The following is a 55,709-nucleotide window of genomic DNA, read 5'->3' as shown; positions in this document are numbered from 1 at the left end:
ACCGCGCCGGCACCGGTGGCCAGGATCAGCGGCACCATGCCGAAGACCATCGCCGCGGTGGTCATCAATACCGGCCGCAGGCGAATGGCCGCGGCGGCTTCCACGGCCTCGCGCGGCGTCAGTCCCTGGTCCTTGCGCAGCTGGTTGGCGAACTCGACGATCAGGATCCCGTGCTTGCTGATCAGGCCGATCAGGGTCACCAGCCCGACCTGGGTATAGATGTTCATGCTCGACCAGCCGAGAAACAGTGGGATCAAGGCCCCGCAGATCGACAGCGGCACCGTTACCAGGATCACCACCGGATCGCGGAAGCTCTCGAACTGCGCCGCCAGCACCAGGAAAATGATCGCCAGCGCCAGGCCAAAGGTCACCCACAGCGCGCTGCCTTCCTGGACGAACTGTCGCGAGGCCCCGGCATAGTCGAAGGCGTAGCCCGGCGGGGCTTCTTCCTCGGCGATCTGGCGCACGGTATCGATCGCTTCACCCATGCTCACGACCGGGAACCCGGAAATGGTGGCGGCGTTGAGTTGCTGGAACTGGTTGAGCTGCCGTGGCCGGGCCCGATCATGGACGCTGATCAGGGTCGACAGCGGCAGCGCCTCGCCCTTGGCGTTTTTCACGTAGTAGTTGTTCAGCCATTCGGGGTTGTCGCGATAAGGCCGTTCGACCTGGGCGATGACCTTGTAGCTGCGGCCCTCGATGGTGAAGCGGTTGATTTCCGCCTCACCGAGCAAGGTGGCCAGGGTCCCGCCCAGGTCCAGCATCGACACGCCCATCTGCGCCGCCTTGGCGCGGTCGATGTCGACCACCACTTCCGGCTTGTCGAAGGCCAGGTCGATATCGACGAAGGCGAACTTTCCCGACTCCATGGCGCGCTTCTTCACTCGGTCGGACAGTTCCAGCAACGACTCGTAATCGTTGGGGCTGTTGATGATGAAGGCGAACGGCAGCCCTTCGCCGGTGCCCGGCAGGGACGGCAGGTTGAAACCGAAGACCTGCAGCCCGGCAATGCCCGCGAGCCGGGCCTGGACCTCGGGCAGGATCTGCATCTGCGTGCGGTCGCGCTCGTTCCAGGGCTTGAGCAGGAAACCGCCGATACCCGATTGCACGCCGTTGAAGCCGTTGATCTGGAACGAGGAGTAGTACTCGGGGAACGTCTTGAAGATCTCCAGGAACTCGTCGGTATAGGCGTTGAGGTAATCCAGGTTGGCTGGCTGGGGCGCGGTGGCCATCATGAAAATGATGCCCTGGTCCTCGTCCGGGGCCAGTTCCGATTTGGTGAACATGAGCAGGACCGGGATCAGGCACAGCACGATCAGGGCGAACACCAGCACCACCGGCCGGGTGTTGAGGGTGCCATGCAGCAGGCTCTGGTAGCGGCGCTTGAGGCTTTCGAAAATCAGGTCGAGACGGTGGGCCAGGCCGCTGGGGTTTTCGTCGTGGCGCAGCAGCAGGGCGCACATCATCGGCGACAGGGTCAGGGCGACGATGCCGGAAATCACCACCGCGCCGGCCAGGGTCAGGGCGAACTCCTTGAACAGCGCCCCGGTGAGCCCCTGCAGGAAGCCGATGGGGGCGTAGACCGCGGCCAGGGTGATGGTCATCGACACCACCGGCATGGCGATTTCCCGGGCGCCTTCGAGGGCCGCGTCCAGTGGCGTCTTGCCTTCCTCGATATGGCGGTGGATGTTTTCCACCACCACGATGGCGTCGTCCACCACCAGGCCGATGGCCAGCACCATCGCCAGCAGGGTCAGCAGGTTGATCGAGTAGCCCATCAACTGCATGAAGAACATCACGCCGATCATCGACAGCGGAATGGTCACCACCGGGATCACCACCGAACGCAGCGCGCCGAGGAACAGGAACACCACCACGATCACGATCAGCACGGCTTCGAACAGGGTCTTCACCACCTCGTTGATCGAGGCCTGGATGAACAGCGTGGCGTCGTAGGCGATCTCCAACTTGAGGTTGGGCGGCAGCTGGGCCTCCAGCTCCGGCATGATCTTGCGCACTTCCTTGATCACGTCCAGCGGGTTGGCGTTGGGGGTCGCCTTGATGCCGATGTAGACCGAAGGGATGCCGCCAAAGGAGCTGATCGCGTTGTAGTTCTCCGCGCCCATTTCCACCCGTGCCACGTCGCTGAGCAGTACCCGGCTGTCGCCCTCGGTCCGCAGGGGAATGGCGGCGAAGGCTTCGGCGGATTTCAGCTCGGTGCTGGCGTTGATGCTGGTGACCACGTACTCACCCTTGACCTCGCCGGCCGCGGACAAAAAGTTGTAGCGGCGCACTGCGCTGGTCACATCGCTGGCGCTCAGGCCGTAGCCGGCGAGCTTGACCGGGTCCAGCCACAAACGCATGGCGAACACCTGGTTGCCGAGGATCTCGGCCTCGGCCATGCCCGGCAGGGTTGCCAGCTTCGGCTGGATCACCCGCGACAGGTAGTCGGTGATCTGCGGGTTGTTCAGCTCCTGGCTGAAGAAGCTGATGTACATCAGCGCCGAGGCGTCGGCGGCTTCCTTGCTCAGCACCGGGTCCTCGGCGTCCTGGGGCAGCTTGTTTTTCACCTCGTTGGCCTTGGCCAGCAGCTCGGTGAACAGGCGGTCGCTGTTGGCGCCGATACGGGCGTAGACCGAGATCACCGAGAAGTTCTGGCGACTCACCGAGGTCATGTAGTCGATGCCCTCGGCACTGGCCAGGCTCTGCTGCATCGGCTGGGTGATATAGCCCTGGATGGTCTCGGCGTTGGCCCCGGGGTAGGCGGTGGTGACCGTGATCAGGGCGTTCTCCATCTGTGGGTACTGGCGCAGCGGCAGTTTGCTCCAGGCCTGGAAACCCAGCAGCACGATCAGCAGGCTGACCACGGTGGCCAGCACCGGACGACGGATGAACGGATCTGTAAAAGCCATGAGGATTCCTTGATCAGTTCGTGCGTGGCTGGCCGCTCTGTTCGGTGGGCAGCATCTTGTCCGGGGTGATGGCGATGTGCGCGCCATGGTCCAGCTTGATCTGCCCGCCGCTTACCACCTGTTCGCCGTTGCTCACGCCCTTGTTGATCAGCACCAGGCCGTTGCGCCGTTCGCCGGTTTCGATGAAACGCCGCTCGGCGATCAGCACCGGCTGGCCCTTGTCGTCTTTCTCGGGGCTGCCATCGGCGGCCTTTTTCTCGGCCACCACGTACAGCGAGTTACCGTACAGGGTGTAGGTGATGGCGCTTTCCGGTACCACCACCCGGGGCTGCGGATCGGGCAGCAGCACCTGCAGGTTGGTGAACATGCCCGGCAGCAGCTTGCCGTCGGGGTTGGCCAGGGTGGCGCGCACCTGCACGTTGCGCGTGGTGTCTTCGACCTTGGGGTTGATGGCGCTGATGGTGGCGGTGAACTGTTCCGCCGGGTAGGCGGCGACCATCACGCTGACCGACTGGCCCAGGGCGATTTTCGGCACTGCCTGTTCCGGGACGAAGAAGTCCACGTACAGGCTGCTGAGGTCCTGCAGGGTGGCGATCACCGTGCCGCTGGCCAGGTAGTCGCCGACGTCCACATGGCGAATGCCGATGGTGCCGCTGAAGGGCGCGATCAGGCGTTTTTTCGCCAGTGCCGCCTTGAGCTGATTGACCGTGGCCTTGTTCTTTTGCAGCACCGCCGACAATCGATCGTATTCGCCGCGGGAAATCGCCTGGCTGCCCACCAGCTGGCTGCCGCGGCCATAATCAAGCTGGGACAGGCCCAGGTCGGCCTTGGCGGTTTCCAGCAGGGCGCTTTCCACGTCGCTGTCGAGTTGCAGCAAGGGCTGGCCGGCCGTGACCTTCTGCCCGGATTCGAATTGCAGTTCCTTGACGGTCCCGGCCACTTCCAGGCTGAGGTTGACCCCTTGCAGGGCCTTGAGGGTGCCGACCGTGGGCAGGCGGGTTTGCCACGGTTGTTCGCGAGCCGTGGCCACGGCCACGCTGATCGGCGGCTTGGGCACCGAGAAGAGCTTGACCTGCTGATAGATGGAGAAGGCCTTGTAGCCTGCCAGCAACAGCACGATCAGCAGGACGACACCCAACATGATAAACATGCGGCGACGCAGCATATTCCGGTTCCTTGGAAAACGAAGCTGGGAAAACCAAGCTGATTGCCGGAGACATTACTCCGACTTTCCGGGGGCTTCCAGATGACAATCCGGTCATCCGGAGTCCTGTTTTCCAATCCTGCGTGGCGGTGAAAACTAGACCAGGTGCAAATGGTTGTCCCAGAGCCCTGCCGGCAAATCCAGGGGCTTTGCCACCAGTTGTTTCTGGCGGCAGTCGTAGAAGCGGCAACGCCCCTGGCCCGAGGTCACGACAAAACCGTCGGCCACCGCACCGACTCCGGCACAGTCCGGCAAGGGCGCGTCCAGGCGCACTTCGGCGCTGTCCAGGTCCCAGATGAAAAAGCGATTGCCGCGCGGAGCGGTGAGGGCCACCAGGCGCAGTTCGCTGTGCACCGCGACGCTGGCGGTGTAATGCCCCATCGCCTGCAACTGGTGCTCGGCCACCGGGAAGGCCTGGAACGGCTGCCCCGGGCGCTTGATCGCCAGCAACTGCGAGGACTCATGGGTATCGCCCATGAACTGCTGGCCGGTGACTATGGTGCCGTCGCCGGCGATGCCCATGTGGCGCACGCTGTTCATCTGCTGGGCCAGGGTTTCCTTGCTCAGCAGGCTGCCGTCGCGCTGTATCAGCACCAGGCTCGGTTCCATGGCGTTGAGGTTCATCTCGACGCGGCTTTCCGCTTCGGTGCGAATCCCGCCGTTGGCCACCACCAGGGTTTCGCCGTCCGGCATCCACGACACCTGGTGCGGGCCGATGCCGTGGGTCGGGATCTCGCCGCTGTGCACCAGGCGTTCGCCCTCGAACCGGTACACCCCGAGCAGGCCGCGACCCGGATCGCTTGTGTCGTTCTCGGTGGCGTACAGCCAGTCGCCGCTCTTGTGGATCACCGCGTGGCCATAGAAATGCCGGTTGGGTTGCGAGGCCAGGGTTTGCAGCAAGGCGCCGTCACGCAGGTCGATCAGGTAGCTTTCGGTGCCCGGACGGCGGGCGACGAACAGGGCGATCGGCAGCGTCGGGTGGTTGACGATGTCATGGCAGCGTTGACCGACCTGGGTGGCGAATACTGGCTGGCCATCCAGGCGATAGCCGACGGCGTAGTGCTTGCCGTCGCCGTCATCCCGCGCCGAGAGCAGCAGCGGGCCCTGGTCCTTGTGCTTGAACAGCGTCCAGCCACCCAGCGTGACGGCGCTCAGCAGCAGGCTGCCGAGTGCCAGAGCCTGACGTCGCAGCATGATCAGTCACCGTCGTTGGCGTTGAAGCCCAGTTGGATGCCCAGCGCCTTGGCCAGTTCGCCTTCGTGCAGGCGGTGGACGACGTTGAGGCTGTCGTAGATATCGTTCAGTTGCTGGCGGCCGGCGTCGTCGGCCAGCAGCTCGGTCAGCGAGCGCTGGGTGCTGGCGAACAGCTTCAGCGAGGCGGCGTAGGCGGCGTCGATCTTGTCCGCCAACGGCTTCTGCTCGGCCGGCAACAGGCCGCGCAGTCCCTTGTTGTCGACCCCGGCCCAGACGGTCTGGGCCGCGGCGAGGCTGGCTTCCAGGCTCTGCATGGACGACTGGCTGCGCCAGGCGTCGGCCTGGAACGGCTGCGGAATGCCCTTGCTCTGACGGCCCATCGGCGTGCCGAGCTTCTTCTTCAGGGTGTCCAGCGCGGTGACCTGGACCCGCAGCAGATCGGCGATGGCCTCATGGGAGTCGGCGTAGCGCTGGTTGGGGAACTTGCTCAGTTGCGCGAGCATGCCGTCGCTGGTGTTCCAGCGCGACAGGATCTCTTCGGCGAGCTGTTTCTGGCGCTCGCCAATGGCGCTCAGCAGTGGGCAGTAGCGGGCTTTCTGCGCGCTGTCGGCCATGTCGATCTTGGCGTCGAACAGGATGTACTCGTAGGCCGAGAGGCCCTGTACCACAACACTGGATTTGGCCAGGGCGGCGGCGTCGATCTGTGGCGTGGCGGTGACCAGCTGTTCGACCTGACGGCCGACCAGGTTCTTCTTGTCCGGCCAGAACTGCACCTGCCAGGAACGGTTGCCCTCGGCCAGCGGACCGATCAGCAGGGGTTGCAGTTCGGCCCAGGCTTTCTGCGCGTGCAGGAAGTCGGCACGGGCGGTGTCCAGGCTTTGCTTGCCCTCACAGAAGGCCAGGGCGCTGATCGCCAGCTGGCGGTCGGCTTCGACCCAACGGCTGTAGGTCGGCAGGATCACCTGCTTGGCGATGGCCGCCGAGGTCACGGCTTGTGGGTCCTGCGGCGAGCAGGCGCCCAGGGCGAGCGCGGCAAGGCTGGTGAACAACAGCTTGGGACGGAACATGTTCGGGCTCCCGGTTCTTGTAGGAAGGCGTTAAAGAGAATTCAGGAATGCCAGCAACGCAGCGCGCTGTTCGGCATTGAAGGATAAAACCTGTTGCTGCGCCGCCCGGGCTTCGCCGCCGTGCCAGAGCACGGCCTCGAGCAGGTTGCGGGCGCGGCCGTCATGCAGGAGCTGGGTGTGGCCACTGACCGTTTGCGTCAGGCCGATCCCCCACAGCGGCGGCGTGCGCCAGTCGCGGCCGCCGGCCTGGAATTCGCTGCGATTGTCGGCCAGGCCTTCGCCCATGTCGTGCAGCAGCAGGTCGCTGTAGGGGCGGATCACTTGATTGGCCAGCTCGGGTTCCGCGGCATCGACGGCGGTGGTGAATTGGGGGGTATGACAGGACTGGCAGCCGGCCTGGTAGAACAGGTTCTTGCCGGCCAGGACTTGTGGCGAGCCAACATCGCGGCGCGCCGGCACCCCGAGGTTGCGGCTGTAGAACAGCACCAGGCGCAGGATGTTGTCGCTGACTTCCGGTTCGCCATCCGGCCCGTTGCCATTGGGGGCTTGCTTGCAGGCGGTCTGGGCGTCGGTGCAGTCATCGAAGGGTCTCAGGCTGGTGGTCAGGCCCATATCACCAGAGAACGCGTGAACATTTTGTTGATTGAGGTTGGGTTGTCCGGCTTTCCAGCCAAAACGCCCGAGTACGGTCTTTTGCTGGGCGTCGTCCCAGACCCGGTTCGGCCGGCCGGCGATGCCGTTGCCAGCCTTGGCCTGCGCTTGGGCATTGGCCAGGATCGCCGCCTCGGGGATGGCTTCGAGCAGGCCCAGGCCGATCATCGGTGGGGCCACGCGCGCCGAGAAACGGGTGTCGGGATGCATCGGGCCATAGCCGAGCTGGGTGATCTGCAGCTTCGGCTTGCGCAGTTCGACTTCGCTGCCGTCCTTGAAACGCAGGGTCAGCGGTTCGTACTCGACCCGCACCTTGCCTTCCGGGGCGACACCAGGCACCGCCATGTCCTGGAACTGCCCGCCGTACACCGGCTCGGGCACTATGCCCAGCTGCTCGATGATCTTGGCGTAGGCCGGCTCATTGGGGATCGACAGGCGCACCAGCATCGACACCGCGTTGTCCGAGTCGGGCGTCGGCGGGTGGCCGCGGCCGTCCTTGATATGGCAGTTCTGGCAACCGTTGGTATTGAACAGCGGGCCCAGGCCGTCGCGGGCGGTGGTGGTCGAGGGGGCGATCACCCAGGGGCTGCGAAAGAAACTGTTGCCGACGCTGAAGTCCAGGCGCCGGGTCGGCGACAGGTTGGCCGACGGCATGGAAAAGGCGTTCTGGTCGCTCTTGCGCACGGTCGCTTCACCGCCGGAACGCGCTTCGCCCGGCTCGGCCTGGGTAAAACGCGGGGCGTCATCGCAGGCACTCAGGCTCAAGGCCATGAACAGCGTGGACCAGCGAAGCAGCGACGGGGGCATTGGATATCCTGCAGGACGAGCAAAACAAGGGCGCAAAGTCTAACAGGGCAGGGGAGTTTGAATAAGAGGAATTATCGTTCCGCTTGACCTGAGGCAAGCGCGGAGCACCCGCTTGTAGCCGCTGCCGAAGGCTGCGCTCGCCACCGAAGGGGGCGCAGGGTTTCAAGATCGCTGAAGGCCTGCGGCCTTATCGCAGCCTGCGGCAGCGGCTACAGGCCAGGCACAAAAAAGGCGACCCGAAGGTCGCCTTTTCATTCCCGCAACGCTGATCAGAACTCGTGATCGGCGTTGTCCGGGTTCAGGTCGCTGATGCCCAGCTTGCCCGCGGCCTGTTCGATCGAACCGGTCTGCTTGACCAGCGCGGCGATGGCGTCACGCACGATCTGGTTGCCCGCGTCGTTGCCGGCGGCGATCAGTTGGTCGTAGTGCTCACCCTTGTTGGCGTGATCGACCATGACCTGGATCTTGGCTTCGGTGGCGGCCAGGTCGGCTTTCAGCGTGGTGTCGGCGGCCGGGTCGATTTTCGCTACCAGCGACGACAGGCTGGCGCCGGTCAGCTTGGTGCCGTCGACGCGGGTGTACTCGCCCAGGTAGACGTTGCGAATGCCCTTGGCATCGTAGAAGTGCGAGTTGTGGGTGTTGTCGCTGAAGCAGTCCTGCTCGTCTTCAGGGGAGTTGGCTTCCAGGGACACCTTCATGCGCTCGCCCGCCAGTTCGCCCAGGGACAGGCTGCCCATGCCGAACAGCATTTTGCGCAGGCCGCTTTCAGCAGGTTCCGCTTCCAGGGTGGCGCGGTAGTTGTCGGCCACGTTCGGTTTCCAGTTGCCGACCATTTCTTCCAGGTCGTTGACCAGCAATTGGGTCACGGCTTTCAGGTAGGCACGGCGACGGTCGTTGTGGCCACCGGTGGCGCCGGCGCCTTCCAGGTAGTCGGAAGCCGGGCGGTTGCCGGCGCCAGGGCCGGTGCCGTTCAGGTCCTGGCCCCAGAGCAGGAATTCGATGGCGTGGTAGCCGGTGGCGACGTTGGCCTCGGAACCGCCCAGCTCGTTGAGGCTGGCGAGTTTTTCCGGGGTGATGTCTTTCACGTCGACCTTGTCTTCGCCGACCTGGACTTCGGTGTTGGCGATGATGTTGGCGGTGGCGCCCGGGTTACCCAGTGCGTGCTCGTAGGACTTGTCGACGTAGTCGATCAGGCCTTCGTCCAGCGGCCAGGAGTTCACCTGACCTTCCCAGTCGTCGACGATGGTGTTGCCGAAGCGGAACACTTCGCTCTGCAGGTAAGGTACGCGAGCGGCGACCCAGGCAGCCTTGGCGGCTTTCAGGGTATCGGCGTTGGGCTTGGCGAGGAAGGCATCGATTGCGGTCTGCAGGGTCTTCGCGGTGGATTCGGCATCGCTGTATACGGCGAAGACCATGTCGGCGTAATGCGCGACAACCGCCTTGGCCGCCGCTTCATCGACCTTGCCGGCCGCAGGAGTGGTGGCCGGGGCTGCGGTGCTGGCGGCTGGAGCAGCGGCTTGCGGCGCGGCAGCCTTGTCTTTGCCTTCGCCGCAACCGGCGAGGGAAATAGCGATGGCCAACAGACTGGCGGTAGCCAGAGGCATACGAATCATGGCGAACATCCTGCTTCGAGAGAGGGGTGGACTGGCGCGAGGGGCGCGCAAAACTGCGACATAATGCGAAAGATTTGCATTATGTGTAAAGGGTTGTGGTTGTAAATATTTCCTATTCAGGAAGCGATTGCGCTGGATCAGGCTTAGGCGCGCAATCGTGCTTTCAGAGGATGGCCGCGTTACTGCGCTGGGCCTGTTTCAGGTAGGCGCTCAGCTCCCGTGCCGGCAGGGGTTTGCTGTAGTGATAACCCTGACCTTCGTGGCAGCCTTCGGAGATGATGTAGGCCTCCTGCTCGGCGGTTTCCACGCCCTCGGCGATCACCTGCATGCCCAGGCTTTTGCCCAGCTGGATGATCGCCCGCACGATGGTCGCATCGTCGTCATCATCCAGCAGGTCCTGGACGAAGCTCTTGTCGATCTTGATCTTGTCCAGCGGCAGGCTCTTGAGATAGCTCAGGGACGAATAGCCGGTGCCGAAGTCGTCGATGGCGATCAGCGCACCCGAGCGGCGCAGGCTCAGCAGGTGCTGGGCGGCGGTGCTGATGTCTTCCATCAGGCCGGTTTCGGTGACTTCCAGCTCCAGGCTGCGCGGCGGCAGGCGGTAGATCTGCAGCAGGTTGTTGACCACCCGCGGCAGCTCGGCGTGGTGCAGTTGCACGGTAGACAGGTTGACCGCCATGCGCAGGTCGCTGAAGCCCAGGTCATGCCATTCGCGCAACTGGCGGCAGGCCTGGTCCAGCACCCATTCGCCGATGGCGATGATGGTGCCGTTCTGCTCGGCCAGGGGGATGAACAGGTCCGGCGGGACGAAGCCGTGTTCCGGATGCTGCCAGCGCAGCAGCGCCTCGACCCCGACCACCCGATGATCGCGGTAGCTGATCTGCGGCTGGTAGACCAGGTGGAACTGCTGGCGGGTCAGGGCTTCGCGCAGGTCCTTCTCCAGTTCGCGGCGCCGGCGCATCTCGCTGTCGACGCTGGCGATGTAGAACTGATAACGGTTGCGCGACCGGCTCTTGGCCAGGGTCATGGTCTGTTCGGCTTTCTGCAGCAGCTTTTCGGTGCTGTCGCCGTCTTCCGGGAACAGGGTGATGCCGATGGTGGCGCGCAGGCGGATTTCCTGATGGTCGAGGGCGAACGGCGCTTCCAGGTCGTCGAGAATGCTCTGCGCCAGCTCGGCGGCTTCGTAGGGTTGTTCGATGTCGGCCTGGACCAGGGCGAACTGGTCGCCGCCGAGGCGGGCGAGGGCGCCGAGGCGACCGCTGTGGGCCCGCAGGCGATCGGCCAGGGCCAGCAGCAACTGGTCGCCGGTCTGGTAGCTGAACTGTTCGTTGATGCCCTTGAAGTCGTCGAGGCCGACACAGAGCACCGCGACCCGGCGTTGCAGGCGGCCGGCATCGATCAGGATCTTGTCCAGTTGCTGCTGCAACTGCTGGCGGTTGGGCAGGCCAGTGAGGAAGTCGTACTGGGCCATGCGCAGCAGGCTGTTTTCCGCTTCATGGCGCAGGTGCGTGTTGCGCTCGATCGACGCCAGCAACTGGTTGGCGGTATTGATCCAGATCCCCAGCTCGTTTCGCTCGTGGCCCTTGAGCAAGGGAATCTGATGTTCGCTGGGGCGGTCCGGATTGATGGTGGTCAGGTGCTCGATGATCCGTGACAGCGGCTTGGTCAGCAGCCAGTGGTAAACCAGATACAGCACCAGGCCCATGGCCAGGGCACGCAATACGCCGGAAATGAAAATGATCACCGAACTGACGATGAAGCCCTGGCCGTAGGTGGCCGTGTCGAGGGTAATGCTCAGGTCGCCGTAGTATTCGCTGTAGGGGCCACGACCCACCAGCTGGGTGGTGAAGGTGCGCTCCTTGCCGAGGATCAGGTCGGTCAGCCAGCGGCTGGGAGATGTCTGCAACTCACGGGTTTTTTCCGCGAGCATGGTTTCGTTGGGATGGCCAATGGAGGCCATGCGCACGGCATCGTCCTGGAACAGGCCTTCGATGACTTGCATGCCCATTTCGCGGTCCAGGCTGTAAACGGCCTGGGTCGAGGGGTCGCGAAACATGTCGAGAATGCGCTGGGCATCATTAGCGACCGCCTGCCGAGTCTTGTAAGCATCGAAGACGATTTGTGCGCAGCTCAGAACTACGCCCACTATCAGTGCCGACAGCAGCACAACCCGGAGCAACTTCACCGACAAGCTGTTTTTGAGTTCCAGCTTCAAAGGGTTATTCCTTGTTCCGTGCGTGTAGCGTCAAGTTGCCATGAGTATTGGCAATCCCGTGATGGCAGTCAAAGGGACAATCAGGCCCAGGATATTTCACCTGTAGGCTTGGCTGGAATGCCGGGAGCCAGCCTATCCGCGCTTATCGGTTATATGTCGGTAGCCAAGCCTTGCAACTTGAGGGACGGCGGCGATTTTTTACCTGAGCGGATGTTAGCGCGCCGGGCTGGCGCGGCAAGCCGGCCGCTTGCCGGTAAAACGAAAAAACCCGGCAATGCCGGGTTTTTTTGACTGCAAACGGGCTTAGGCGACGAAGGTCTTGCCTTCGAACTGCTCGGCCACGAATTTCCAGTTGACCAGGTTCCAGAACGCTTCGACGTACTTGGGACGCAGGTTGCGGTAGTCGATGTAGTAAGCGTGTTCCCAGACGTCGCAGGTCAGCAGCGGGGTGTCGCCGCTGGTCAGCGGGTTGCCGGCGCCGATGGTGCTGGCCAGGGCCAGGGAGCCGTCAGCCTTTTTCACCAGCCAGCCCCAACCGGAACCGAAGGTGCCGACGGAAGTCTTGGTGAATTCTTCCTTGAACTTGTCGAACGAACCGAAAGCCGCGTTGATGGCCTCGGCCAGTGCGCCGGTTGGTTGACCGCCAGCGTTTGGCGCCAGGCAGTTCCAGTAGAAAGTGTGGTTCCAGACCTGAGCGGCGTTGTTGAAGATACCGCCCGAGGAAGACTTGACGATCTCTTCCAGGGTTTTGCCTTCGAACTCGGTGCCTGGCACCAGGTTGTTCAGGTTCACGACATAGGTGTTGTGGTGCTTGTCGTGGTGGTATTCCAGAGTTTCCTTGGAAATGTGCGGCTGCAGGGCATCGTGTGCGTAAGGCAGCGGCGGCAATTCGAAAGCCATGGTGATTCTCCTAATCAGGTCAGTTGCGGTGGGCGCAAGGCCGATCACGGGCGGCCAGACAAGCGCCGGGGAGTTTGTACTCTTTGCGGCGCAGGGTTCGGATCATAGCACCGGGGGTGCGGCATAACCACGCAACAACTGTGTGGGATAGAGGTTCCAGAGCCTTTTGGAATAAATCATGCGGCGCTGAGGAGTTGAATCGCGACACTGAACATCATCACTGCCACCAGCAGGTCGAGAATGCGCCAGGTGCTCGGCCGTGCCAGCCATGGAGCCAGCCACGCGGCGCCGAGGGCGAGGGTGAAAAACCACAGCAGCGAAGCGCTGGCCGCGCCGACCACATAGGCGCCGGGTTCGGTCTGTTGCGCGCCCAGCGAGCCGATCAGCAGCACCGTGTCCAGGTACACATGGGGGTTGAGCAGGGTCACCGCCAACGCGCTGAGCAGCACCGCGCGCAGCGAGCGGACGGTCTGGTTCTCGCCCTGCTGCAGGCTCTGTTTGGAGCAGGCGCGACGCAGGGCCTGGCTGCCGTACCAGATCAGGAACGCGGCGCCGCCCCAGCGGGCAACCGCCAGCAGCGTCGGGCTCTGCGCCAGCACCGTGGCCAGGCCGAATACCCCGGCCGCCACCAGCAACGCATCGCAAGTCACGCACAGCACGGCCACCGGCAGGTGGTGTTCACGGCGCAGGCTCTGGGCCAGGACAAAAGCATTCTGGCTGCCGATCGCCATGATCAGCCCGGCCGCTACCAGCAGCCCGTTAACGTAGCTCTGCCACATGTCGTTTACTCCTCGCCCGCCGCCAGTTGCCGCAGCACGTGCATGGCGCGCTCGGCATCGGCCTTACCGACAAACAGATGATCGTGGTAGTAGCCGGCGATCACGTTGCAGCTGATCCCGGCCTTGCCCAGGGCGCTGGCGAACGCGGCGGTCAGGCCGACGGCTTCCAGAGCCGAATGCACGTTCAGGGTGATCCAGGCCGCGACATAGTCGAAACCCAGCCCCAGGCGTTCGGCTTGCTGGCGCTCGAGGATCACCGTGAGCCCTTCCTGCTCGCGAAAGCTGCCCAGTACGTCGGTGCCCTCGAGCAGCGCGCGATCGGCGATGGAGCAGAATACGTAGTCACCGGGGTTGAGCTGCGGGTTCATGCTGCGCAGCAGGGTATCGAGGGAGGTTTCGCCAGCCATGAAAAAGGTCCTTGAACGAGAAAGCATGCTGGCTATTCTCCGGTTGCAGGCTGTATAAGAAAAACCAATATTACTGATCGCTCATTAGGAAAACTGATGTTCGACTATAAATTGCTGTCCGCCCTGGCCGCGGTGATCGAACAGGCCGGATTCGAGCGTGCCGCGCAGGTGCTGGGGTTGTCGCAGTCGGCCATTTCCCAGCGCATCAAGCTGCTCGAGGCGCGGATCGGCCAGCCGGTGCTGGTGCGGGTCACGCCGCCGGCGCCGACGGAAATCGGCCGGCGCCTGCTCAACCATGTGCAGCAGGTACGCCTGCTCGAACGCGACCTGCAGAGCCAGGTGCCGGCCCTGGACGAGGAAGGCTTGCCGGAGCGTCTGCGCATCGCCCTCAACGCCGACAGCCTGGCCACCTGGTGGGCCGAGGCGGTGGGCGACTTCTGTGCCGAGCAGCACTTGCTTCTGGACCTGATCGTCGAAGACCAGACCGTCGGCCTCAAGCGCATGCGAGCCGGGGAAGTGGCGGCCTGTGTCTGCGCCAGCGAGCGGCCGGTGGCGGGCGCCCGCAGTGTGCTGCTGGGGGCCATGCGCTACCGCGCCCTGGCCAGCCCGGCGTTCCTGGCGCGGCATTTTCCGCAGGGCGTACAAGCCGAGCGCCTGGCCCGGACGCCGGCCCTGGTGTTCGGCCCGGACGATTTCCTGCAGCACCGCTACCTGGCGGCGCTGGGGGTCGATGGCGGGTTCGAGCATCATCTGTGTCCCTCGTCCGAGGGCTTCATCCGCCTGACCGAAGCCGGCCTGGGCTGGGGGCTGGTGCCCGAACTGCAGGTGCGCGACCAGTTGGCGCGGGGTGTGTTGGTGGAGCTTTTGCCAGATAAGCCGATCGATGTGCCGCTGTACTGGCATCATTGGCGCAATGGTGGCCAACTGCTGGGCCTGCTCACCGAGCACCTGGCGCGTTCTTCGGCGCAATGGCTGGTGCCGTTGGCGTGACACCAGGCGTCAAGGCATCAGGCAATAGCGTTAAGCAATACATAGTGCGACAGGCATGAAACACGAAAGCAATCGGAGCAAGTCATGAAAATTCTGGTCACCGGCGCAAGCGGCTTCATTGGCGGACGCTTCGCGCGTTTTGCCCTTGAGCAGGGCCTGGATGTACGGGTCAACGGGCGTCGGGCCGAAGGTGTGGAGCATCTGGTGCGGCGTGGAGCCGAGTTCGTCCAGGGTGACTTGAGCGATGCCGACCTGGTGCGCGACCTGTGCCGCGATGTCGATGCGGTGGTGCACTGCGCGGGGGCGGTGGGGCTCTGGGGGCGTTATCAGGATTTCCATCAGGGCAACGTGCTGGTCACTGAAAACGTGGTCGAGGCTTGTCTCAAGCGCCATGTCCGGCGCCTGGTGCATCTGTCGTCGCCGTCGATCTATTTCGACGGTCGCGACCATCTGGGCCTGACCGAAGAACAGGTACCCAAGCGCTTCAAGCACCCTTATGCCGCCACCAAATACCTGGCGGAGCAGAAGGTGTTCGGCGCCCAGGAGTTCGGCCTGGAGGTGCTGGCGCTGCGCCCGCGTTTTGTCACCGGCGCCGGCGACATGAGCATTTTCCCGCGCCTGTTGAAGATGCAGCGCAAGGGCCGCCTGGCGATCATCGGCAACGGCCTGAACAAGGTCGACTTCACCAGTGTGCAGAACCTCAACGAAGCGCTGCTCAGCAGTCTGCTGGCCAGCGGCTCGGCCCTGGGCAAGGCCTACAACATCAGTAACGGCGCGCCCGTGCCATTGTGGGACGTGGTGAACTATGTGATGCGCCAGATGGGCGTACCGCAGGTCACGCGCTACCGCTCCTTTGGCCTGGCCTACAGCATGGCGGCCCTCAATGAAGGCTTCTGCAAGCTCTGGCCGGGCCGTCCGGAGCCGACCCTGTCGCGCCTGGGCATGCAGGTCATGAACAAGAACTTCACCCTGGATATCAGCCGCGCCCGCCATTATCTGGATTACGAACCGAAGGTCAGCCTGTGGACGGCCCTGGATGAGTTCTGCGGCTGGTGGAAGGCCCAGGACATACGCTGAAAATAAACACTGAACCGAGTTCGAGGTTCAGGGTCGATCAGGGCGGCGGGTTAGCGGTTTATACTCGCCGCATTCAGCTATCACCGCGGTTTTAGAAAGGTTGCCCCATGCGTAACGATGCCAACGACGACTTCGACGATGTTCCAAGCCTGCGTGCCGATACCCTCGACGATGATTTCCCGACCACCGCCGCGGGCCGCGCGCGTACTTCGGTGCATTCGCGCAGCGTGCCGGTAACCAAGGTCAAGGCGCCGAGTGCCGGGCCGCTCTGGGCGCTGGTCGGTGCCTTGTTCTTTGCCTTTATCGGCCTGGCCTGGTGGAGCTTCCAGCAGATCTCGCTGATGGAGCAGCAACTGGTCGCCACCCAGGAAAGTTTCGCCCGCATCAGCGAAGAAGCGGCGGGACGCCTGCAGGATATTTCCGGCAAGGTGGTTGCCAGCCAGTCCAGCGTCAACAGCGACAGCGAAGCCTTGAAGCTGCAGATCAAGCAGTTGGAAAGCCGCCTGCAGGACCAGGGCAAGCAGCAGCAAGGCGTGGCCGGGCAGGCCACGGACCTGGACAAGCGCCTGGCGCAGATGACCGCGCAAGCCACCGAGCAGCAGGCGGCCAATACCCAGTTGCAGGCCCAGGTGAAAACCTTGAGCAGCGAACTGGCGGCCCTGAAGAGCGCGCCGGTCGACACCAGCAAGGTCGATGCCCAGTTCAAGAGCCTGAACGCCGAGATCGCCGCCTTGAAAAGACAGGGCAACCCGAGCGCCGCCATCGAACGCCTGGAGCAGGACATCATCGTGCTCAAGAGCCAGCAGGACAATCGTCCCGCCGCTGCCCAGGGTGGCACCAACACCGCCGAGTTCGACGCCTTCCGCGGCCAGGTCACCCGCAACATCAATACCCTGCAGAGCCAGATCCAGAATCTGCAGCAACAGCTCAATACCCGCCCCTGACCTTGACCACCTTCCCGCGCCTGGCGTGGGAAGGTCGTGGTCTTGCCTCGCGCCTCCCTGTTTCGCTGAATACTCGACCATATCCCGCAGCCGTCTACGCTCTTGAAACACCAACAAGAACGAGGGACGCGCAATGAGGGGATTGCTGAGAGCCACGGTGCTGGGGTGGCTGCTGGTGTTCTGCACCAGCCAGGTCCAGGCGGCGGACGATGCCACGGCGGCCAAGGCCCTGCTGGAAAAGGCCCTGGCCTATTACCACGACCAGGGTGACAAGGCCTTCGCCGCGTTCAGCCGGCAGGGCGAGTTCGTCGACAAGGACCGTTATGTGTTTGTGGTCGATACCAAGGGGGTGATGCTGGCCAGTGGCGGGCCTTCGTCGGCGCTGATCGGCCGCGATGTTTCCGAAGTGCTCGGGCCGGATCTGCAAAAGGCCTTCAAGGACGCGCTGAAGATTCCCGAGGGCAATGGCATCCAGCAAGCCGAGTACCGCTGGCAGAACTGGGCCGACGGCAAGGTCGAGCGCAAGCATGTGTATTACCAGCGGGTCGGCGAGCGGATCCTGGCGGTCGGCTATTACCTGCCACGGGCTTCCGCCGAGCAGGCCAGGGCCTTGCTGGACAAGGCGGCGAGCGAGCTGGTCAAGGACGAGAAAGGCACGCTGACGGCGATCAACTCGCTCAAGGGCGGTTTCCTGCAGGACGACCTGTATGTGTTCGTGGTCGACCTGGACAGCCAGCGCTACGTGGCCCACGGCACCAACCTGCGGCAGATCAATACCGACTTCAACAAGGTCAAGGACCCGGATGGCAAACCGGTGGGCGAGCCGATCCTGGCGCTGATGGCCACCCAGGATCAGGGCGAGTATGAGTACCGCTGGAAGAACCCGGTGACAGCCAAGGTGGAAGACAAGCACGCCTACCTGCGCAAGGTCGGGCACTTCCTGGTGGCGGTGGGGTATTACAGCCCGTGAGGGCCGGTCGCCGGCCGGCTCGCGTGTAGATAGAGCCGGCTGGCGATGCCGCTATTTGACCTTGTCTTCACGCCCGCGCAGCAGCGCGTTGGGCATGGCGAGCGCCGCCGCCAGCCCCAGCAACGACACCGCCGCGCTGACCATCAGCAAGTGTTTGAAGGTCAGCAGCAACTCAGCCCGCAAGGCTCCCTGTTCCGGACCCGGCGCGGCATTCAGGCCATCGAGCAGCACATTGCCCGAGTGGCCTTCGCCGATCAGCGCCGAACCGCTCAGCTGGGCGAAGCTGGAATCCTGCAACAGCGCCAGCAGCAGCGCCGACATCAAGGCCACGCCCATCGCGCCGCCCAGGGAGCGGAACAGGTTGGTGGTGCTGGTGGCGACCCCGATGTCCCGTTGCTCCACCGAGTTCTGGCTGCCTACCAGCGAGGTCGGGAATTGCATGCCGGAGGCAATCCCGCTGAACAACATGAACACGCTGCTCAGCAGCACCGCCTGGGGTGGGCTGAAGGCCATGCCGAGAACGGTCAGCGGCATCAACAGGGCGCCACTGAGGATCATCGGTTTGTAGCGACCGGTCACCGAGGTCATGCGCCCGGCGAAGTAGGCGCCTATCGGCAGGCCGATGGCCAGCGGCAACAGGTGCAGCGCAGCGCTGTCGGCACCGGCGCCGGTGACGCTCTGAAAGCGCAACGGCATCAGCACCGTCAGCGAGATGGCCTGGAAGCTGGTGAAGAACACCGTGCACCAGCACAGCATGGCGTTGCGGTTGGCAAACAGGTGCATGGGCAGCAGCGGTTCCTCCGTGCGCCGTTCATGCCAGGCGAACAGGGCCAGGGCGACGACGGCACAGGCCAGCAGGCCCAGCACCTCTTGGCTGCGCCAGGCGTGACCCTGGCCGAAATGGGTGATCGCCAGCAGCAGGGCGGTCAGGCCGATGATCATCAACAGCGTGCCGAGGTAGTCGATGATCGGTTTGCGCTGCGGGATCGGCAGCCCCCGCAGGTTGCGCCTGGCCACCAGCCAGGCGCCCAGGCCCAGGGGCAGGTTGATCAGGAACACCCAGCGCCAGGACAGGTATTCGGTCATGTAGCCGCCGAGCACCGGGCCGGCGACGCTGGCCGCCGCGTACATGCTGCTGAAGTAGCCCTGGTAACGCCCGCGTTCGCGGGGCGGGACTATGTCGCCGATGATCGCCTGGCTGACCGAAATCATCCCGCCGGCGCCGATGCCCTGGAAGATCCGCGCCAGCACCAGCTGTTCCATGTTCTGCGCCATGCCGCAGAACAGCGATGCCAGGGTGAACAGGCCCATGCCGAACAGCATCAGCTTGCGCCGCCCGTAGAGGTCGCCGAGCTTGCCGTAGATCGGCACCGCCACGGTCATGGCCACCATGTAGCCGGAAATCACCCAGGCCAGCAGGCTGACATCCTTGAACTGCGCGGAGATGGCGGGCATGGAGACCGCGACTATGGTCTGGTCCAGGGCGCCGAGGAAGATCGCCAGCATCAGGGCGATCAGTACGCTGCGAAGAGCCAATTGGGGTTGGCCAGGCGGGTTGGGATGGGTCACGAAAGAACCTGCGGGCAGTGATTGACCCGCAAGGGGCAAGGCGAGCGGGAATGCTCGCCAGTGTACTCGATAGGCCCCTACTCGATAGCCTCATAAGGAAGGCCAACGTAATTTTCCGCAATGGTTTTGCGTCCGGCCTCGGAGTCGACGAAGTACGCCAGCTCCGACTCGGCGATGCGCTGGCTGAAGTCGTCGGAGTCGGGGAAACGGTGCAGCATCGCGGTCATCCACCAGGAGAAACGCTCGGCTTTCCAGATCCGCCGCAGGCAGATTTCCGAGTACTTCTGCAGCAGGTCGGTACGCTGCTCGCGGTAGACCTTGAGCAGAATGTTGAACAGTGTGCTGACATCGCTGGCGGCCAGGTTCAGGCCCTTGGCCCCGGTGGGCGGCACGATGTGCGCGGCGTCGCCGACCAGGAACATCCGTCCGTATTGCATCGGCTCGACCACGAAGCTGCGCAGCGGCGCGATGCTTTTCTCGATCGACGGCCCGGTCACCAGACGCTCGGCCAGCTCCTCGGGCAGGCGCTTCTTGAGCTCGTCCCAGAAACGTTGATCGGACCAGTCGGCGACATTTTCCTCCGCCGGTACTTGCAGGTAGTAACGGGTGCGGGTGGTCGACCGCATGCTACACAGGGCGAAACCGCGTTCGTGGCGGGCGTAGACCAGCTCGTCATGGACCGGCGGGGTGTCGGCGAGAATGCCGAGCCAGCCGAACGGATAGACGCGCTCGAAAACCTTGAGCTTGTCGGCCGGGATCGACTGTCGGGCGACCCCGTGAAAACCGTCGCAACCGGCGATGTAGTCGCAGTCCAGGCGATGGGGCTCGCCCTGGTAATCGAAGGTCAGGTAGGGCTGGTCGCTCTGCATGTCGTGGGGGCGCACGTTATCGGCCTGGTACAGGGTCCGGGCGCCGACGGCCTGGCGGGCTTGCATCAGGTCGCGGGTGACTTCGGTCTGGCCGTAGATCGTGACGCTCTTGCCGCCAGTGAGGGCGTGCAGGTCGATGGCCACCCGGCGACCGTCGAGGGCCAGCTCGAAGCCGCCGTGCACCAGGCCTTCGGCGTCCATGCGCTGGCTGACCCCGGCCTGGCGCAGCAGGTCGACCATGCCTTGTTCCAGTACCCCGGCGCGGATGCGCCCGAGTACGTAATCCGGGGTTTGTCGTTCGAGGATCAGGGTATCGATGCCGGCCTTGTGCAGCAGCTGGCCGAGCAGCAATCCGGAGGGGCCGGCGCCAATGATGGCGACTTGAGTTTTCAGGGTTTTCATTGTTTTTATGACTCGCAAGCTTCACGCGAACAGGTTCGCTGAGTGATTTTTATGTTTCGAGTGCCTGCATTTTTCACTTGTGATGCTGTCAGTTGAAGGTGAAAACTGAGCCGATACCTGTTCATTTCACCAATCGGTGCGATTATCGCCCGTCACCCAGAGGCCTGGATTGCAGTTATGAATAAGCCTGCCTTGCCTTCAATTCCGGTGTTCAAACTCTATGGGGAAAGCCTGGATTGGCCGACACCGGACCTGCTGCACTGCGAAACCATTTCCAAGCGCAGCCGCGAGCATCATTGGGAAATCAAACCGCATCGGCATGCCGATCTCTGTCAGTTGCTGTTCGTGCATCGCGGGCAGGCCGAGCTTGAGATCGAAGGCCAGCGCACGTTGCTGGGGGAGTCGGCGCTACAGATCCTGCCGGCCCTGTCGGTGCACGGCTTTCGTTTTTCCGAAGACATCGACGGTTATGTGGTGACCCTGGCGGCGCCCTTGATGGCCCATCTGCAAGCCCAGTTGGGGCACTCGGTGAATGCCCTGGCCGTGGCCGAGAGCTACCCGGCGGGCGCCGACGGCGACTACCTGAACAGCCTGTTTGCCGCGTTGCAGAATGAGTACCAAGGGCGTGAGCCAGCGCGGGAAATGCTCATGCATTCGCTGGTCAGCGTGATCATGGTGTGGGTCAGCCGCCAGGCGATCCGGCGCCGCAGCGCCAGCCAGCGGCCGCAGCGGGCACGGGAGTATTTCAATGGCTATATCCAGCTGGTGGAAAACCACTATCGCGAACATGTGAAGGTCGAGGACCTGGCGCACAAGCTGGGGATTTCCGTTTCCCATCTCAATGGCACCTGTCGTGAACTGGCGGGCCAGCCGGCCCTGCAGATCATGCACGAGCGCCAGCTGCTGGAGGCCAAGCGCCTGCTGACCTACACCAGCATGACCATCTATGAGATTTCCGACACCCTGGGGTTTTCCGATCCCACCAACTTCACCCGGCTGTTCCGCCGCCGCGTCGGGATCTCACCCAAGGCTTTCCGCGACCGCTTGAAGAGCGATCACGAACAGTGACGCCGCGCGTCTGCATCATTTCAGGGAGTTGAGGGTCGCGGTGTGCGGGATGCACTGGTCGACATTGCAACTGGCATAGACACGGGGCTGCTGCCGGGCCTGCTCGACGCGATAGGCCGCTGTTCCATACAGCGCCAGGGTCACGGTGCAGGTGACGAAAATGGCCAGGTATCTTCTTGTTTTGATGTTCATGGCAAACACCTCTGAACGAATACCCCTGCGCGTGTGGGGGTACTGTTATCAGCATAGATCAGCCATAGGGATCAGCCATGGCCGCCGGCCAGGTTGCGGGCAGCGTGTTGAGGGGGTATTCAGCGGTCTTATCGGGTTTTACAGGCCCTTGTCCCACTCCGGCTCCTCGGGGAAACGCAGCACCAGGAAATCCAGCATGCTGCGCAGCGCCACCGGCATGTGTTTGCGCGAGGCATAGACCGCGTACATGGGCATTTGCCGGGGCTCTGCCTGGGGCAGCAGGCGCACCAGTTCGCCGCTGTGGATATACACCCAGGCCTGGTAGGTGGGCAGCATGGCCACGCCGGCCCCGGCCATGGTCGCGCGCAACAGGGTGCTGGCGTCGTTGGCGCTGATATTGCCCTGCACCGGTACCGAAACCTGTTCGCCGTCCTGTTCGAAATGCCACAGGCTCTTGCCGAAATAGGAGTGGGTCAGGCAGTTGTGCTGGCTGAGCTCCTCGACCCGCTGTGGCGTCGGGTGCTCGCGCAGATAGGCCGGGGAGGCGCAGATCACCGAGCGGCATACCGTCAGCCGCCGGGCGATCAGGTTCGGATCCAGGTCGTTGCTGGCGCGGATCGCCAGGTCGATGCGTTCGTCCACCAGGTTCACCGCGCGGTCGAGCATCTGCAGGTCGATGCTGACGCCGGGGTAGCGCTCGACGTAGGCGGCCATGGCATCCGCCAGCTGGGCCTGGCCGAACGAGGTGCTGGCGCTGATGCGCAGCAAGCCGCGGGGCACATCGTCCGGTTCGCTGACGGCGGCCTGCATGTCCATCGACAACTCGAGCATCTGCTGGCAGCGCGGCAGGATCTCGGTGCCCGCCGCGGTCAGGCTCAGCTTGCGGGTGGTGCGGTGCATCAGCCGGGCGCCGACCCAGTCCTCCAGCTCCGCCAGATAACGCGAAACCACCGGCCGCGAGAGGTCCAGATGGTCGGCGGCGGCCGACTGGCTGCCAAGGTCGACTACGGTGACGAAGACGCGCATTGCTTGAAGACGATCCATGATTTGCCCGCTTTCAGAAACAAACTATGTCCAAGCATCGCATTTTTTGTAACGAGTGCGGCAACTAAGCTTCATCTCCATCGCCCCCTACCCACGGCCACTTACGGCCGACAGACCATCGGAGCTGCACATGATCGGATTCACCTCACTCAAGCGCCTGCTGCTGGCGACCGCCACCCTGGGTTTCGCCGCCCATGCCGCCGCCGTCGAGCCGGCCCTGAAGCTGGATGTGTACAACCCGGGGACCGCGGCGATCTTCCCGGTGACCTCGGTGCTGGTCAGCGGCAAGAAGGAAGCGATTCTGGTGGACGCGCAGTTCGGCAAATCCCAGGCCGAGCAACTGGTGGAAAAGATTCGCGCCAGCGGTAAGCAACTGACCACCATCTACATCAGCCACGGTGACCCGGACTACTACTTCGGCCTCGACACCATCACCCAGGCCTTCCCCAAGGCCAAGGTCGTGGCGTCGCAGCCGACCGTCGAGCACATCAAGGCCACGGTCGACGGCAAGCTCGCGTTCTGGGGCCCGAAAATGGGCGCCGACGTGCCGGCCAAGACCATTGTGCCGGGCGTGCTCAAGGGCCACAGCCTGACTCTGGAAGGGCAGAAGCTGGACATCATCGGCCTGGACGGCAAACAACCGGACCGCACCTTCGTCTGGATCCCGTCGATCAAGGCGGTCGTCGGTGGCGTGGTGGTGGCGGAAAACATCCATGTGTGGATGGCCGACACCCAGACCGCGCAATCCCACAAGGACTGGCTGACCACCCTGGACACCATCGCCGCGCTGAAGCCCCAGACCGTGGTGCCGGGCCATTACCTCGGTGAAAGCGCCCGCTCCCTGGTTCCCGTGCATTTCACCGCCGACTACATCAAGGCCTTCGATGAAGAAACCGCCAAGGCCAAGGATTCCGCCGAACTGATTGCGGCGATGAAAAAGCGTTACCCGGACCTGGGCGAAGACAGCTCCCTGGAGCTGAGCGCCAAGGTCGCCAAGGGCGAAATGAAGTGGTGATTCGACCGCTCCCGCGCCTGGCGCGGGGGCATTCCCTGTAAGGCTTTGCGTCACTTATCGGAACTGGAGAACTGTCATGAGCAAGATTGCAATCATTGGTGCCACCGGTCGTGCCGGTAGCCAACTGCTGGAAGAAGCCCTGCGTCGTGGTCACAGCGTCACCGCGATTGCCCGTAACCCGGCGAAAATCGGCAATCGCGCCGGTGTGGTGAGCAAGGCGGTCGACGTACTGGACGGCGCGGCGTTGCAGGCAGCGGTCGCCGGCCACGATGTGGTGATCAGCGCGGCGCTCTTTTCCACTATCCCGCCCAAGGCCCTGATCGAGCCGGTGAAAAAAGCCGGCGTCAAACGCCTGCTGGTGGTGGGTGGTGCCGGTAGTTTGTTGCTGCCCGACGGCAGCCGGGTGATCGACTCTGTCGGTTTTCCGGAAGAGTACAAGCCAGAGGCCAGTGCCGGTGCGGTGCTCCTCGATACCCTGCGCCAGGAGAAGGAGCTGGACTGGACTTTCCTGTCGCCGTCGGCGGAGTTCATCGAAGGCGAGCGCCGTGGCCAGTTCCGCCTGGGCCAGGACCATCTGCTGGTGAGCGCCGAAGGCAAGAGCTGGATCACCTTCGCCGACTACGCCATCGCCATGATCGATGAGCTGGAAACAGCGAAGCACCCCCGCCAGCGGTTCACTGTCGGTTACTGAGACATCCTGTAGCCGCTGCCGAAGGCTGCGATCGGCTGCGCAGCAGTCGTAAAACCAGACACCGCGTTTTTGCAGGTACAAGGTGTTGACCGGATTACGACCGCTGCGCGCTCGATCGCAGGCTGCGCCAGCGGCTACATCGGCTACAGGGCTATCTGGCCCTGGCCTGTTCCACCAGCCAGTCCAGCAAGGCCCGCAACTGCGGCGATGGCGCTGAGCGATCGGGGTGGACCAGGTAGTAGCCCAGGCCGGTGCGCACCTTCAATGCAAATGGCATGACCAGCCGCCCGGCGCTCAGGTCTTCGCCGATCAATGCCCAGTCGCCAATGGCCACTCCCGTCCCCTGGGAGGCCACCGACATCGCCAGGTCCAGGGTTTCGAAATGCTGGCCCTTGCCGATGTTGTTCAGCACCGTCCCCGAGGCTTTCAACCAGGTATTCCAGTCATGGGTATCCAGGGTCGGATGCAGCAGCATGTGTTGCTGCAGGTCGGCCGGGGTCTTCAGCGCTATCGCCCCTTCGAGCAATGCCGGTGAGCACACCGGCGTCAGCTGTTCGTCGAACAGGTGATAGGCGCCGAGGGTGGAGGGAGGCGGGGCGCCGTAGATCACCGCGGCATCGAACTGTTCGCGGCTGAAGTCGACCCCGTGCTGCACTGTGGTGGTCAGCCGCACAGGCACGTCCGGCCGCTCCTTCTGCCACTGCATCAGGCGCGGCAACAACCAGCGCATCACGCAGGTGGACGCCTTGAGTTGCAGGGTGTCGCGGTTTCCCCCGACCTGTTCCACGCCCTCGCTGATCAGGCCGAACACCTGTTCCACCCGCGGTAGCCATTCCCGTCCTTCGCTCGTCAGGCTCAGGCCGCGGGCCTGGCGCTGGAACAAGGCATAACCCAGATGACTCTCCAGGCCGGCGATCTGCCGGCTCACCGCACCCTGGGTGATATGCAGCTGCTCGGCCGCGTGGGTGAAGTTGCAGCAGCGCGCGGTGATCAGAAAGGTGTGCAGCGCGGGCAGGGGCGGGAGGCGTTTCATAAAGGGCCAAGGCATGACGTGAGGACATGGCTAGTATGACTTTTTATCCATTGTTCCCGCTACACGCGGCCCGTTCCAATGACGCCTTCCCCGTGCCTGGCCATGCAGCGGCCAGCCAGGCACACCGTCTCAAGCGAACAAGAAGGGCAAGACATGGCGACGTGCGGCGAAGTGTTGGTCAAGTTACTCGAAGGTTATGGCGTCGAGCAGGTCTTCGGCATTCCCGGGGTGCATACCGTCGAGCTGTATCGCGGCCTGGCCCGTTCGAGCATCCGGCACGTCACGCCGCGTCACGAGCAGGGCGCCGGATTCATGGCCGACGGTTATGCCCGCACCAGCGGCAAGCCGGGGGTGTGCTTCATCATCACCGGCCCGGGGATGACCAACATCACCACCGCCATGGGCCAGGCCTATGCCGACTCGATTCCGATGCTGGTGATCTCCAGCGTGCAGTCGCGCAGCCAGCTCGGCGGCGGCCGCGGCAAGCTGCACGAGCTGCCGAACCAGGGCGCCCTGGTGGGCGGCGTGGCGGCGTTCTCCCATACCCTGATGTCCGCGGCGGAACTGCCGGGCGTGCTGGCCCGCGCCTTCGCACTGTTCCAGGCCGGTCGGCCGCGCCCGGTGCACATCGAGATTCCCCTCGACGTGCTGGTGGAGGAGGCCGATGAGCTGCTCGACAGCGAACCGGTGAGCATCGCCCGGGCCGGCGCCGCGCCCGCCGCGGTTGCCCGGATGAGCCAGTTGCTGGCGGGCGCCCGGCGCCCGCTGATCCTCGCCGGTGGCGGCGCGATCGATGCCGCCGCGTCCCTGACCCGCCTCGCCGAATTGCTCCAGGCCCCCGTGGCCCTGACCATCAATGCCAAGGGCATACTGCCGTCGCGGCACCCGCTGCTGATCGGCTCGACCCAGTCGCTGGTGGCGACCCGCGCCCTGGTGGCCGATGCCGACGTGGTCCTGGCCATCGGCACCGAACTGGCCGAAACCGACTACGACGTGACTTTCGCCGGTGGCTTCGAGATTCCGGGCGCCCTGTTGCGCATCGACATCGACCCTGACCAGACCGTGCGCAACTATCCGCCGAAAGTGGCGCTGGTGGCCGACGCGCACAGCGCAACCGAAGCCTTGCTGGCCGAGCTGGGCAAACAATCGCTGAGCGAGCGCGATAGTGCCTGGGGCACGGTCCGCGCCGCTGCCTTGCGCAACGCACTGGAGCTGCAGTGGGACGCGCCGACCCGGGCGCAGACGCTGTTCCTCGAAACCCTAGTGCAGGAGTTGCCGGAGATCGTCATCGTCGGCGACTCCACGCAGCCGGTGTACAGCGGCAACCTGACCTTCAACCCCGAGCGTCCGCGCCGCTGGTTCAACTCCTCGACCGGCTACGGCACCTTGGGTTATGCCTTGCCGGCGGCGATCGGCGCCTGGCTCGGCGGTGCTTCCGAGCGCCATGCCCGGGGCCCGGTGGCGTGCCTGATCGGCGATGGCGGCCTGCAGTTCACCCTGTCGGAACTGGCCTGCGCGGTGGAAGCGCGCACGCCGGTCATCGTGCTGCTGTGGAATAACCAGGGCTATGAAGAGATCAAGAAATACATGGTCAACCGCGATATCGAGCCGGTGGGCGTGGACATCTACACGCCGGACTTCATCGGCGTGGCCAAGGCCTTGGGCTGCGCTGCCGAAGCCATCGACAGCGTCGACGGATTGCGCGATGCGCTGCGCGCGGCCAGCGATCGCCAGGGCCCGACCCTGATCGAAATCGACCAGGCCGGCTGGATGCGGGCGGTGCAAGCATGAGCCAGGCAAACCTGTTGAACGGCCTCTACATCGACGGTCAGTGGTGTGCTGGCAGCGAGCTGTTGCCGGTGATCAATCCCTCCACCGAAGAGCCGTTGGCGCTGGTCGGTGGTGGCGACCGGCATAGCGTCGAGCAGGCGGTGACCGCCGCCCAGGCCGGGCTGGTGCCGTGGGCCGCGGCCAGCGGTGCCGAGCGTGGCGCGGTGTTGCGGCGGATCGCCGCCGGGGTCGCCGAGAGCCGTGAGCGCCTGATGCACCTGCAGTCGAGCAACAACGGCAAGCCGCAATTCGAAGCGGCCATCGACGTCGACGATGTGATTGCCACCTTCGAGTACTACGCGGGGTTGGCCGAAGGCCTGGACGCCGCCCAGGACCGCGACGTGCCGTTGCCCAGCGATGATTTCAGCGCTCGTGTGCGGCGTGAGCCCTGTGGCGTGGTCGGCCTGATCGTGCCGTGGAATTTCCCGATGGTCACCACCGCCTGGAAGCTCGCGCCGGCCCTGGCTGCCGGTTGCAGCGTGGTGCTCAAACCCTCGGAAGTCACGCCGCTGCCGGAGCTGGAGCTGGCGGCGATCATCGCCCGGAGCGGCTTGCCCAAGGGTGTGTTCAACCTGGTCTGCGGCACCGGGCTGGCGGTGGGTGCGCCGCTGGCGGCCGATCCGCGGGTGGCGAAGATTTCCTTCACCGGCAGCAATGCGGTCGGGGTCCAGGTCATGCAGCGCGCGGCGGAGACGGTCAAGGGCGTGAGCCTGGAACTGGGCGGCAAATCTTCGCTGCTGGTGCTGGCGGATGCCGATCTCGAACTGGCGGTGGAGCTGGCCTGCGGCGGCGGTTTTTTCAACGCCGGGCAGATGTGCTCCGCCACCAGCCGGGTGCTGGTGGCCGACGAACTGGCGGACGAGTTCCTGCTGCGCCTCAAGGCGCGGGCCGAGGCGATTCGGGTGACGGATCCTTTCGATCCTGACGTGGAGATGGGCGCGCTGGTCAACCAGGAGCAATACCAGCGAGTGCTCGGCCATATCGATCGCGGGCTGAGTGCCGGGGCCAGGCTGGTATGTGGTGGCGAGCGTCCGGCGGACCGCGCGCGCGGCTTTTTTGTCCGGCCGACCATCTTCACCGAAGTGCCCCTCGACAGCGCGCTGTGGCGTGAGGAGATCTTTGGCCCGGTGCTCTGCGTGCGCAGTTTCGCCAGCGAGGCCGAGGCCATCGCGCTGGCCAATGACAGCGAATTCGGCCTGGTGGCCAGTGTGGTCGGCAGCGATGTAGAGAACGCCGAGCGGGTCGCCAATGCCTTGCAGGCCGGGCTGGTGTGGATCAACGCACCGCAGGTGATCTTCCCGCAGACCGCCTGGGGCGGCTACAAGCAGAGCAGCATCGGCCGCGAGCTGGGGCCTTGGGGATTGCAGGCGTTCCAGGAGATCAAGCACGTGGTTCGCGCGCGCTGAGCCGCGCAAAAAATGCCCCATACCTGGCCAGGAGGCATGGGGTCTTCAGTTTCGGTGATTGCGCTTATCGGACGCTGCTGCGCAGGCGCGCCATGTCCCGCAGCGGCGGGGCGCCGAACTGGCGGCTGTATTCGCGGCTGAACTGCGAAGGGCTTTCGTAGCCGACCCGGTAACCGGCGGCGGACGCCTCCAGCCCCTCGGTCAGCATCAGGCGCCGGGCTTCCTGCAGGCGCAATTGCTTCTGATACTGCAAGGGGCTCATGGCGGTCATGGCCTTGAAGCGGTGGTGCAAGGTCGACACGCTGAGGTTCACCCCACGCGCCAGATCGTCGATGCGCAGCGGTTGCTCGTAGTTGCTGTTCAGCCATTTGATGGCCTGGCTGACCCGATGGCCCTGGCTGTTGGCGATGGCGATCTCATACAGCCGGTGGCCCTGGGGGCTGCGTAGCAGCCGGTAGAGAATCTCCCGACGAATCAGCGGCGCGAGCATGGCGATGTCTTTGGGCGTATCCAGCAGGCGGGTCAGGCGCAGCACGGCGTCGAGCATCGGCGTATCCAGGCGCTCCACATACAGGCCGCGGCCGACCGGACGGTTCGGCACCCCCAGCGGCCCGGCATCGGCGATCAGCGTGCTGATCTCGGCCGGGTCGATGTCCAGGCGCAGGGCCAGGACCGGTTCCAGCGGCGAGACATCGGCCAGACGCCCGCTCAACGGCATGGAAACCGAGACCACCAGGTAGTTGAGCGGGTCGTAGTTGAACTCCTCGTCGGCCAGCCGTACTTCCTTGCGACCCTGGGCCATGATGCACAGGGCCGGCTGGGCCAGCACCGAGGCGAAATCGTGGGAGTGGCTGTAGCGCGAGACGAACAGCGACTGGATCGCCGTGGCGTAGCTGCCGTCTTCGCCGGTGTTGCGCGCAATGATCCCGGCCAGCTCCGCCCGCTGTTTTTCCATCTCCGCATCCAGTGGCGGCTGCTGGGTTTCGAGCGATGACATGAAGGCCCCTCCGGGAAGATTGCGAATGGCCACAGCTTAAATTTGTGCAAGCGCCAGGGGTAGGCGAATCCTGCGTAAATCTTGCCTGATCCTGCCGCGCGTGCGCGTGTGAGCAGAGCCGGGTCCTGCACGCGGGCTGTCACTTGCTTGAAACAACGTTGTGGTTTTTTTCCGCAGCCAGGTCCGGCCTCGGTGTTGTCCAGCCAGGTTCGCAGGATTGTGCAATGCGCTGGCAGGAATCGACTAACGGCCGTTGCGCCGGACGCTTAATCTTGGATCCTGTCGCAGCCCGTCCCATGGCTGCCTCGACACCACCCTGGGAGGGTCGCACATGTCCACGCATATTCCCGTCAGCCACATGGCATTCGTTCGCGCCCGCGCCGGTCGCTCAACCGAGCTGGGTGCTCGCTTGAGCAGCCTGATCGAACCATCCCGCCAGGCCACAGGTTGCCTGCAGTTCGCCTTGCAGCATTCGCAGTGCGACGCTGATTTGTGGCTGGTCTCCGGATTCTGGAGCAGCCAGCAGGCAATGACCGATTACTTCTGTTCGCCGGCCATGGCGATATTCGCCGAACTGGTCCAGGACCTGGTGGTCAACAGCCTGGATTTCCATACCTTCCGCGACGTCTCGGCGGCCCAGGCCGAAGGCGAATACGCACAACTGAACGGGGCACCGGTACACCAGCTGGCCAGCTGAGGGTTTAGAATGGCCGACTTTCCATTGGCCAGGACCAGCAACATGGCACGTAAAGAGTTTGCAGCATACGAAGCGGTTTCCGCCGTGGTTCCAGGTGAAGGGGGCTACAGCGCCGCCATCGCGGTCAAGGCCCTGGGTGGTTCAGGGGCACCGCGCTTTCACAAGATCCTGGACGACCAGAAATTCAAGACCGCCCACGACGCCGACCAGGCTGCCGCGCAGAAGCTTGAGCAGTTGATCGACGTGAACGAAGACGGCGAACTGGCCTGGGCAACGGCCTGATCCAGGTTGCTGATCTGAAAAACTATCTGATCTGAAAAACTACCTGACCGCCCCCGGGCGGAACATCTTGAACAAGGCCTCTGGCCCCAGCTGGAAATAATCCGCCGGCCCGCCGCCGCGCAGGATCGGTTCTGCCGCGGCGGTGTCGTATATCCCATCCTTGAGCAGCCACTTGGCGATATGCACGGCGACCACTTCGCCGAGGATCAGCCAGCTGGGCACCAACTCCTGATCCACGCGCTGCAGTTGAATGATCTGGGTGACCTTGCACTCGAAGGACACCGGGCTTTCGGCTACCCGCGGCACAGCAATCACTTTCGAGGCCACGGGCGTCAGCCCCGCCAGTTCGAACTCATTGACCTCGGCCGATACGGCGGCGCAGCTCTGGTTCATCTGCTCGGCCAGCGGGCGGGTGGCGAGGTTCCAGGCGAACTCGCCGGTCTGCTCGATGTTGTTCAGGCTGTCTTTGCGACCGACGCTGGAGAAACCGATGATCGGCGGAATGTAATTGAAGGCGTTGAAAAAACTGTAGGGCGCCAGGTTCAGCCGGCCTTGCGTGTCCTGGGAGGAAATCCAGCCGATCGGCCGCGGGCCGACGATGGCATTGAACGGATCATGGGGCAGGCCGTGGCCCTGGGCGGGTTCGTAGTAATGAATGTCTTCGGACATGACAGGCTCTTGCGCGGACAAAGAGGGAAGCTCGCCATAGTGCAAGCCATTGAACGTGAATGCCAGCTTGCGGCGCGCGGTTTTTCCCCGGGCCAGAAACACTAAGCCCGGCCGAAGCCGGGCTGCGGGACATCCCTGAGGGTTAGCCGATAGCGGCGGCAGTCCCGGTGCGATCGAAGCCGTCGGCAGCGATTGCGTCAGCGGTACCGGTGCGATCGAAACCATCGGAGGCGACTGCGCCAGCGGTGCCGGTGTGATCGAAGCCATCGGAGGCGACTGCGCCAGCGGTGCCGGTGTGATCGAAGCCATCGGAGGCGACTGCGCCTGCGGTGCCAGTGTGATCGAAGCCATCGGAGGCGACTGCGCCTGCGGTGCCAGTGTGGTCGAAGCCATCGGCAGCGATAGCGGCGGCGGTGCCGGTACGATCGAAACCGTCGGAAGCCAGGCTGGCGCTGGCCGAGCTGCCCGAGGTGAAAGTGGCCGAGCCAGTGCGGTCGTAACCATCGGCGGCGAAGGTGTTGGCAGCCAGTACGGAAAGGGTCAGGGCGAGGATCAGTTTGCTTTTCATGGTGGTCACTCCAGGTTCGTTGACGTTTTGTGCAGTGGGTGTGAAATGGATACTACGCCAGTTAATTTGATTAAAAAGCGTAAATAGGTGCTTAAAAATATCGATTAAATCGATGCTTGTGGCGTCAGGAACCACTGCATAAAGCCGCTTTGCTGCTTCTACGTGTTTGACGCGCCGACACCGATTTCGATGGAGGCAGGATGCGGGCAGGGCATTAACCGATCATTAACCTGTCCGGGCCGTCGAAATATCGTGATCAACGGTTTGATTGGCGGGGGCGGGAATGTTGTTGGCGATGAATGCCGGAGGGCTTGCTACGTGAGCTGGAGGGCAGGTCTTGATCGTTGAGCGGGCGGTGTTGCGGTGATCGCGGGCAAGTCGGATTGCCGCCCGCTCGCTCCTACAGAAGCACGCTTGCTCGCGATGGATTTTTACCTGACAGCACAGCGCGAGGGCCTTGCACCCTCGCGCTTTTTTTGCCGGTCAGTCAGTTTCGATCCGCGAGTGTTTGCGGGTGTCTTTCATGGTGATGTAGACCAGCAGCGACACGGCGATGCAGGCGGTGACATACCAGTAGTAACCGGTTTCCATGCCGACGCTCTTGAACCACAGCGCGATGTATTCGGCGGTGCCGCCGAAGATCGACACGGTCAGCGCGTAGGGCAGGCCCACGCCCAGGGCGCGGATCTCGGTCGGGAACAGCTCGGCCTTGACCACCGCGTTGATCGAGGTGTAGCCGCTGACGATGATCAGCGCCGCCATGATCAGGAAGAACGCACCCCACCAGCTCTGGATGGTGTGCAGGGTGGTGAGGATCGGCACGGTGAAAAGAGTGCCGAGGATGCCGAAGGCGATCAGGATCGGACGTCGGCCGATCTTGTCCGACAGCGCGCCGATCACCGGCTGCAGGCACATGAACAGGAACAGGGTCGCCGCGGAAATGGTGGTGGAGTCGGAGATGCTCATGCCGACGGTGTTCACCAGGTATTTCTGCATGTAGGTGGTGTAGGTGTAGAAGGCCAGGGTGCCGCCCATGGTCAGGCCGACCACGGTCATCAGCTCTTTCGGATGACGCATCAGGGTGCGCATCAGGCTTTCTTTCGGCTTTTCCTTCTTCTTGGTGAAGGACTCGGTTTCTTCCATGCCGCGACGCAGGTACAGCGCGACGATCGCGCACAGGGCGCCGATGCCGAACGGAATGCGCCAGCCCCAGGATTGCAGCTCTTCGGTGGTCAGTACGTTCTGCAGCACGATCAGCACCGCCAGGGCGATGAGCTGGCCGGAGATCAGGGTCACGTACTGGAAGCTGGAGAAGAAGCCACGACGTTCCTTGGTCGCCATCTCGCTGAGGTAGGTGGCCGAGGTGCCGTATTCGCCGCCGACCGACAGGCCCTGCATCAGGCGCGCCAGGACCAGCAGGATCGGGGCGCCGACGCCGATGGTTTCATAGCCGGGAGTCAGGGCGATGATCAGGGAGCCGAAGCACATCAGCAGTACCGAGGCCATCAACGCGGCCTTGCGGCCCTTGCGGTCAGCGTAGAGCCCCATCAGCCAGCCGCCGATCGGACGCATCAGGAAGCCCACGGCGAAGATCGCAGCGGTGTTGAGCAGTTGTGCGGTGGTGTCGCCCTTGGGGAAGAAGACTTTGGCGAAGTACAGGGAGAAGGCGGCGTAGACGTACCAGTCGTACCACTCGACCATGTTGCCGACCGAACCGCTGAAGATCGATTTCAGACGACTGGCGGTGGTCTTTTCTTTGGCAGGCGCAGCTGCCGCCCCAAGAGGCAGGGTTTGCGAGTTATCCATGACGGATCCTTCATTTAATTGTTTTTGTGGAGCGCGCCGAAACGCAGCCTGCTGGGGCTATAGCAGGAGCTGTGCCAGGAGCCGAGAGGCCCGGTTTAGAAGGGTCTTGAGAATTCGATGAGCGGAAATCCGCTCATTGGCGAAGGTGCGTGAGCGGAAAGTTGCCGATGAGGGTGGTGTTGCTGAGGGCGTCTTCGCGAGCAAGCTCGCTCCTACAGAAGCTAGGTGATCCCTGTAGGAGCGAGCTTGCTCGCGATAGGACCTCGGGCCTCACTCCTCCCCGAGAAACATCTCCCGCGCCAGCCCATGGCGCTGCATCTTTTCATTGAAGGTGCGGCGCGGCAGTTGCAGCTCATTGAGCACCGCCTTGATATCGCCCTTGTGCCGGGTCAGCGCGGCCCGCAGGCATTGCGCCTCGAAGGCTTCCTGCTGCGCCGCCAGGGACTGGCCGGGATCGATGGCTTCCGGCTCGGGCTCGCCCAGGCCGAGCACCTGGCGTTCGGCGACGTTGGCCAGTTCGCGCACGTTGCCCGGCCAGTCGTGGCTGAGCAGGCGGCTCAACTGCGCTCCGCTCAGGGGCGCGACGCCGCGGCCCAGGCGTTCGGCGGCGGCATGGGCGAAGTGTTCGTACAGCAGCGGAATGTCCTCGCGTCGATCCCGCAGCGGCGGCAGGCGCAGCTGCGCGACGTTCAGGCGGTAGGCCAGGTCTTCGCGAAAGCGCCCGGCGCGGGCTTCGTCCAGCAGGTCCGGCTTGGTCGCGGCAATGATCCGCAGATCCACGGCAATGCTCTGGTTGGAACCCAGTCGCTCGAGCTTCTGTTCCTGCAGCACACGCAGCAGCTTGACCTGCTGGGCCAGCGGCATGCTTTCGATCTCGTCGAGGAACAGGGTGCCGCCGTCGGCGTATTCCAGCTTGCCGATGCGCTTGCCCTGGGCACCGGTAAAGGCGCCGCTTTCATGGCCGAACAGCTCGGCTTCGAACAGCTGCTCGGGGATCGCCGCGCAGTTCAGGGCGACAAAGGGCTTGTCGGCGCGCGGCCCGAAATCATGCAGGCAGCGGGCGACCAGTTCCTTGCCGCTGCCGGTCTCGCCGCGGATCAGCACGTTGACCGGCAGCGCGGCGAGGTCCACCACCTGGCGCCGCAGGGTCTGCAAGGCGCGGGATACGCCGAGCAGGGTGGAGTCGATTTTCTCCCGGGTATCGGCCTGTTCGTGCAGGCGCCGGTTTTCCAGGACCAGGCCGCGTTTGTCCAGGGCCCGGCGCAGGCTGCTCAGCAGGGTTTCCGGGCTGAAGGGCTTTTCCAGGAAGTCATAGGCGCCGTCGCGCATCGCTTCCACCGCCATCGGCACGTCGCCGTGGCCGGTCAGCAGGATCACCGGCAGGTCGGGGTCGCGTTGCTGCACCTGTTTGAGCAGCTCCAGGCCGCTGATGCCAGGCATGCGCACGTCGCTGAGGATCACCCCGGGGAAGTCCCTGGGCAGCCGGGCCAGGCAGTCCTCGGCGCGGCTGAACAGCTGCACCTCGAAGCCCGACAGGCTCAGCCATTGTTCGACGGCGGTACGAATACTGGCTTCGTCGTCGACCAGCATCACCGAATTCAACATGGGATATGCGCCTCCAGGTCGATGGGCAGGCTCAGGGTGAAGATCGCGCCCTGGCCTTGATTGCCGGCGCTCAGGCGCCCGCCCAGTTCGTGGACGATAGCGTAGGACACCGCCAGCCCCAGGCCCAGGCCGTCGCCCACCGGCTTGGTGGTGAAGAACGGATCGAAGACGTTCGGCAAGTGTTCTTCGGCGATGCCGCCACCGCTGTCGATGACGCTCAGGTTCCACAGCTGCTGGTCGGCTTCGAGGCGGATTTCCAGGTGCTTGAGGGGCTTGTCGTGCATGGCGTCCAGGGCATTGCGCAGCAGGTTGATCAGCACCTGCTCCAGGCGTATGGCATCGCCGCGCACCCAGGCCGGGCGCGTCAGTTGCAGGCGCGTGTCGACCTGTTCGTCGCGCAGCCGGGTGTCCAGCAATTGCAGGGCCTGGTCGACCACCGCCGCCAGGTCCAGGCGTTCGCGCAGGCCGCTGGGGCTCTTGCGGGCGAAGGTTTTCAGGTGGCCGGTGAGGCTGGCCATGCGGGTCAGCATGTCGTCCAGCGGTTTCAGGGCCTGGTAGGCCTCGTCGACCCGCCCGTGATCGAGCAGCAGGCGCAGGGTGGCCAGCTGCATGCGCTGGGTGGTCAGCGGCTGGTTGATCTCGTGGGCCAGGGCCGCGGACATCTGCCCCAGAGCCGCCAGCTTGGCCGATTGCACCAGGCCGTCCTGGGCGGTGCGCAGGTCGCGGGTACGTTCCTCGACCAGGCGTTCGAGCTCTTCGCGGCTGCGCTGGCGCAGCCTGGCCAGGCGCCAGCGCTGGTTGAGGAACAGCAGCAGGAACACCAGGGTCAGCCAGGCGCCGGCGGCGGCCAGGCCGGCGTTGCGTCGGTCTTCGAAGGCGATCTGTGGGCGGCGCAGCAGGTGCAGGGTCCAGCCTTCGGTGGCCAGGGGCAGGGACTCCCACAGGTAGTCGACGCTGCCGTCCGGGCCCTCGACCCGGGTCAGCGTACTGTCGTCGTCAAAGCGTCGCAGCGGCCGGTGTTCGAGCGGGGTCAGCAGTTGTTTGTCGTACTGCCGGGTGGCCTTGAGTTCGGCGCGGTCGCTGTCCGACAACGGGCGCAACTGGCGATAACGCCAGCCCGGCTGGTTGGCGATGAACACGATGCCACGGGCATCGCTGACCAGCAGGGTGTCGCTGCCCTGGCTCCATTCGCGTTCCAGTTCGGGGAATTCCAGTTTCACCACCATGGCGCCGAGGAACTGTTCCTGCTCGTCCTTGACTGCGCTGGAGAGGAAATAGCCGGGAATGCCGCTGGTGACACCCACCGCATAGAAGCGTCCGCTGCCCTGGCTGCGGGTCTGGCTGAAGTAGGGGCGAAAGCCGTAGTTGTGCCCGACGTAGCTGCTGGGCAGGCGCCAGTTGCTGGCGGCCACCGCGAGGCCGGTGTGGTCCAGCAGCTCCAGGGTGGAGGAGCGGGCGGCGCCGTTGATCCGTTCCAGTTTGCGGTTCAGGGCGTCCTGCTGTTCCGGGCCGATCGGGCCCTTGAGCGCCGAGCGCAGTTCCGGGTCCAGCGCCAGCACGGCGGGCAGGGCGCGGTAACGCTCGATCAGGGTATGCAGGGAGTTGGCGTACAACGCCAGTTGCTCGCTGGCGCGGGCGGCATCGTCTTCCAGCGCCTGACGTTCGGCATGGCGCATGGCGAAGGTCGCGCTGACCACGGCGCCGGCCAGAATCACCAGGGTATAGAAGGTCAAGCGCAGCGGGCGGGAGATCTGGACCATGAGTCAAGGGCAGGCTGAAAGGGGCAGGAAAGATAACATGCCTGTCCGAGGCTTCGTTGATCGTGGACAGCCCTGGCCCGGGCAGGCATGAAAAAGGCGGCGCTGCTCATCGAGCAACGCCGCCTTGGGTGACCAGCAAGCGCTTACTGCACTTCTACCGCCAGGCTTTCACTGATCTTTTTCTGCCAGATGGCAGGACCGGTGATGTGCACCGACTCGCCTTTGCTGTCGACCGCGACAGTGACCGGCATGTCTTTGACTTCGAACTCGTAGATCGCTTCCATGCCCAGTTCGGCAAAGGCCAGGACCTTGGACTTCTTGATCGCCTGGGCCACCAGGTAGGCAGCGCCGCCGACGGCCATCAGGTACACGGCCTTGCTGTCCTTGATCGCTTCGATCGCGGTCGGGCCGCGCTCGGACTTGCCGATCATGCCCAAGAGGCCAGTCTGCTCGAGGATCTGGCGGGTGAACTTGTCCATCCGCGTCGCGGTGGTCGGGCCAGCCGGGCCCACCACTTCGTCACCGACCGGATCGACCGGGCCGACGTAGTAGATGAAGCGACCCTTGAGGTCCACCGGCAGGGTTTCGCCCTTGTTCAGCATCTCGACCATGCGCTTGTGCGCGGCGTCGCGACCGGTGAGCATCTTGCCGTTGAGCAGGACGGTTTCGCCCGGCTTCCAGCTCTGCACTTCTTCCGGGGTCAGGGTGTCGAGGTTGACGCGACGGGCCGACGGACCGGCTTCCCAGACGATTTCCGGGTAGGCGTCCAGAGGTGGCGCTTCCAGGGACGCAGGGCCCGAGCCGTCGAGCACGAAGTGCGCGTGACGGGTCGCGGCGCAGTTCGGGATCATGCACACCGGCAGGGAGGCGGCGTGGGTCGGGTAGTCCATGATCTTCACGTCGAGCACGGTGGTCAGGCCGCCCAGGCCCTGGGCGCCGATGCCCAGCTGGTTGACCTTCTCGAACAGCTCCAGGCGCATCTCTTCGATACGGTTCTGTGGGCCGCGGGCCTTCAGCTCGTGGATGTCGATGGATTCCATCAACACTTCCTTGGCCATCACCGCGGCTTTCTCGGCGGTGCCGCCGATGCCGATGCCGAGCATACCCGGCGGGCACCAGCCGGCGCCCATGGTCGGAACGGTCTTCAGCACCCAGTCGACGATCGAGTCGGACGGGTTGAGCATGGCCATCTTCGACTTGTTCTCGGAACCGCCGCCCTTGGCCGCCACGTCCACTTCCACGGTGTTGCCGGGAACGATGGAGTAGTGGATGACCGCCGGGGTGTTGTCCTTGGTGTTTTTACGAGCGCCCGCCGGGTCGGCGAGGATCGAGGCCCGCAGGACGTTTTCCGGCAGGTTGTAAGCGCGACGCACGCCTTCGTTGATCATGTCGTCCAGGCTCATGGTCGCGCCGTCCCAGCGCACGTCCATGCCCACGCGTACGAATACGGTGACGATACCGGTGTCCTGGCAGATCGGGCGGTGGCCGGTGGCACACATGCGCGAGTTGATCAGGATCTGCGCCATGGAGTCACGGGCCGCTGGCGATTCTTCGCGCAGGTAGGCTTCGTGCATCGCCTGGATGAAATCCACGGGGTGGTAGTAGGAAATGAATTGCAGGGCGTCGGCAACGCTCTGAATCAGGTCGTCTTGCTTGATCACGGTCATGAGTCGCGCTCCTCTAAAAGACGGGAACATTTAATAAGGTGCTTGCAGCTTGGGTGCATCGGTCGGTTGCAAACACCTTCAAGGCACGCCGGACACACTGGCGCGACGCTAAAAAGGCGCGGCAGTATACCGCGCCTCGGGGCCAGGCACACGCGCCGGCAGTCAAACCAAAGTCGCATGCCCGGGACATGCCTGCCAGGCATGACGGTGGGCGCGCCCGGGGCGGGATGGCGCTGGGCGGGGACAAAAATGGGATAGTTATTTTTTGGCGACACCACTAAAGTGGCAAGTGGCCTGTAGGGTAGGAAACTCTTTAAAGCCCCCTTTCGCATGGTGAGTCAACGATTGACCCATAACGCTATCCAGAGTCTTTTACTCAAGCGCTTCGTTCTTGCGGCGGGTACCTATGGACTGGCGTTACTGCTGCTCTGGCTGGCGATTTTCAGCGGCTACTACTCGGCGCCGCTGCGTTCGGCGCTGATCGATACCGGCCTGGTGGTGCTGAGCCAGGCGGTGCTGCTCTGGCTGTTCGTGTCCGGGCGCAACCTGCGCTTTCGCGACCCGAGCCTGACCGAGATCCAGATCCTCCTGGCCATCGGCTGGCAGACCTGGCTGCTGGCCCACCTCGATACGGCGCGCGGCACCTTCCTGGTGTTCTATCTGCTGACGCTGCTGTTCGGCCTGTTCCATCTTCCGCGCCGGGCCTTCGTGCGGTGCGCCCTGTGCATTTTCATCGGCTTTGCCGGGATCACGCTGTGGGACGGCTACCACTTCCGGCTGGCCGATCCGATGCTCGCCGTACTACAGGTGTGCGTGCTGCTGGTGGTGCTGATCTGGCTGTGCCTGTATGCCAGCTATGTGCAGGCTTCCCGACAGCGCATGCGGCAACGGCGCTTCGCCTTGCAGGCGCACCAGGACACCTTGCGCGGCATGATGCGACAACTGGAAGACCTGGTTGCCACCGACGAACTGACCGGCCTGTACAATCGACGGCATTTCCTGCGGCTGGCGTCGCGCGAATTGCACGCGATGAGCCTGGACCAGATGCATGGCCTGGCGCTGATCGACCTCGATCACTTCAAGCGGATCAACGACGTGCACGGCCATGCCGCCGGTGACCAGGTGCTGCAGGCGTTCGCCGCCGTGGCCAGCGCCTGCTTGCGCGATGGCGATGTATTGGCCCGCTACGGCGGCGAGGAGTTTGTCATGTTGTTGCCCGATTGCGATCCCGAACGCCTGACCTCCTGCTGCGAGCGTCTGCGCGTGGCGTTCATGGATGCCCAGTTGATCGGGGTCGAGGTGCATGGGCTGAGCCTGTCCGTGGGGATGACCCTGGTGGAGCTGGGCGACGATCTGGACGACGCCCTGCAACGTGCCGACCAGGCGCTGTACCGGGCCAAGCGCGACGGGCGCAACCGCTGCGCCGCGGCCTGGGAAAATATCGATGCCTGAGCTGCGTGTCGGTGAGCGGCAGTGGTCGGTGGCCGCCGGCAGCAATCTGCTCGATGCCTTGAATCAGGCCGGCGTGGCGGTGCCTTACAGCTGCCGCGCCGGCAGTTGTCACGCCTGCCTGGTGCATTGCGTCGAGGGCCTGCCCAGCGACAGCCGGCCCGATGCCCTGAGCGACGATCAGCGCCAGCGCGGCTGGCGGCTGGCTTGCCAGTGTCAGGTGGTGGAAGACCTGCGGGTCGAAACCTACGACCCGCTGCGCGATGGCGCGCCGGCCGAGGTAGTGGGTGTCGACTGGCTGTCGGCCACGGTACTGCGCTTGCGCTTGCAGCCGGAGCGCAACCTGCGTTATCAGGCCGGCCAGCACCTGGTGCTGTGGACGGCCTCCGGCGTGGCGCGGCCGTATTCGCTGGCGAGCCTGCCCGGCGAAGACCGTTTTCTCGAATTCCACCTCGATTGCCGCCAGCCCGGCGAGTTCAGCGACGCGGCGCGCCAGCTCAAGCCCGGCGATGGGCTGCGCCTGGGCGAGCTGCGCGGCGGGGCGCTGCATTACGACCCGGACTGGCAAACCCGGCCATTGTGGCTGCTGGCGGCGGGCACCGGGTTGGCGCCCTTGTTCGGCATCCTGCGCGAGGCCTTGCGCCAGGATCATCAGGGCGCCATCCGCGTCATTCACCTGGCCCATGACGCCAGCGAACATTACCTGGCCAAGCCCCTGGCGGCGCTGGCGGCGGGCCGCGCCAACCTCAGTGTCGAGCTGTGGACCGCGACCGAGCTGCCAGCGGCTTTGGCACAACTGCGGCTTGTTTCGCGGCAAACCCAGGCCTTACTCTGCGGGCACCCCGACAGCGTCGATGCCTTCGCCCGACGCTTGTACCTGGCGGGGCTGCCGCGCAATCAACTGCTGGCCGACGTATTCCTGCCCCGTGGTTGAGCGCTGATCCGGCCTGAGCGAGACCCCCATGACCGATACCATCCTGCTTGAACGCGAGGGCGGGCTGCTGACCCTGCGTCTGAACCGCCCGGACAAGAAAAATGCCCTGACCCGGGCCATGTACAGCCAGTTGGCCGAAGGACTGCGACAAGCCGACGCCGACCCTGAGGTCCGTGCGGTTCTGCTCAGCGGCAGCAGCGACTGCTTTACCGCCGGCAACGACATTGCCGACTTCCTCCAGCAGCCGCCCAGCGGGCTCGACAGCCCGGTCTTCCAATTCATGCGCAGCCTGTTCGAATGCCGCAAGCCGGTGGTCGCCGCGGTCGCGGGCCCGGCCGTGGGGATCGGCACCACCCTGTTGCTGCATTGCGATCTGGTGTACGTCAGCCGCGATGCGCGGTTGCGCATGCCTTTCGTCAATCTCGGCTTGTGCCCCGAGTTCGGTTCCAGCCTGATCCTGCCGCGCCTGCTCGGGCCGGCCAGGGCCGCCGAGCTGTTGTTGCTGGGCGAAGGTTTCAGCGGTGAACAGGCGGCGCAGTGGGGCATTGCCAACCTGGCCTTGGCCGATGGCGTGGCGACCCTGGACAAGGCCCGGGAGATGGCGCTGCGTTTCGAGAAGCTGGCGCCGCAGGCGGTGCAGATCAGCAAGCAGCTGATGCGCACGCCCGATCGCGAACAACTGCGCAAGGTGATCGAGGAGGAGGGCACCCTGTTCACCCAGCGCCTGCATTCGCCGGAAGCACTGGCTGCCTTGTCGGGGTTTCTTGCCAAGGGCTGATTCCAGTCTTGTAGGAACGAAGCTTGCTCGCGATCGCGGGCAACGCGTTGTTTCTGGTGGACCGCGGTGTAGCTATCGCGGGCAAGTCGGATCGCCGCCCGCTCGCTCCTACAGGTTCGCAGGATCCATAAAAAAGCCCCGCAGTCTTCACTGCGGGGCTTTTTATTGTTGCATCAGGGGGACTCAGACCATCGGGTCGCCAACGTGCAGGATCTTCATGCCGTTGGTGCCGCCGGTGGTGTGGTAGCTGTCGCCCTTGGTCAGGATCACCCAGTCGCCTTTCTCCACGACGCCGCGCTTGACCAGCTCGTCGATGGCCTTCTGGCTGACTTCGCTTGGCGGCAGGGATGCCGGGTCGAACGGGATGGTGTAGACGCCACGGAACATCGCAGTGCGGGCCTGGGCTTCGCGGTGCGGGGTGAACGCGTAGATCGGCACCGAGGAGCGGATACGCGACATGATCAGCGGGGTGTAGCCGCTTTCAGTCAAGGCGATGATCGCTTTAACGCCCGGGAAGTGGTTGGCGGTGTACATGGTGGCCAGGGCAATGCTCTCGTCGCAGCGCTCGAAGGTCTTGCCGATGCGGTGGCTGGAGGTCTTGCTGGTCGGGTGCTTTTCCGCGCCGATGCAGATACGCGCCATGGCCTGGACCGCTTCGAGCGGGTAGGCGCCGGCGGCGGATTCGGCGGACAGCATCACGGCGTCGGTGTAGTCGAGCACGGCGTTGGCCACGTCGGACACTTCGGCGCGGGTCGGCATCGGGTTCTGGATCATCGACTCCATCATCTGGGTCGCGACGATCACCGCCTTGTTGTGGCGACGCGCGTGCAGGATGATTTTCTTCTGGATGCCCACCAGCTCGGCGTCGCCGATTTCCACGCCCAGGTCACCACGGGCCACCATCACGGCGTCGGAGGCCTTGATCAGGCCGTCGAGGGTTTCGTCGTTGGCCACGGCTTCGGCGCGCTCGATCTTCGCCACCAGCCAGGCGGTGCCGCCGGCTTCGTCGCGCAGTTGGCGGGCGTATTCCATGTCCGCGGCGTCGCGCGGGAAGGACACGGCCAGGTAGTCCAGGTCCATGGCCGCGGCCAGCTTGATGTCGGCCTTGTCTTTTTCGGTCAGGGCCGGGGCGGTCAGGCCGCCACCGCGACGGTTGATGCCCTTGTGGTCCGACAGCGGGCCGCCGATGGTCACGACGCAATGCAGTTCGGTGCTGGTGGCGGTTTCGACGCGCATCACCACGCGGCCGTCGTCGAGCAGCAGTTCGTCGCCCACGCCGCAGTCCTTGACCAGGTCCGGATAGTCGATGCCGACGATGTCCTGGTTACCTTCGGTCAGCGGGTGGCTGGTGGAGAAGGTGAACTTGTCACCGATCTTCAGCTCGATGCGCTTGTTGGCGAATTTGGCGATACGGATCTTCGGGCCTTGCAGGTCACCCAGCAGCGCGACGAAGCGGCCATGCTTGGCGGCCAGGTCACGCACCAGCTTGGCGCGAGCCTTGTGCTCGTCCGGGGTGCCATGGGAGAAGTTCAGGCGGGCGACGTCCAGGCCAGCCAGAATCAGCTGTTCGAGAACTTCCGGCGAGTTACTGGCCGGGCCAAGGGTAGCGACGATTTTGGTACGACGGACGGACATGCAAAGACTCCTGAGTTCAAGCGCAACGAGAGGCTACTATGGTCCGCAGCTGTAGTCATTGTTCGTTTGCACTACTTATTCGTTTGTTTCTTTAAACGAACATTCCTGAAGATTTTCCAACGCGGGTCGATAACGTGCACAAGACAGGAGAACCCCCATGCGATTCGTGCTCATTGCTGCCCTGGCCGTCAGTGTTGTCGGCTGTACCCGCTGGTCGATGGACCATCATCTGAATACCGCCTACCGCGCCTATGACGCCGGCAACTGCGAACGGGTGATACTCGAACTGAGCCAGGTCGACCGCACGAGTCGCTCGCGCCCTTATATCCAGCCCGAGGTATCGATGCTGCGCGGACAGTGCCTGGAGCGGCAGAAGCTGTTCCTCGATGCGGCGCAGACCTATCAGTACATCATCACCGAGCACCCCAACAGCGAATACGCCTACCGCGCCCGCGCGCGCCTGGAAACCCTGCAGCAACTGGGGCATTTCCCTTCGCGCGGCAGCGCTCAAGCGCGTCCGACCGCGTTGTAACAATCGTCATCAGGCTATTGCTGATCCCGCATGAGCCTTGAGCTAACATCTGTGAGCCTGTTTTAGAGTATTGTTTCTAAAATGGGCCGACCGGGGCCGACAGTCCTCGGCGCGACGATGTTGAATGACCTTCTTGAATAGCGATGCATGACATGTTCACGGACCGGCGGATCGAGCGGCACCAGTTGCCGTGTTTTTTGAAAGTGTTCAATCGGCTGACCGATCGACCCATCGGTTATCTGGGCAACGTCTCCGAAGACGGCTTCATGTTGATCAGCCAGTTGCCGATGCTGATCGGCGCCGACTTCGAGTTGCGCCTGCAGGTGCCCGGCCGCGACGGCCAGCTGCAATCGATCGAGATCACTGCCTCCTGCCGCTGGTGCCATGAAGATGTCACGCCCCATCATTACGACACCGGCTTCGTGCTGCTGCGTTCGCCTCCCGAGTACCGCGAGCTGGTGACGGCCTTGCGCAGCTACTTCAGTTTCTACCCGTTGCAGACCTCCGCCTGACCGTTACAGCGTCCCGGCCTTTTTCCAGCTGAGGTAACGGGTCACCAGTTCCGCCCCCAGTTCACCCGGCCGCACATCGAGCAGGGCAACGCCCTGGGCGCTCAGGCGCTCATGCAGGTCGGCACGGGCATTCAGGTAATTGATCGTGCCGCAGTAAGTCAGGGCGTCGGGCAGGTTGTGCACGGGCGCCTGGTGCAGCTGATCGAGGACTTCCTCGCGCAGGCTGGCCACCAGCACCCGGTGCTGGCGCCCGAGGCGCTTGACCGCGGTCAGCAGTTCCTCGTCGTCCTCGTCCCGCAGATTGGTCACCAGCACCACCAGGGCCCGGCGTTTCTGCCGCGCCAGCAGCTCGCTGGCGGCGGCCTGGAAGTCGGCGCAGCGCTGGCTGCTGTCCAGGTCGTAGACAGTGTTGAGCAAGGCACTCAACTGGCCCGCGCCCTTGACCGGCGCCAGGTAGCGGCGGCGTTCGCCGGCAAAGGTGCTCAGGCCCACCGCGTCGCCCTGGCGCAAGGCGACATAACTGAGCAGCAGGCAGGCGTTGAGCGCATGGTCGAAATGCGCCAGTTCACCGTCCTGGCTGCGCATGCGTCGGCCGCAGTCGAGCATGAAGACGATCTGCTGGTCGCGTTCGTCCTGGTACTCGCGGGCAATCGGCGTGCGTTGCCGGGCGGTGGCTTTCCAGTCGATCTGGCGCAGGCTGTCGCCCTCGCGAAACTCGCGCAGCTGGTTGAACTCCAGGCCCAGGCCACGACGCGGCTGTTGCCGTACGCCGATCTGGTTCAGCCAGTTGTCGACGGCCAGCAGCCGGGCGCCGTAGAGACGGGCGAAATCCGGGTAGACGCGCGTGCTGTCGTTGAGCTTCAGCAACCGACGCGCCGACCACAGGCCCAGCGGGCTGGGCAGGCTGATCTCGCAGCGCTCGAAGTTGAAATGGCCGCGCTTGAGCGGACGCACCCGATAACCCAGCGCCTGCGACTGGCCCGGCTCCAGGAGCAGCGACTGCGGCAGGTATTCGAAGCCCAGGCCATCCGGCACATGATCGAACAGTTCCAGGGTCAGCGGCTGGGTAAAGTCGTGGCGAACCTCCAGGCGCACTTCGCTCCAGCGGCCCAGGGGCAGGCTGCCGGGCAACTGGCGCTGGAGCTGGGGCGAAGGCAGGCGCCTGAGCCTGAAGGCATCCAGCATGGCCAGCAGCAACAGGGCCAGGAGCAGGCCCCAGGCAATCGCTTGCAGGCTGGCGGCGACCGCCAGGCCGTAGGCGCGCGCGGCGCCGAGCAGCACGTCCAGCGCCAGCAATACGCCAAGCCAGGTCAGAAACAGGCGTGTGGGTTTCATCGCTTCGGCGGGCTCGCAGTCATGAAGCTCATAGTCATGAAACTCAAGGTCACAAAGCTCACAGTCGCGGTGCCGGCACTTGATCGAGCAGTTGCTTGAGCACCTGCTCCACCGACAGGCCTTCGATATCCAGCTCCGGGGCGATCCGCACGCGATGGCGTAGCACCGCCAGGGCGCAGCCCTTGATGTCGTCCGGAATGACGAACTCGCCGCCGCGCAGCAAGGCCCTGGCCCGCGCCCCGCGGACCAGGGCGATCGACGCGCGCGGCCCGGCGCCGAGGGTCAGCCCAGGCCAACTGCGGGTGGCCCGGGCCAGCCGCACGGCATAGTCGAGGACCTGCTCGTCCAGCGGCAGGTCGCTGGCGATCCGCTGCAGGGCCAGCACGTCCTTGGCCTGCAGCAGGGTACGCAGCGGCTGCACGTCGAGCATGTCGGCCCGGGGCGAGCGGGTGACCTGGCGGACCATGTTCAATTCCTCGTCGCTGTCCGGGTAATCCATGCGCAGCTTGAGCATGAAACGGTCGAGTTCGGACTCCGGCAGCGGGTAGGTGCCTTCCTGTTCGATCGGGTTCTGCGTGGCCAGGACCATGAAGGGCTGGGCGATGGGCAGTGCCCGGCCCTCGAGGGTGACCTGGCGTTCCTGCATGGCTTCGAGCAGGGCGGCCTGGGTCTTGGCCGGCGCGCGGTTGATCTCGTCGGCCAGCAGCAGGTTGGTGAACAAGGGGCCCTTGCGCAGCTTGAACTGCTCAGTCTGCAGGTCGTAGACCGCATGGCCGGTGACATCGCTGGGCATCAGGTCCGGGGTGAACTGGATGCGCGCGAACTCGCCGCCAAAGCAACGGGCCAGGGCGCGCACCAGCAAAGTCTTGCCCAGCCCCGGCACGCCTTCGAGCAGCACATGGCCGCCGGCGATCAGGGCGGTGAGCACGTCGTCGATCACCGCGTCCTGGCCGATCACGACCTTTTGCAGCTCGTGGCGCAGGGCCTGGGCCAACTGGCTGGCGCGCTGGCGTTGCTGGGCGGCATGCGCTTGCGCATGACCGGGCTCGGTGGCGGGAAGCGGTTCGGCGGGGAGGTCGCTCATAGGGCATTCCTGAGAGTTTGCAGGTGGGTGACCAGGCGGCTGAAGTCGGCGCTGGAAAGGCGTTGTGTCGGCTGGGGAGCCAGGGCCTGGCTGATGACGCTGTCCGGTTGCCGGGTGAGGCGGGCCAGTACCTGCCCTTGTTCGGCGGCGGTGAGTCGTTCGAAACCGGGATGCCGATGCTGGGCGCGGCGCAGGATGTCCTGGCGCAGGGCGTGCAGCAGTCCTTGCTGGCCGGTATGGCGCAGCAGGAAGTGGGCGCTGGCTTGCAGGTGCTCGCGCAACTGGCGCCGGGCCCTGGGGGCCGGGGCCTGCATCGGCCCGTGACGAACCCCGACATGCCACAGCCACAGGCCGAGCAGCGCCGCCAGGGCGACCAATGCCTGGGGGAAATACTTCAGCAGCAGGCTCCAGAGGCTGTCGTGATCGGTGTCGAACAGCAGGGTGACGTCGCTGTCGGCGCTCAGGTACCAGAGCAGCCAGGCGTTGTCGTACTTGGCGATGAGTGGGGTCTTCCAGATCTCGGCATCGGTGAGCACGGTAACCGAACCCTTGCCATAGCTCAGTTGCATCATGTGGGTCGCCCGGGCGCTGTTGGCCCAGGACTGGGCGAGGTTGTCCGGGTCTTCCAGGTGGAAGTCGGTATCGAAACCGATGTAGGCCGGCGCGTCTTCGTCTTCCAGGTAGAGCTTGGTCAGTTTCGGGTAAGGCTCTTTGCCGGCGCCGGGCGGCGGGGCTTTGAGGTCCTTGCTGAGAAACTGGCGCAGGTGCAGGCGATCGAGCAACAGGTCGCCGCTGCGTCCGGCCTCTTTGTTCCACAGTGCTTCGGCGACGAACAGCAGGCGCCCGCCGGCCCGGGCCCAGTCCAGCAGGTGCTCGACCTGCTGCGGCGTCATGTTCGAGCGCTCGCCCAGCAGCAACAGGCTGTGCTGTTCCGGCTTGAGGGTCGGCAGCACCTCCAGGCCGTTGGCGTGGTGGACCTGCAAGCCGCGCTGGCGCAGGAACATTTCCGCCGCCAGGTAAGGGTTGGCGCGGGCTTGCGGGGAGGGGCCGTGATCGATGGTTTCCTGATAGGGCCGGGCGTTGAGGTAGAGGTACAGCAGCAAGCCGCCGAGCAGGCCGGCGATCAGCAGCGCGAGCAGCGGCAGCAGGCGCCGGTTCATCGTGGGGCTCCCGGGCCGAACAGGGTCCGCCAGCCATCGCACAGTTCCTGCCTCAACTGCGCGGGAGGCAGGCGATGACCGTAGGCCAGGTTCTGCCAGTGCAGGGTCAGGCTGTTGCTGAACGCCTGGAGCTGGGGCAACTGCAAGGCCTTGACCTGTTCGAGGACCTGGCCCTCGGTGTCCGCCGGTTTCAGCGGCAGGCGAAAGTCATGCAGCAGCCGGCTCAGCAGCGCGCGGTACAACAGCCCGAGGGCTTCGCGTGGCTGCTGTGGCCAGAGCGCTTCGGCTGCGCTGGCGACATCCTCGGGCAAGGCGTCGGGGTTGAGGTCCAGGCCGAACAACTGTTGCGGAGCGGCGCGCGCGGGGATCTTGCCAGGCAGCGCTCGACGGCCGACAAAGGCCCGCAACCACTCGCGATGACGCCACACCAGCAAGGCCAGCGCTCCCAGCAGCAGGGCCCAGAGCAGGATCTCCAGGGCCTTGGCCGCGGCGCCGAAGACGCTGCTGTCGAGCCGATCGATCAGGGCCTTGAGCCAGCCCGGCAGCTCGGATTGTTCAGCGCTTTTCGGGCTGTCTTCGGCGAACCGGTAACGGGTCACGGTCTGCGGGTTCTTGAAGGGCGGCTGGTCGAGGATCTGGTCGATGCTGTCTTTCGCGGCCTGGCTGGTCAGCGGTTGCTCCAGCAGGCGCGGGCTGTCGGGGGTGGCGATCGGCTCGGCGGCCCAGGCCTCGGGCGCCAGGGGCAGCAGGCTCAGGCTGCCCAGGACCAGCAGCACGGCGACGCCGCTCAAGCGCTGGCGCAGGCGGCGCAGCACCAACTCGATGTCCCAGGCTTCCAGCAGCGTGCGGCGATTGAGGTAGAGGCTGAAGCCGCAGGCGACGTACACCGGCTCCCAGACAATCAGGATCAGCGCATAAAAGGCGTTGGTCAGGTGTTCGAGCCAGAGCCAGTCCTGCTCGGCGGCGGCGATCAACGTCTGCCAGTCCCAGTCCAGCTCGATCTGCTGCGGCAGCAGCAGATAGAACAGCGCCAGCAGGCCGATCCACAAAACACCTTCCAGGTGCACGCCGATCAGGGTCAGCCAGTGCGCGGCCCCGGCATAACGCTGTTGCAGCACCCGCACCCGTTGCTGGCGCGCCTCGCCGCTCAGGCCCTCGAGCTGCACCACGGGCATGATGAAGCTGCGGCTCAGGCTCAGGCGCCGCCAGGTCAGGCTGGCCAGCAGTTGCGGCTTGAGCAGCCTGGGCCATTCGCGCAGGGCCTGGCGCAAGGTCGGGGTTTCGCCGAACAGGGCCTTGGCGAGGATGTACAGCGGCAGCCGTTCGAAGGCCGGCTTGAGCCACCAGAACAGCAGCAGGGCGAGGGTGGGCGAGTCCCAGAGCAGCAGGCTGAGCAGGGCGAACACCGGCAAGGTGATCAGCGCCCAGCTGGTCATCAGCAGGCGCCGGTGGCGCTGGCTCAGCAGCACGCCCAGGTCCATGGCTTCCCAGGTGGTGCGCGGGCGAATCACCACGCTGGCTTCACTCAGGCGCATGACGGCGTCCAGCGAATATCAGGTAGGCCAGGACCAGCAGCCAGCAGGTGCCGCCGACCAGGTATTTGATCCAGAGCGCCGGCCAGGTCAGGGAGGACCAATAGGCTTCGATGAACGCGGCGATCAGCAGGAACAGGATGACCCCGCAGATCAACCGCACGCTGGTGCGCGCGGCCAGCAGCAAGGCTTCGCCGCGGGGCAGGCGCCCGGGGGCGATCAGCGACCAGCCCATTTTCAGCCCCGCCGCGCCGGCCAGGGCGATGGCGCTGAGCTCGAAGGCGCTGTGGCCGACGACAAACGACCAGAAGGTGGCGCCATAGCCGATCTGGGTCAGGTGGCCGGCCACCGCGCCGATGGTCAGGCCGTTGAAGAACAGGAAGAACAGGCTCCCCAGGCCAAACAGCAGGCCGCTGGCAAAGGTCTGAAAGGCGATGCCGATGTTGTTCATGATGTAGTAGCCGAACATCATCCAGTCTTCGCCGGCGGCCCGGTTGGCGAGGCGGCCCAGGCGACTGGCGTCCGGATCGTAGAGGCGTTGCATTTCGGCCACCTGTTGCGGGCTGACCACGCTGTAGATCAGTTCGGGCACCAGGTACACCAGCAGGCCGATACCCAGCAGGCTGCCAAAGAACACCAGGCTGGCGGCCAGGACGAAGCGCCACTGTTCGCGCACCAGTTGCGGGAAACCGGCCAGGATGAAGCCCAGGACCCGGGCGCCCAACGGGCTGCGTTGGCGATAGAGCTGCTGATGGCCACGTAGCGCCAACTGCTGCAGCGGGTCGACCAGGAAACTGCTGTAGCCGCGCTCCTGGGCCAGGGCCAGGTGCTGGCACAAACGGCGGTAATCCTCAGGGAAGCGGGCGCAGGTCTCGGGCGTCGCCTGGCCGCGCTCCAGTTGCTCGAGCTGTTCGCGCAGGCGCTGCCACAAGGCTTGATGACGGCTTTCGAACAGGCTCTGTTTCATGTCGGTCCCAGCAGCCCGCGGGCGATGCCATTGAGCTCGGCACTGGCCTGCGCCGGCGTTACATGCAGGGGTTCGGCGAGCAGGGCGGCCAGTTCCTGGACCCGCTGCGCGGACAGTTGCTCCTGGCGTTCGGCGAAGCTGAGGATAGCCCGCTGTTCGGCCAGGCTCAGGGCGAAGGCGGCGGTTTTGGCGGGCACGGCGGGCAAGTTCGGGCGGACCACCGGCTGCTCGCGATAGATCACCAGCGTGCCGGCGGCCAGGTCACCGAGGCGCTTGAAGGTCGGGTGCTGCAAACAGCTGATGGCGCCGAGGAAATAACCGAACGGCAGCATGTCGACAAAACGCAGCAGGTTGCGGGTCAGGGAAGGGCCCCAGCCGATCGGCGTGCCATCGTCCTGCACGACCCGCAGGCCCATCAGTTGCTTGCCGGGCGAGCGGCCCTGGTTCAACACCTCGAACAGCACCATGTACCACCAACTGACCAGAAACAGCAGGATCGAGCCCAGCCCCATGCCGAGCTGTCCGAGAAACCCCAGGACAATAAACAGCACGCCGAGGATCAGGCCGCGAAAGCCCAGGTCGATGGCAAAGGCCAGGGCACGCGGCATCAGCCCCGCTGGCCGCAGCGGCAAGTCGATGCCTTCTGGCGTTTCGACCTGGTAGCGGGTGTCCAGTGGCGGGGGCAATGCTTTCCCTGGCAGTGCTGTCGTCTCGAGCATAGGCAACGTGAGGCTGGCCTGGTGGCGATGGATGACCGCCTGATGCTAGCAGTGTCGGAGGGGCGAACGACATCATTAACTGTCCCGCGTGACGTGCGCCGTTACCCTTGAATCGCAAGAAGGCTGGCCGCGGCCGGTGCCAAGCGCCTAGACTTTGCCGGTCTTTTGCTCAGGAACAGCCCGTGACTTCCATCTTCTGGTACGACTACGAAACCACCGGCATCAACCCGCGCTGCGATCGGCCGTTGCAGGTGGCAGGGATTCGCACCGACTTCGAACTCAACGAGATCGGCGAGCCGGTCAATCTCTATTGTCAGCCCAGCGACGACATCCTGCCCCATCCGGCGGCCTGCATGATCACCGGCATTACTCCGGGCCGGCTGGCCGAGCAGGGGCTGAGCGAAGCCGATTTCATGACCCGGGTGCACGCCCAGCTGGCGGCGCCGGGCACCTGTGGCGCCGGCTATAACACCCTGCGCTTCGACGACGAGATGACCCGCTACAGCCTGTACCGGAATTTCTTCGACCCTTATGCCCGCGAGTGGCAAGGCGGCAACAGCCGCTGGGACCTGATCGATGTGGTGCGCACCGCCTATGCTTTGCGCCCGGAAGGAATCGTCTGGCCACGGGACGAGGAAGGGCGGGTGACCCTGAAGCTGGAGCGCCTGACCGCCGCCAATGGCATCGATCACGGGCATGCCCACGAAGCGCTGTCCGATGTGCGCGCCACCATTGCCTTGGCCAAGTTGATTCGCGACAAACAGCCGAAGTTGTATGAATGGCTGTTCCAGTTGCGCAGCAAACAGAAGGTCATGGACCAGATCCGCCTGATGCAACCGCTGGTGCATATTTCCGGACGCTTTTCCGCGGCGCGCAGTTATGTCGGCGTGGTCCTGCCGCTGGCCTGGCACCCGCGCAATCGCAACGCCCTGATTGTCTGCGACCTGCACCTGGACCCGCAGGGATTGCTCGACCTGGACGCCGAGACGCTGCGCCAGCGCCTGTATACCCGCCGCGAAGACCTGGCCGAAGGCGAGCTGCCGGTGCCGTTGAAGCTGATCCATATCAACCGCTGTCCGGTCGTCGCGCCGCTGAATGTATTGCGCGGCGAAGACCAGCAGCGCTTGCAACTGGACATGGCGGAATATAAGGCCCGGGCGCTGCGGCTAAGTGACGCACAAGAAGTTTGGCGGGATAAACTTGCGGCGATTTATGCCAGCGAGGATTTTGCTCCCAGCCTCGATCCCGAGCAGCAGTTGTACGACGGTTTTATCGGTGATCGCGACCGACGCTTATGCGAACAAGTGCGCAATGCCGAGCCGGTTCATTTAGGGCAAGAGCAATGGCCGTTCGATGATGAACGTTTGCCGGAATTATTATTTCGTTATCGCGCCCGTAACTTTCCTGACACCTTGAACGGGGAGGAGCAAGAGCGCTGGAAAACATTCTGTCAGCAGCGTCTGTGCGACCCGCAGTGGGGAGCGCCCAATACCCTGGAAAGTTTCAATCAGGCGGCTGCCGAACTACTGGCGAGTGCTACATCGATTCAGCGTCAGGTGCTGGATGAATGGCAGGATTACAGCCGGTCGCTGGCCCTGCGCTTCGGCCTTTGATTGTTCGGCTTAGAACATTTCGGGTATTTGCCGGAAATAAAAAAACGCCAGCAAGCTGGCGTTTTTTCATAAGGTCGCAAATCCCTCTGTGACGGGCGTACGGCTTAACCCAGCAGGGTTGCCCAGCCTTCGACCACGTCGCCGCCCCACTTGGCTTTCCACTCTTTCAGGGTTTTGTGGTTGCCACCCTTGGTTTCGATGACTTCACCGTTGTGCGGGTTCTTGTATTGTTTGACCTTGCGCGCGCGCTTGGTGCCGGTAGTTTTGGCGGCAACACGTGGCGCCTTAACTTTCGAGTCCGGATCCAGCAGCGCGATGATGTCGCGCAGGGACTTGGAGTATTCACCCATCAGGGCGCGCAGTTTGCCTTCGAATTCCAGCTCGGCTTGCAGTTTGTCGTCTTGCGACAGGTTCTTCAAACGGGCTTGCAGCTCTTTGATAGCTTCTTCTGTGGCGCGGTATTCGTTGATCAGGGACATGAGAATTGCCTTATGTTGAGTGCTGAGTGGCAGGTGATAATGGCGTAATAATAGTCAGGCAGTTTGCCCAAGTAAACAATAAAGCCGGCTTTTATTTAATTTGATTAGAGTGTTTAGCAAAGAAGCTGAGTGATGAGTTAAATGTTGTGAGCGAGTCCGCAGGAATATTTCCCAAAGAGTTATGGGACTATTTCCAAGTGTGACTGATTTCCCGCTCGCATCGGGCATGAGCCCTACAGGTGGCTCAGAGGAATCGGATTCCGACATCACGAATACTGCAGTTTTGTCGCGCAATCGCTAGAATGGCGGCCTTTGCGAAGTTCTGGAGTTTCCCCCTCATGCGCACTTTTCGGTTGGTGATTTCTTGCCCGGACCGCGTTGGCATCGTTGCCAAAGTCAGTAACTTTCTGGCGTCCCACAACGGCTGGATCACCGAAGCCAGTCACCACTCGGATGACCTGAGCGGCTGGTTCTTCATGCGTCACGAAATACGTGCCGACTCTTTGCCGTTCGGCCTTGAAGCCTTCCGTGAAGCCTTCGCACCGATTGCCGAAGAATTCTCGATGGACTGGCGTATCACCGATACCGCGCAAAAGAAGCGCGTGGTGTTGATGGCCAGCCGCGAGTCCCATTGCCTGGCTGACCTGCTGCATCGCTGGCACAGCGACGAACTCGACTGCGAAATCTCCTGTGTGATTTCCAACCACGACGACTTGCGCAGCATGGTCGAGTGGCATGGCATTCCTTATTACCACGTACCGGTCAACCCGCAGGACAAGGAGCCGGCGTTCGCCGAGGTCTCGCGCCTGGTCAAGCAGCACGACGCCGAAGTGGTGGTGCTGGCGCGCTACATGCAAATCCTGCCGCCGGAACTGTGCAGCGAATACGCGCACAAGGTGATCAACATCCACCACAGCTTCCTGCCGTCGTTCGTCGGCGCCAAGCCTTACCACCAGGCTTCCCTGCGTGGTGTGAAGCTGATCGGCGCGACCTGCCACTACGTGACCGAAGAGCTGGACGCCGGCCCGATCATCGAGCAGGACGTGGTCCGTGTCAGCCACAGCGACAGCATCGAAGACATGGTGCGTTTCGGCCGTGACGTCGAGAAGATGGTCCTGGCCCGCGGCCTGCGCTACCACCTGGAAGACCGCGTGCTGGTGCACGGCAACAAGACTGTAGTGTTCTAATCGAGAGTATTCTGATCGAGAGTGCTCTGATCAAAAAATGCTCTGATCGAATTCGCCGGGCCCGGGCATCCAAGCTCCAGGCCCGGCGATTTTTGATGAGGATCGGCCGATGAGTGATCCACTGGATAAAGCCACATCCAAGGCACCCGCCACCCTCGGCGAGGGCTGCCTGAGTCGCTACGACCCGGACGACATGAGCGTCGAAGACGGTACCGAGTTTCCCGGCGCCGCCGAGTTGTGGCAGCAGTTGCAGCAGGATGCCCCGGATACAGACCCGCCTAAGCCTGCTTGAGCTTCATCAGGGTGCGCAGCAAGGGGCGCCCGACCATCAGCAGGAATACCGGCCCGCCGGCCAGCAGATAGAAATAATAGGTAACGGCCCGCCAGATCAGGATGGCCGCAGCCGCCGTCGTTTTCCCCACCATGGGCGCCAGCAGCGCCGCCGATGTCAGCTCCGCCGCTCCCGCGCCGCCGGGCAGCAGGCTGAATTGCCCTGCGCTCAGGGCGAGCATCTGGATCAGAAAGGTCCAGGCCCATTGCAGGTCCACCCCCAGCCCGCGCAACGCCAGGTACAGCACGCTGTAGCGCAGCGCCCAATGCAGGCAGGTCAGGGCAAAGACTCCCGTCAGGGTCTGCCAGGGTAGTTTCAGGCTGTCGCCGAAGGCCTTGAGGAAGTGCAGCCACTTGCGCGCCAGGCGTCGACGGGTAGCGGGGCGAACCTTGAAGGGCGCCAGTAGATGGCCGCTGAGCAGGATCAGGCGACGGTGGTAGCGGGCTATCGCCAGGCAGATGCATAACCCGCCGAACAGCGAAAGGCTGCTGAGGATCAGCAGCCATTCCAGGCGCTGGCTGAGGTTCTGGAACAGCGCGTAGAACAGGATCCCCAGCAGCGC

50 protein-coding genes (2 of these 50 only partly in view) are annotated in these 55,709 nt (G+C 64.1%); 19 read left to right on the top strand and 31 right to left on the bottom strand.

All coding sequences use genetic code 11. The annotated features are described in order from the left end of the window. The 10 genes from J4D28_RS11895 to J4D28_RS11850 form a co-directional block, all read right to left on the bottom strand. A protein-coding gene (locus J4D28_RS11895; protein ID WP_009050532.1) for a multidrug efflux RND transporter permease subunit crosses the window boundary here: on the bottom strand, window positions 1-2,912 show its 5' portion. 112 nt of this gene lie to the left of the window's left edge; the window shows 2,912 of its 3,024 coding nt (coding positions 1-2,912); the start codon lies at window positions 2,910-2,912; the stop codon falls past the left edge of the window. 13 nt (window positions 2,913-2,925) lie between these two features. After that, window positions 2,926-4,077 carry an efflux RND transporter periplasmic adaptor subunit gene (locus J4D28_RS11890; protein WP_009050531.1) on the bottom strand — a complete coding sequence of 384 codons (1,152 nt, stop codon included), beginning with the start codon at window positions 4,075-4,077 and terminating at the stop codon, window positions 2,926-2,928. Between the two features lie 135 nt (window positions 4,078-4,212). After that, window positions 4,213-5,310, bottom strand: a complete 1,098-nt coding sequence (locus J4D28_RS11885) for a DUF1513 domain-containing protein (RefSeq protein WP_103331422.1) — start codon at window positions 5,308-5,310, stop codon at window positions 4,213-4,215. 2 nt (window positions 5,311-5,312) lie between these two features. Beyond that, window positions 5,313-6,377, bottom strand: coding sequence for an imelysin family protein (locus J4D28_RS11880; RefSeq protein ID WP_028683269.1), 1,065 nt, complete (start codon window positions 6,375-6,377; stop codon window positions 5,313-5,315). Window positions 6,378-6,407: 30 nt separating this feature from the next. Continuing rightward, window positions 6,408-7,835, bottom strand: a complete 1,428-nt coding sequence (locus J4D28_RS11875; protein ID WP_103331423.1) for a di-heme oxidoredictase family protein — start codon at window positions 7,833-7,835, stop codon at window positions 6,408-6,410. Window positions 7,836-8,104: 269 nt separating this feature from the next. Beyond that, window positions 8,105-9,448 carry an imelysin family protein gene (locus J4D28_RS11870; RefSeq protein ID WP_041984418.1) on the bottom strand — a complete coding sequence of 448 codons (1,344 nt, stop codon included), beginning with the start codon at window positions 9,446-9,448 and terminating at the stop codon, window positions 8,105-8,107. 163 nt (window positions 9,449-9,611) lie between these two features. Further along, a complete protein-coding gene (locus tag J4D28_RS11865) occupies window positions 9,612-11,663 on the bottom strand; it encodes a bifunctional diguanylate cyclase/phosphodiesterase (RefSeq protein ID WP_009050526.1) in 2,052 nt (683 codons plus the stop codon). A 303-nt stretch (window positions 11,664-11,966) separates the two neighbouring features. Then, window positions 11,967-12,563, bottom strand: a complete 597-nt coding sequence (locus tag J4D28_RS11860) for a superoxide dismutase (RefSeq protein ID WP_007929765.1) — start codon at window positions 12,561-12,563, stop codon at window positions 11,967-11,969. 176 nt (window positions 12,564-12,739) lie between these two features. Continuing rightward, a complete protein-coding gene (locus tag J4D28_RS11855; protein WP_016703358.1) occupies window positions 12,740-13,342 on the bottom strand; it encodes a LysE/ArgO family amino acid transporter in 603 nt (200 codons plus the stop codon). A 5-nt stretch (window positions 13,343-13,347) separates the two neighbouring features. Beyond that, a complete protein-coding gene (locus J4D28_RS11850; RefSeq protein WP_103331424.1) occupies window positions 13,348-13,749 on the bottom strand; it encodes an ACT domain-containing protein in 402 nt (133 codons plus the stop codon). A gap of 96 nt (window positions 13,750-13,845) precedes the next feature. Here J4D28_RS11850 and J4D28_RS11845 point away from each other — a divergent pair, with 96 nt between their 5' ends. From J4D28_RS11845 to J4D28_RS11830, 4 genes are all read left to right on the top strand, one after another. Then, on the top strand, window positions 13,846-14,739 hold the full coding sequence (locus J4D28_RS11845; RefSeq protein ID WP_009045339.1) for a LysR family transcriptional regulator ArgP: 894 nt from the start codon (window positions 13,846-13,848) through the stop codon (window positions 14,737-14,739). Between the two features lie 84 nt (window positions 14,740-14,823). Continuing rightward, on the top strand, window positions 14,824-15,816 hold the full coding sequence (locus tag J4D28_RS11840) for an NAD(P)-dependent oxidoreductase (RefSeq protein WP_038576298.1): 993 nt from the start codon (window positions 14,824-14,826) through the stop codon (window positions 15,814-15,816). A gap of 107 nt (window positions 15,817-15,923) precedes the next feature. Further along, complete coding sequence (locus J4D28_RS11835; protein WP_041984421.1) at window positions 15,924-16,760, top strand: hypothetical protein; 837 nt, start codon at window positions 15,924-15,926, stop codon at window positions 16,758-16,760. Window positions 16,761-16,893: 133 nt separating this feature from the next. Further along, entirely contained in the window at window positions 16,894-17,730 is an 837-nt protein-coding gene (locus tag J4D28_RS11830; protein WP_103331425.1) for a cache domain-containing protein, read from the top strand. A 51-nt stretch (window positions 17,731-17,781) separates the two neighbouring features. Here J4D28_RS11830 and J4D28_RS11825 read toward each other — a convergent pair whose 3' ends face one another. Next, on the bottom strand, window positions 17,782-19,299 hold the full coding sequence (locus J4D28_RS11825) for an MDR family MFS transporter (RefSeq protein ID WP_009050521.1): 1,518 nt from the start codon (window positions 19,297-19,299) through the stop codon (window positions 17,782-17,784). A gap of 77 nt (window positions 19,300-19,376) precedes the next feature. Continuing rightward, complete coding sequence (pobA, locus tag J4D28_RS11820; RefSeq protein WP_169914960.1) at window positions 19,377-20,561, bottom strand: 4-hydroxybenzoate 3-monooxygenase; 1,185 nt, start codon at window positions 20,559-20,561, stop codon at window positions 19,377-19,379. A 186-nt stretch (window positions 20,562-20,747) separates the two neighbouring features. On the opposite strand from pobA, the gene J4D28_RS11815 reads away from it, so the two are divergent. Beyond that, entirely contained in the window at window positions 20,748-21,638 is an 891-nt protein-coding gene (locus tag J4D28_RS11815) for a helix-turn-helix domain-containing protein (protein WP_009050519.1), read from the top strand. 15 nt (window positions 21,639-21,653) lie between these two features. Here the strand turns inward: J4D28_RS11815 and J4D28_RS11810 are convergent, their stop codons facing one another. Next, the gene (locus J4D28_RS11810) at window positions 21,654-21,830 is read right to left on the bottom strand and encodes a hypothetical protein (RefSeq protein ID WP_009050518.1); all 177 of its coding nucleotides are present in this window, start codon (window positions 21,828-21,830) and stop codon (window positions 21,654-21,656) included. Between the two features lie 138 nt (window positions 21,831-21,968). Further along, on the bottom strand, window positions 21,969-22,874 hold the full coding sequence (locus J4D28_RS11805) for a LysR family transcriptional regulator (RefSeq protein WP_103331426.1): 906 nt from the start codon (window positions 22,872-22,874) through the stop codon (window positions 21,969-21,971). 130 nt (window positions 22,875-23,004) lie between these two features. Between J4D28_RS11805 and J4D28_RS11800 the strand changes: the two genes are divergently transcribed. Next, window positions 23,005-23,889 (top strand): MBL fold metallo-hydrolase, encoded by an 885-nt coding sequence (locus J4D28_RS11800; protein WP_038634732.1) that lies wholly within the window; start codon window positions 23,005-23,007, stop codon window positions 23,887-23,889. A 76-nt stretch (window positions 23,890-23,965) separates the two neighbouring features. After that, window positions 23,966-24,580 (top strand): NAD(P)-dependent oxidoreductase, encoded by a 615-nt coding sequence (locus tag J4D28_RS11795; RefSeq protein WP_103331427.1) that lies wholly within the window; start codon window positions 23,966-23,968, stop codon window positions 24,578-24,580. Window positions 24,581-24,731: 151 nt separating this feature from the next. On the opposite strand, the gene J4D28_RS11790 is transcribed toward J4D28_RS11795, so the two are convergent. Then, complete coding sequence (locus tag J4D28_RS11790) at window positions 24,732-25,613, bottom strand: LysR substrate-binding domain-containing protein (protein ID WP_009050514.1); 882 nt, start codon at window positions 25,611-25,613, stop codon at window positions 24,732-24,734. A gap of 153 nt (window positions 25,614-25,766) precedes the next feature. Here J4D28_RS11790 and J4D28_RS11785 point away from each other — a divergent pair, with 153 nt between their 5' ends. Together J4D28_RS11785 and J4D28_RS11780 are read left to right on the top strand one after the other, a co-directional pair. Continuing rightward, on the top strand, window positions 25,767-27,404 hold the full coding sequence (locus tag J4D28_RS11785) for a 5-guanidino-2-oxopentanoate decarboxylase (RefSeq protein WP_103331428.1): 1,638 nt from the start codon (window positions 25,767-25,769) through the stop codon (window positions 27,402-27,404). Further along, window positions 27,401-28,849, top strand: a complete 1,449-nt coding sequence (locus J4D28_RS11780) for an aldehyde dehydrogenase family protein (protein WP_103331429.1) — start codon at window positions 27,401-27,403, stop codon at window positions 28,847-28,849. Before J4D28_RS11785 ends, J4D28_RS11780 begins: the two co-directional genes overlap by 4 nt. 64 nt (window positions 28,850-28,913) lie before the next feature. On the opposite strand, the gene J4D28_RS11775 is transcribed toward J4D28_RS11780, so the two are convergent. After that, window positions 28,914-29,846: an AraC family transcriptional regulator gene (locus J4D28_RS11775; protein ID WP_009050511.1), complete on the bottom strand. Its 933-nt coding sequence runs from the start codon at window positions 29,844-29,846 to the stop codon at window positions 28,914-28,916. 331 nt (window positions 29,847-30,177) lie between these two features. Here J4D28_RS11775 and J4D28_RS11770 point away from each other — a divergent pair, with 331 nt between their 5' ends. Continuing rightward, window positions 30,178-30,543, top strand: a complete 366-nt coding sequence (locus J4D28_RS11770; protein ID WP_009050510.1) for an antibiotic biosynthesis monooxygenase family protein — start codon at window positions 30,178-30,180, stop codon at window positions 30,541-30,543. 9 nt (window positions 30,544-30,552) lie between these two features. Then, entirely contained in the window at window positions 30,553-30,825 is a 273-nt protein-coding gene (locus tag J4D28_RS11765; RefSeq protein WP_009050509.1) for a hypothetical protein, read from the top strand. A gap of 39 nt (window positions 30,826-30,864) precedes the next feature. Here J4D28_RS11765 and J4D28_RS11760 read toward each other — a convergent pair whose 3' ends face one another. From J4D28_RS11760 to J4D28_RS11735, 6 genes are all read right to left on the bottom strand, one after another. Further along, window positions 30,865-31,494, bottom strand: coding sequence for a flavin reductase family protein (locus J4D28_RS11760; protein ID WP_038634717.1), 630 nt, complete (start codon window positions 31,492-31,494; stop codon window positions 30,865-30,867). 142 nt (window positions 31,495-31,636) lie between these two features. Next, window positions 31,637-32,062 (bottom strand): hypothetical protein, encoded by a 426-nt coding sequence (locus J4D28_RS11755; protein ID WP_016703367.1) that lies wholly within the window; start codon window positions 32,060-32,062, stop codon window positions 31,637-31,639. A gap of 483 nt (window positions 32,063-32,545) precedes the next feature. Continuing rightward, complete coding sequence (locus J4D28_RS11750) at window positions 32,546-33,868, bottom strand: MFS transporter (protein WP_009050506.1); 1,323 nt, start codon at window positions 33,866-33,868, stop codon at window positions 32,546-32,548. A 270-nt stretch (window positions 33,869-34,138) separates the two neighbouring features. Further along, on the bottom strand, window positions 34,139-35,473 hold the full coding sequence (locus J4D28_RS11745; protein WP_028683255.1) for a sigma-54 dependent transcriptional regulator: 1,335 nt from the start codon (window positions 35,471-35,473) through the stop codon (window positions 34,139-34,141). Next, window positions 35,467-37,233: an ATP-binding protein gene (locus J4D28_RS11740; protein ID WP_038634712.1), complete on the bottom strand. Its 1,767-nt coding sequence runs from the start codon at window positions 37,231-37,233 to the stop codon at window positions 35,467-35,469. The genes J4D28_RS11745 and J4D28_RS11740 overlap by 7 nt, the downstream gene beginning before the upstream one ends. Window positions 37,234-37,376: 143 nt before the next feature. Then, window positions 37,377-38,900 carry a fumarate hydratase gene (locus J4D28_RS11735; RefSeq protein WP_007931196.1) on the bottom strand — a complete coding sequence of 508 codons (1,524 nt, stop codon included), beginning with the start codon at window positions 38,898-38,900 and terminating at the stop codon, window positions 37,377-37,379. Window positions 38,901-39,245: 345 nt separating this feature from the next. Between J4D28_RS11735 and J4D28_RS11730 the strand changes: the two genes are divergently transcribed. Genes J4D28_RS11730 through J4D28_RS11720 form a run of 3 tightly spaced genes read left to right on the top strand, consistent with a single transcriptional unit; the run spans window position 39,246 to window position 42,061 of the window. Then, complete coding sequence (locus tag J4D28_RS11730; protein WP_038576335.1) at window positions 39,246-40,352, top strand: diguanylate cyclase; 1,107 nt, start codon at window positions 39,246-39,248, stop codon at window positions 40,350-40,352. Then, window positions 40,345-41,283, top strand: a complete 939-nt coding sequence (locus J4D28_RS11725) for an iron-sulfur-binding ferredoxin reductase (RefSeq protein ID WP_103331430.1) — start codon at window positions 40,345-40,347, stop codon at window positions 41,281-41,283. Before J4D28_RS11730 ends, J4D28_RS11725 begins: the two co-directional genes overlap by 8 nt. Before the next feature lie 28 nt (window positions 41,284-41,311). Continuing rightward, on the top strand, window positions 41,312-42,061 hold the full coding sequence (locus J4D28_RS11720) for an enoyl-CoA hydratase-related protein (protein WP_009050500.1): 750 nt from the start codon (window positions 41,312-41,314) through the stop codon (window positions 42,059-42,061). A 183-nt stretch (window positions 42,062-42,244) separates the two neighbouring features. Here the strand turns inward: J4D28_RS11720 and pyk are convergent, their stop codons facing one another. Beyond that, complete coding sequence (gene pyk, locus J4D28_RS11715; protein WP_009050499.1) at window positions 42,245-43,696, bottom strand: pyruvate kinase; 1,452 nt, start codon at window positions 43,694-43,696, stop codon at window positions 42,245-42,247. A 157-nt stretch (window positions 43,697-43,853) separates the two neighbouring features. Here pyk and J4D28_RS11710 point away from each other — a divergent pair, with 157 nt between their 5' ends. Continuing rightward, window positions 43,854-44,228, top strand: a complete 375-nt coding sequence (locus J4D28_RS11710) for a tol-pal system YbgF family protein (RefSeq protein ID WP_009050498.1) — start codon at window positions 43,854-43,856, stop codon at window positions 44,226-44,228. Between the two features lie 152 nt (window positions 44,229-44,380). Beyond that, window positions 44,381-44,740 (top strand): PilZ domain-containing protein, encoded by a 360-nt coding sequence (locus tag J4D28_RS11705; RefSeq protein WP_009050497.1) that lies wholly within the window; start codon window positions 44,381-44,383, stop codon window positions 44,738-44,740. A gap of 3 nt (window positions 44,741-44,743) precedes the next feature. On the opposite strand, the gene J4D28_RS11700 is transcribed toward J4D28_RS11705, so the two are convergent. The 6 genes from J4D28_RS11700 to J4D28_RS11675 are packed head-to-tail and all read right to left on the bottom strand — an operon-like array spanning window position 44,744 to window position 51,537. After that, complete coding sequence (locus J4D28_RS11700) at window positions 44,744-46,075, bottom strand: DUF58 domain-containing protein (RefSeq protein WP_103331431.1); 1,332 nt, start codon at window positions 46,073-46,075, stop codon at window positions 44,744-44,746. 58 nt (window positions 46,076-46,133) lie between these two features. Beyond that, entirely contained in the window at window positions 46,134-47,159 is a 1,026-nt protein-coding gene (locus tag J4D28_RS11695) for a MoxR family ATPase (RefSeq protein WP_103331432.1), read from the bottom strand. Next, entirely contained in the window at window positions 47,156-48,319 is a 1,164-nt protein-coding gene (locus J4D28_RS11690) for a DUF4350 domain-containing protein (RefSeq protein WP_009050494.1), read from the bottom strand. Before J4D28_RS11690 ends, J4D28_RS11695 begins: the two co-directional genes overlap by 4 nt. Beyond that, entirely contained in the window at window positions 48,316-49,854 is a 1,539-nt protein-coding gene (locus J4D28_RS11685) for a DUF4129 domain-containing protein (protein ID WP_103331433.1), read from the bottom strand. Before J4D28_RS11685 ends, J4D28_RS11690 begins: the two co-directional genes overlap by 4 nt. Next, window positions 49,841-50,818: a stage II sporulation protein M gene (locus J4D28_RS11680; RefSeq protein ID WP_009050492.1), complete on the bottom strand. Its 978-nt coding sequence runs from the start codon at window positions 50,816-50,818 to the stop codon at window positions 49,841-49,843. The genes J4D28_RS11685 and J4D28_RS11680 overlap by 14 nt, the downstream gene beginning before the upstream one ends. Further along, on the bottom strand, window positions 50,815-51,537 hold the full coding sequence (locus J4D28_RS11675; RefSeq protein ID WP_041984452.1) for an RDD family protein: 723 nt from the start codon (window positions 51,535-51,537) through the stop codon (window positions 50,815-50,817). Before J4D28_RS11675 ends, J4D28_RS11680 begins: the two co-directional genes overlap by 4 nt. Window positions 51,538-51,719: 182 nt before the next feature. On the opposite strand from J4D28_RS11675, the gene sbcB reads away from it, so the two are divergent. Beyond that, complete coding sequence (sbcB, locus tag J4D28_RS11670) at window positions 51,720-53,150, top strand: exodeoxyribonuclease I (protein WP_041984455.1); 1,431 nt, start codon at window positions 51,720-51,722, stop codon at window positions 53,148-53,150. Window positions 53,151-53,254: 104 nt separating this feature from the next. Here the strand turns inward: sbcB and mvaT are convergent, their stop codons facing one another. Then, the gene (gene mvaT / locus J4D28_RS11665) at window positions 53,255-53,629 is read right to left on the bottom strand and encodes a histone-like nucleoid-structuring protein MvaT (RefSeq protein WP_007931174.1); all 375 of its coding nucleotides are present in this window, start codon (window positions 53,627-53,629) and stop codon (window positions 53,255-53,257) included. A 338-nt stretch (window positions 53,630-53,967) separates the two neighbouring features. On the opposite strand from mvaT, the gene purU reads away from it, so the two are divergent. Together purU and J4D28_RS11655 are read left to right on the top strand one after the other, a co-directional pair. After that, on the top strand, window positions 53,968-54,816 hold the full coding sequence (gene purU / locus J4D28_RS11660) for a formyltetrahydrofolate deformylase (protein WP_007931173.1): 849 nt from the start codon (window positions 53,968-53,970) through the stop codon (window positions 54,814-54,816). Between the two features lie 109 nt (window positions 54,817-54,925). Continuing rightward, window positions 54,926-55,108 (top strand): hypothetical protein, encoded by a 183-nt coding sequence (locus J4D28_RS11655; RefSeq protein ID WP_009050489.1) that lies wholly within the window; start codon window positions 54,926-54,928, stop codon window positions 55,106-55,108. Here J4D28_RS11655 and J4D28_RS11650 read toward each other — a convergent pair. Beyond that, a protein-coding gene (locus tag J4D28_RS11650; RefSeq protein WP_038634698.1) for a lysylphosphatidylglycerol synthase transmembrane domain-containing protein crosses the window boundary here: on the bottom strand, window positions 55,095-55,709 show its 3' portion. Its footprint extends 381 nt past the window's final position; only the last 615 of its 996 coding nucleotides appear in the window; its start codon lies beyond the right edge, outside the window; it ends in the stop codon at window positions 55,095-55,097. The two genes, J4D28_RS11655 and J4D28_RS11650, sit on opposite strands and share 14 nt — an antisense overlap.

Source organism: Pseudomonas sp. GW531-T4 (assembly GCF_017349615.1).
Taxonomy (GTDB): Bacteria; Pseudomonadota; Gammaproteobacteria; order Pseudomonadales; family Pseudomonadaceae; genus Aquipseudomonas; species Aquipseudomonas chlororaphis_I.
Note: the sequence above shows the minus strand (reverse complement) of the source record. Positions and strands in the feature narration are given on the sequence as shown.

Excerpts from the sequence above, each read along its gene's own strand:
- J4D28_RS11890 (WP_009050531.1), bottom strand. The coding sequence starts at position 4,077 with ATGCTGCGTCGCCGCATGTTTATCATGTTGGGTGTCGTCCTGCTGATC.
- J4D28_RS11885 (WP_103331422.1), bottom strand. The coding sequence starts at position 5,310 with ATGCTGCGACGTCAGGCTCTGGCACTCGGCAGCCTGCTGCTGAGCGCC.
- J4D28_RS11880 (WP_028683269.1), bottom strand. The coding sequence starts at position 6,377 with ATGTTCCGTCCCAAGCTGTTGTTCACCAGCCTTGCCGCGCTCGCCCTG.
- J4D28_RS11875 (WP_103331423.1), bottom strand. The coding sequence starts at position 7,835 with ATGCCCCCGTCGCTGCTTCGCTGGTCCACGCTGTTCATGGCCTTGAGC.
- J4D28_RS11870 (WP_041984418.1), bottom strand. The coding sequence starts at position 9,448 with ATGATTCGTATGCCTCTGGCTACCGCCAGTCTGTTGGCCATCGCTATT.
- J4D28_RS11860 (WP_007929765.1), bottom strand. The coding sequence starts at position 12,563 with ATGGCTTTCGAATTGCCGCCGCTGCCTTACGCACACGATGCCCTGCAG.
- J4D28_RS11855 (WP_016703358.1), bottom strand. The coding sequence starts at position 13,342 with ATGTGGCAGAGCTACGTTAACGGGCTGCTGGTAGCGGCCGGGCTGATC.
- J4D28_RS11850 (WP_103331424.1), bottom strand. The coding sequence starts at position 13,749 with ATGGCTGGCGAAACCTCCCTCGATACCCTGCTGCGCAGCATGAACCCG.
- J4D28_RS11845 (WP_009045339.1), top strand. The coding sequence starts at position 13,846 with ATGTTCGACTATAAATTGCTGTCCGCCCTGGCCGCGGTGATCGAACAG.
- J4D28_RS11840 (WP_038576298.1), top strand. The coding sequence starts at position 14,824 with ATGAAAATTCTGGTCACCGGCGCAAGCGGCTTCATTGGCGGACGCTTC.
- J4D28_RS11835 (WP_041984421.1), top strand. The coding sequence starts at position 15,924 with ATGCGTAACGATGCCAACGACGACTTCGACGATGTTCCAAGCCTGCGT.
- J4D28_RS11830 (WP_103331425.1), top strand. The coding sequence starts at position 16,894 with ATGAGGGGATTGCTGAGAGCCACGGTGCTGGGGTGGCTGCTGGTGTTC.
- J4D28_RS11815 (WP_009050519.1), top strand. The coding sequence starts at position 20,748 with ATGAATAAGCCTGCCTTGCCTTCAATTCCGGTGTTCAAACTCTATGGG.
- J4D28_RS11810 (WP_009050518.1), bottom strand. The coding sequence starts at position 21,830 with ATGAACATCAAAACAAGAAGATACCTGGCCATTTTCGTCACCTGCACC.
- J4D28_RS11805 (WP_103331426.1), bottom strand. The coding sequence starts at position 22,874 with ATGGATCGTCTTCAAGCAATGCGCGTCTTCGTCACCGTAGTCGACCTT.
- J4D28_RS11800 (WP_038634732.1), top strand. The coding sequence starts at position 23,005 with ATGATCGGATTCACCTCACTCAAGCGCCTGCTGCTGGCGACCGCCACC.
- J4D28_RS11795 (WP_103331427.1), top strand. The coding sequence starts at position 23,966 with ATGAGCAAGATTGCAATCATTGGTGCCACCGGTCGTGCCGGTAGCCAA.
- J4D28_RS11790 (WP_009050514.1), bottom strand. The coding sequence starts at position 25,613 with ATGAAACGCCTCCCGCCCCTGCCCGCGCTGCACACCTTTCTGATCACC.
- J4D28_RS11785 (WP_103331428.1), top strand. The coding sequence starts at position 25,767 with ATGGCGACGTGCGGCGAAGTGTTGGTCAAGTTACTCGAAGGTTATGGC.
- J4D28_RS11780 (WP_103331429.1), top strand. The coding sequence starts at position 27,401 with ATGAGCCAGGCAAACCTGTTGAACGGCCTCTACATCGACGGTCAGTGG.
- J4D28_RS11775 (WP_009050511.1), bottom strand. The coding sequence starts at position 29,846 with ATGTCATCGCTCGAAACCCAGCAGCCGCCACTGGATGCGGAGATGGAA.
- J4D28_RS11770 (WP_009050510.1), top strand. The coding sequence starts at position 30,178 with ATGTCCACGCATATTCCCGTCAGCCACATGGCATTCGTTCGCGCCCGC.
- J4D28_RS11765 (WP_009050509.1), top strand. The coding sequence starts at position 30,553 with ATGGCCGACTTTCCATTGGCCAGGACCAGCAACATGGCACGTAAAGAG.
- J4D28_RS11760 (WP_038634717.1), bottom strand. The coding sequence starts at position 31,494 with ATGTCCGAAGACATTCATTACTACGAACCCGCCCAGGGCCACGGCCTG.
- J4D28_RS11755 (WP_016703367.1), bottom strand. The coding sequence starts at position 32,062 with ATGAAAAGCAAACTGATCCTCGCCCTGACCCTTTCCGTACTGGCTGCC.
- J4D28_RS11750 (WP_009050506.1), bottom strand. The coding sequence starts at position 33,868 with ATGGATAACTCGCAAACCCTGCCTCTTGGGGCGGCAGCTGCGCCTGCC.
- J4D28_RS11745 (WP_028683255.1), bottom strand. The coding sequence starts at position 35,473 with ATGTTGAATTCGGTGATGCTGGTCGACGACGAAGCCAGTATTCGTACC.
- J4D28_RS11740 (WP_038634712.1), bottom strand. The coding sequence starts at position 37,233 with ATGGTCCAGATCTCCCGCCCGCTGCGCTTGACCTTCTATACCCTGGTG.
- J4D28_RS11735 (WP_007931196.1), bottom strand. The coding sequence starts at position 38,900 with ATGACCGTGATCAAGCAAGACGACCTGATTCAGAGCGTTGCCGACGCC.
- J4D28_RS11725 (WP_103331430.1), top strand. The coding sequence starts at position 40,345 with ATGCCTGAGCTGCGTGTCGGTGAGCGGCAGTGGTCGGTGGCCGCCGGC.
- J4D28_RS11720 (WP_009050500.1), top strand. The coding sequence starts at position 41,312 with ATGACCGATACCATCCTGCTTGAACGCGAGGGCGGGCTGCTGACCCTG.
- pyk (WP_009050499.1), bottom strand. The coding sequence starts at position 43,696 with ATGTCCGTCCGTCGTACCAAAATCGTCGCTACCCTTGGCCCGGCCAGT.
- J4D28_RS11710 (WP_009050498.1), top strand. The coding sequence starts at position 43,854 with ATGCGATTCGTGCTCATTGCTGCCCTGGCCGTCAGTGTTGTCGGCTGT.
- J4D28_RS11705 (WP_009050497.1), top strand. The coding sequence starts at position 44,381 with ATGTTCACGGACCGGCGGATCGAGCGGCACCAGTTGCCGTGTTTTTTG.
- J4D28_RS11700 (WP_103331431.1), bottom strand. The coding sequence starts at position 46,075 with ATGAAACCCACACGCCTGTTTCTGACCTGGCTTGGCGTATTGCTGGCG.
- J4D28_RS11695 (WP_103331432.1), bottom strand. The coding sequence starts at position 47,159 with ATGAGCGACCTCCCCGCCGAACCGCTTCCCGCCACCGAGCCCGGTCAT.
- J4D28_RS11690 (WP_009050494.1), bottom strand. The coding sequence starts at position 48,319 with ATGAACCGGCGCCTGCTGCCGCTGCTCGCGCTGCTGATCGCCGGCCTG.
- J4D28_RS11685 (WP_103331433.1), bottom strand. The coding sequence starts at position 49,854 with ATGCGCCTGAGTGAAGCCAGCGTGGTGATTCGCCCGCGCACCACCTGG.
- J4D28_RS11680 (WP_009050492.1), bottom strand. The coding sequence starts at position 50,818 with ATGAAACAGAGCCTGTTCGAAAGCCGTCATCAAGCCTTGTGGCAGCGC.
- J4D28_RS11675 (WP_041984452.1), bottom strand. The coding sequence starts at position 51,537 with ATGCTCGAGACGACAGCACTGCCAGGGAAAGCATTGCCCCCGCCACTG.
- mvaT (WP_007931174.1), bottom strand. The coding sequence starts at position 53,629 with ATGTCCCTGATCAACGAATACCGCGCCACAGAAGAAGCTATCAAAGAG.
- purU (WP_007931173.1), top strand. The coding sequence starts at position 53,968 with ATGCGCACTTTTCGGTTGGTGATTTCTTGCCCGGACCGCGTTGGCATC.
- J4D28_RS11655 (WP_009050489.1), top strand. The coding sequence starts at position 54,926 with ATGAGTGATCCACTGGATAAAGCCACATCCAAGGCACCCGCCACCCTC.